The organism is Streptomyces catenulae (genome assembly GCF_000718015.1).
Lineage (GTDB): Bacteria > Actinomycetota > Actinomycetes > Streptomycetales > Streptomycetaceae > Streptomyces > Streptomyces catenulae.
On the sequence record NZ_JODY01000003.1, the window covers coordinates 345,470 to 403,140 of the forward strand.

Below are 57,671 nucleotides of genomic sequence, written 5' to 3' on the forward strand. Positions count from 1 at the left end.
CCGCGGCCCGCCGCAGCGGCGCCCGCCGCGTCGAGCCGACCGCCGAGGCGGAGGACGCCTGGGTCGCCACCATCCGCGAGAAGGCCGCCGACCTGTACACCTTCCAGGCCGAATGCACCCCCGGCTACTACAACAACGAGGGCCGCCCCCGCGAGCGCAGCGAGTCGTTCGGTGACGGACCGGTCGCCTTCCACGCCCTGCTCCGCGCCTGGCGCGAGGGCGACGGCATGCGCGAGGTGCTGGTCGGCGCGGAGTCGCGGAAGGAGAACCGGTGAGCCGCTACGGACCCGCCGCCCGGCCCACCTCCCCCACCGGCCGCCGGATGCGGCGGCTCAACCTGCCCAACCCGCTGTGGGGTTCGAACGGCGTCGCCTTCGGCCCCGACGGACGGCTCTACGTCGCCCAGTTCCTGGCCGGGCAGATCAGCGCCGTCGACCCGGCCACCGGGGACGTCGAGGTCGTCGTCCCCATGGACGGCCCGGTGCAGTCGCCCGACGACCTCGCCTTCGGCGCCGACGGCTCGATGTACATCGCCGACCTCGTCCCCGGGCGGGTCTGGCGCCGCACCCCGCGGGGCGAGTTCACCCTCGTCTCCGACGAGGTCGCCGTGGTCAACGGCATCACCTGCGTCGGCGACCGGCTCTTCGTCAACGAGATGCGGATGAACGGCCGCCTCCTCGAACTCTTCCCCGACGGCGGCGCGCCCCGGGTGCTCACCGAGGGCCTCGCCCTGGGCAACGCCATGCAGCTCGGCCCGGACGGGCACCTCTACTACCCGCACATGGTGACCGGCCAGGTCTGGCGGATCGCCCCGGACGGCGGGGTGCCGGAGAGGGTCGCCGAGGAGGTGCACGAGCCGGTCGCGGTCCGCTTCGACCGCGGCGGCGTACTCTCCGTCCTCTCCCGGGGAGTCGAAGGGATCGTCACCCGTATCGATCTGCACGGCACGGGCCGCAGGACGGTCGTCGCCAGCGGTCTCGCGGGTCTGGACAACGCCGCGTTCGACGCCGAGAACCGGATGTTCGTCTCCAGCTACGCCAGCGGCGGCGTCACCGAACTCCACCCCGACGGCCGCACTCGGGAGATCGTCCCCCGCGGACTCGACGGCCCCTACGGCGTGACCGTCGCCCCCACCGGCACGGTCTACGCCGCCGACCACTACCGGGTGGCCGGACCCGTGACCGGCGCCCCCGACGCCGTCCCCACCGAGGTCCTGCGGCCCTTCGCCCACGGCATCGCCGCCGACGGCGACCTCCTCCACCTCACCTCCCAGTACGGCGAGATCACCACCTACGACCCGGCCGACGGCACCACCCGGGTCCGGGCGCGCGGGCTGCGGCAGCCGACCGGGCTCTGCCCGCGGCCCGGCGGCGGGCTGCTCGTCGCCGAGACGGGCGCGGGCCGGGTGCTCGCCGTCGGCACGGACGACTCCGTCACCGCGCTGGCCGAGGGGCTGGAGCGGCCCGTGGACGTCGCGGTCGACGCGGACGGCCGCTGCTATGTGAGCGAGGAGGGGCGCGGCGCGGTGCTACGGCTCGACGACGGCGGGGCCACCGTCGTCGCGGACGGGCTGGACGCACCGCAGGGGCTGGCGGTCCGGGGCGACGAACTGTTCGTGGTGGAGAGCGGCGCGCGGCGGCTGACCGCGCTCTCCCTCACCACCGGCGAACGGCGCGTCGAGGCCGAGGGGTTGGCCGTCGGCCCGCCGCCGGACACCGCGCCCCGGGAGCGCCCCGCGCTCTTCACCCACGGCATGCCCGGGGTGGCCCCGCCCTTCGCCGGGCTCGCCGCGGCCCCCGACGGCTCGCTCCTCCTCGCCGCCAACGGCGAGGGCACGGTGCTGCGGCTGTCGGCCCGCGGCGCGCCGGAGCGGGACGCCACGTCCGACGAGACCACCCCCGAGCACGAGGAGACCCCATGAGCACCCCCACGACCCGGCCCGCCGGACGCTCCGTCGTCGTCACCGGCGCCGCCTCCGGCATCGGCCGCGCCACCGCCCTGAAGTTCGCCGCGGACGGGGACCGGGTGCTGGCCGCGGACCTCGACCGGGAGGGCGTCGACGCCACCGTCCGCGCGATCGAGGAGAGCGGCGGCACCGCCCTCGCGGTCGCCGGTGACCTCGGGGAACAGCAGGTCGTCGACGCCGTCGTCGAACGGGCCGTCACGGCCTTCGGCGGGCTGGACGTGCTGGTCAACAACGCCGGGATCATGGACCGGATGTCCGCCCTCGGCGAGACCGACGACGCGGAGTGGGAGCGGGTCCTGCGGATCAACCTCACCGCCCCCTTCCTGCTGACCCGCGCCGCGCTGCCGCACCTGCTGGCCGCGGGCGGCGGCGCGATCGTCTTCACCGCCTCCGAGGCGGGGCTGCGCGGCGGCGCCGCCGGAGCCGCCTACACCGCCGCCAAGCACGGCGTGACCGGGCTGGTGAAGAGCCTCGCGGTGACCTACCGCGACCAGGGCATCCGGGCCAACGCCGTCGCGCCCGGCCCCACCGCCACCGGCATCCGCGTCGACGCGGCACCCGACGCGCACGGCCCCGCGGTGATCGGCCGGTTGATCGGCGCGGTCACCGGCCGCATCAGCACCCCCGAGGAACAGGCCGCCGCCCTCACCTTCCTCGCCTCCGACGCCGCCTCGTTCATCAACGGCGCCGTACTGCCGGTGGACGGGGGCTGGTCGGCGGTCTGAGACGGGCCCCGCGGGGCGGGCCACGGCGTGCGCCGGTGCGGCCGGACCGGCGCCGCCCGCCGCCGGGCGCCGCGGTACCGCCCCGCCGCCCCCGTGTGGCAGGGTCTACGTGGCCCGCCCCGCGATCAGGAGTACCCCATGCCGCAGATCCTCGTCTCCTACGACGCGTCCCTGGACGACGTCCTCGACCGCCGGGCCTTCGCCCGGGAGCTGCACACGGTGGCGGCGGAGACCGACGAGGGCATCACCGTCGGCGGTTGCCGGACCCGCTTCCAGCGCGTCGAGGAGACCGTCGTCGGCGACGACCGGCCCGGACAGGCGCTGATCCACCTGGAGTTCGCGATACTGCCGGGCCGCACCGAGGGCGCCAAGCGGGCGCTGGGCGCCGCGGCGCTGGGCGTGCTGCGCCGCCACACCGCCACGGTGCCGCCCGGCACGGTGGTGCACGCCTCGGTGGACGTCACCGAACTGGGCACCGCCTACACCGCCTACCAGGGCCCCGGCGGCGCCTGACCCGCCCGGGCACCGACCGGACACGAGAGGGACACCATGGCCGAGCCGTACCCGCCGATCGAACCGTACGACCGGGGCATGCTGGACGTCGGCGACGGCAACCTCGTGTACTGGGAGGTCTGCGGCAACCCGCGGGGCAAGCCGGCGCTCGTCGTGCACGGCGGGCCGGGCTCGGGCTGCACGGAGCGCGCCCGCCGGAACTTCGACCCGGCGCGCTACCGCACCGTCCTCTTCGACCAGCGCGGCTGCGGCCGCTCCACCCCGCACGCCGCCGACCCGGCGACCGACATGAGCGTCAACACCACCGCGCATCTCGTCGCCGACATGGAACGCCTCCGCACCCACCTCGGCATCGACCGCTGGCTGCTCTTCGGCGGCTCCTGGGGCTCCACACTGATCCTCGCCTACGCCGAACAGCACCCCGCCCGCGTCTCGGAGATCGTCATCCCGGGTGTCACCACCACCCGCCGCCGCGAGACCGACTGGCTCTACCGCGGCGTCGGCCGCTTCTTCCCCGAGCAGTGGCAGCGGTTCCGCGACGGCGTCCCGGCAGCTGACCGCGACGGCGACCTGCTCACCGCGTACGCCGCCCTGATGGCCGACCCCGACCCGGCCGTACGGGAGCGGGCCGCGGCCCGCTGGTGCGCCTGGGAGGACACGGTCCTCTCCCTGGAACCGCACGGCGCCCCCGACGTGTACGGCGGCCGCCCCTTTGCGGCACGGCAGGCGCTGGTCCGGATCTGCGCGCACTACTTCTCGCGGGGCGCCTGGCTGGAGGAGGGCGCGCTGCTGCGCGACGCGGGCCGCCTCGCGGGCATCCCCGGCGTCCTCGTCCACGGGCGCCTCGACCTCAGTACGCCCCTGGACACCGCCTGGGAGCTGGCGCGCGCCTGGCCGGGCGCCGAGCTGACGATCATCGAGGACGCCGGGCACAAGGGCAGCACGGCGACCCGGGACGTGGTCATCGGCGCGCTGGACCGGTTCGCGGGGGCCGACGGGGCGTGACCGGGCTCGGCGCCTGCCGGACGGGGAACGGCATCCGCCCCGGCAGGCGCACGCCCATGTCGGATTTCCGCCAGCGCCGCGCCTCCCGGAGGACAATCCTGGAGACATGCACACCGACACCGAGAGCTGTCTGCGCGCCGTGCGGTCCAAGGACGCCCGCTTCGACGGCCGGTTCTGCACCGCCGTGCTCACCACCCGGATCTACTGCCGCCCCAGCTGCCCCGCGGTGCCGCCGAAACCGCAGAACATGCGGTTCTACCCGAGCGCCGCGGCGGCCCAGCAGGCCGGTTTCCGCGCCTGCAAACGGTGCCGCCCCGACGCCGCCCCCGGCTCCCCGCAGTGGGACGAACGCGCCGACCTCACCGCCCGCGCCATGCGGCTGATCGCCGACGGCGTCGTCGACCGCGACGGCGTCCCCGGACTCGCCGCCCGCCTCGGATACAGCACCCGCCAGATCGAACGCCAACTCCTCGCCGAACTCGGCGCCGGACCGCTCGCCCTGGCCCGCGCCCAGCGCGCCCAGACCGCCCGGCTGCTGATCGAGACGACCGCGCTGCCGATGACCGAGGTGGCGTTCGCCGCCGGGTTCGCCAGCATCCGCACCTTCAACGAGACGGTCCGCGAGGTCTTCGCCCTCGCCCCCGGCGACCTGCGACGACGCGCCGCGCCCGGCCCGCGCGCCACGGTGCCCGGCACCCTCACCCTGCGGCTGCCGTTCCGCCGCCCGCTCTGCCCCGACAACCTCTTCGGCCACCTCGCGGCCACCGCCGTCCCCGGCGTCGAGGAGTGGCGCCACGGCGCCTACCGCCGCACCCTCCGCCTCCCGTACGGCCACGGCATCGCCGCGCTCACCCCGCGCCCCGACCACATCGACTGCCGCCTCTCCCTCACCGACCTGCGGGACCTGACCGGCGCCATCGCCCGCTGCCGCCGGATGCTCGACCTGGACGCCGACCCGGAGGCGGTCGACGGACAGCTGCGCCGCGACCCGGTGCTGGCCCCGCTGGTCGACGCGGCACCGGGCCGCCGGGTGCCGCGCACCGCCGACGCCGACGAGTTCGCCGTCCGCGCCGTCCTCGGCCAGCAGGTCTCCACCGCCGCCGCCCGCACCCACGCGGGGCGGCTGGTCCTCGCCCACGGCGAGCCGGTCGACGACCCCGAGGGCGGTCTCACCCACCTCTTCCCCACCCCGCAAGCGCTCGCCGGACTCGACCCGGAGCAACTGGCGATGCCCCGCACCCGCCGCACCACCCTCACCGGACTGATCGCCGCCCTCGCCGACGGCGCGCTCCACCTCGGCATCGGCGGCGACCGCGCCGAGGCCCGCGCCCGCCTCGCCGCCCTCCCCGGCATCGGCCCCTGGACCGTCGAGTGCATCGCCATGCGCGCCCTCGGCGACCCGGACGCCTTCACCCCCACCGACCTGGGCCTACGCCGCGCCGCCACCGCCCTCGGCCTCCCCGGCACCCCCGCGGCCCTCATCCGCCACGCCACTGCCTGGAGCCCCTGGCGCGCCTACGCCGTCCAGTACCTCTGGGCCACGGAGGACCATCCGATCAACGTCCTCCCGGCCGACTGACGCCCGGGCCCGCGCCCGTCCGCCCCGTACCGGCCACCCCGACCGACCGCACCCCGCTCCGACCGACTGAGACGGCACACCATGACCACGCACCCGCCCTCGGGAACCATCCCCGAGCCGCCCGCCGACCGCGCCCACACCGTCCTCGACGCGACGCCCGTCGGCCCGCTCACCCTCGTCGCCACCGGGCCCGCGCTCTGCGGCGTCTACCTGACCGACCACCGCCACCGCCCGCCGCTGGAGACCTTCGGCCGCCGCGCCGACCCCGACGAGGCGCCCTTCGCCGCCACCGCCGCGCAGCTGCACGCCTACTTCCGCGGCGAGCTGACCGACTTCGACCTCCCGCTGGACCTCGGCGGCACCCCGTTCCAACGCCGCGTCTGGGCCGAGCTGGTCACCATCCCGTACGGGACGACCCTCACCTACGGGCAGCTCGCCGACCGCCTCGGCAGGCCCTCCGCGGCCCGCGCCGTCGGCCTCGCCAACGGCCGCAACCCGGTCAGCATCATCGTCCCCTGCCACCGCGTCATCGGCGCCGACGGCAGCCTCACCGGCTACGGCGGCGGCCTCGACAACAAGCGCCGCCTGCTGGCCTTCGAGAGCGCGCAACAGGACGGCGACGGGGCGCTCTTCCCGGTCGCCGAGGTCGGGTGACGGGGGCGCTCCCGCAGGGGCCGCACCCGCGGGACCAGTGAGGCACGGAACCCGTAAGGCACGGGACCCGTAAGGCACGGGACCCGTAAGGCACGGAACCCGTAAGGGGCCGGGCGTCACCCGGCCCCGGCGGGGCACCGGCCCCCGCACCCCGGGTACGCGGCCGGGCGCTACCCGCCCACCGCCTCCCGCACCCGCGCCACCAACCCCCGCGCCCGCTCCAGCGACCGGCGCAGCGGCTCCTCCTCGGTGCCGAGGCCGCCGAGCAGCGCGGCGGCCTCGTGGGCGAACCCCGGCGGGGTGCCGGGCAGCGCCGCGGCCGCCTCCAGGGCGCCCTTCTCGTTGAGGCACCAGACCCGGTGGTGCGCGTGGAGCGCCTGCACGAGGGCGCCGACCGCCCGCGACAGACAGAGCGACGCATGCAGCACGTCCCCGCGCCCGGGCGCCTTCGCGGCCATCGCCACCGAGAACTCCGCGTCCCCCACGGCCCGCCCGCACAGCGCCGTCCGCAGCGCCTCCGGATACCGCCGCGTCGCCCGCCGCAGCTCCGCCAACTCCCCGGAGGGATCGGCCAGTACCCGCCCCAGCGCGACCTCACCCGGATACGCGGGTGACCAGAACCCGAGCGGATGCCCGAGCTGTTCGCCGATCTCGTACCGCCCCGCCCGGCACTCCGCCCAGACCCGCCGCACCCGGTCCACATCGCGCAGCAGCCAGTCCACGGACGCCCCGCCCCCGGCCGGTGTCAGCCACGCCCCGCCGTTGACCCACGCCCCCCACGCCCCCGGCGGGAACACCTCGACCGGCTCACCGGCGACCTCCGCCGCCAGCGCCGCCAGGGCCGGTACGTCCACCTCGCCCCGGTAGTACACGCCCAGATCCCAGTCGGAGTCCGCCCGCTCCGTCCCCCGCGCCCGGCTCCCGCCGAGCATCACCCCGACCACCCCCGGCACCTCGGCCAGACGCGCGGCGATCCTCTCCATCACGGCTCCTCGTCACAGGGGGGAGCGGTCCGGGCGTCGGACCGCGGCGGGCAGGGCGCGCTCGGCGACGATCTGGTCGCCGCTCAGCTCCCCGGTGGGCCGGAACCCCAGCTTCCGATAGAACGGCTCGGGCCCCTGCTCCCCGACGCCCCAGGTCACCGTCATCGACTCCGCGCCGCGCTCCCGCAGCATCGCGCCGACGGCGTCCACCGCGAACGAGCCGTACCCCCTGCCCTGCTCGTCCGCGGCGATGTTCAGCCGCCACAGCCCGCTCCGGGGCCGGTCCCCGGGATCGTCCGGCCGGAAGCGGACGTCGAGGAAGGCCATCACGAACCCGACGGCCCGCCCCTCGTCCACGATCAGCCGCGGCCAGGCCCGCTCCGGACGGACATACGCCTCGGCCAGTGACACCGCGACCGGCCGGACGAACCCCTCCTGCCCGGGCCGGACCCGCAGCGCGCAGGCGGCGTCGACGTTCCCGTGGGTGAGCGGCTCCAGCCGGGGTGATCGCAGCATGGGGGCACCGTACGGTCGCCCGCGGGCCCCCTCAACGGGATTTTCCGGCCGGTGGGCCGGGCCCCGGCCGCCCCGGTCTCAGCCCCTCACCCGCCGGTGCGGCACCCTCCCGTCCTCCAGCTCCACCGTCCCCGTACCCCGCTCCAACGCATCGAGCGCGGCCCGCACCCGCAGCGCCAACTGGGGATCGAGCAGCCCGGCGGCCTCCTCCCACGGGGCCATCCGCCAGGACAGCAACTCGTCCTCCTGGAGACGGACCGAGGCGAGCGCCGCCGCGTCCAGGACCCCGCCGTCGAAGAGGTACGACACCACGGGCGGCCAGCCGGGACTGCGGACCCAGTCGACGGCGAGCAGGGCGCCGACCTCGACGTCCAGACCGATCTCCTCCGCCGTCTCCCGGTGCGCCGCCTGCCGCGGGGACTCCCCGGCATCCGACTCGACGGTCCCGCCGGGCAGCAGCCAGCAGTCCCGGTAGTCCGGCTCCACCAGCAGGATCCGGCCCGCCGCGTCCCGCAGGACGGTTCCGGCACCGGACAGCACCCGCGGCAGGCTCGCGATATAGGTCGCCTCATCCATCGTCGTCATGGCCGCGAGCATAGGAGAGACGCCCCCTCGTACGGGGCCGCGGACGCCGAAGGAAGCCCTGTTCGTGGTGGCTTTCGCCGGATAGGGTCGCACCGGCGCGACTGCCAGTTCGAAAGCAAGGGGAAACACGATGGCGGACGCAGCAAGGACAGCGGCACACGTGCTGATCGCCGCGGACAAGTTCAAGGGCTCCCTCACGGCCGTCGAGGTCGCCACCCATGTCACGGCGGGCCTGCGCCGCGCCGTCCCGGGCCTGAGCGTGACGGCCGTACCGGTCGCGGATGGCGGGGACGGCACGGTCGCCGCCGCGCTGGCGGCCGGTTTCACCCGGCACGAGGCGCGGGTCACCGGCCCCACCGGCACCCCGGTCACCGCGACCTTCGCCCTGCGCGCGGACGGCACCGCGGTCGTCGAGATGGCCGAGGCGTCCGGCCTCCAGCATCTGCCGCCCGGCGTCTTCGCCCCGCTGACGGCGACCACGTACGGCACCGGCGAACTGCTGCGGGCGGCGCTCGACGCCGGGGCCACCTCGATCGTCTTCGGCGTCGGCGGCAGCGCCACGACCGACGGCGGCGCGGGCATGCTGACGGCGCTCGGCGCCCGCCTCCTGGACGCGGACGGCGCCCCGGTCGGCCCCGGCGGCGGCGCCCTGCGCTCCCTGGCCACCGCCGACCTCTCCGGCCTCGACCCCCGGCTGGCCACCACGGAGACCGTCCTCGCCAGCGATGTCGACAACCCGCTCACCGGCCCCAAGGGCGCGCCCGCGGTCTACGGTCCGCAGAAGGGCGCGAGCGAGGCGGACGTCGCGGAGCTGGACGCGGCGCTCACGCACTACGCCGCCGTCCTGGAGCGGACGCTCGGCGCCCGGGCCGCGGAGTGCGCCCAGGCGCCCGGCGCGGGCGCGGCCGGGGGGATCGGCTACGGCGCGCTGGTCGGCCTCGGCGCCACGTTCCGGCCCGGGATCGACGTGATGCTGGAGGTGCTGGGCTTCGCGCCCGCGCTGGCCGGGGCGAGCTTCGTGATCACCGGCGAGGGCTCGCTCGACGCGCAGACGCTCCACGGCAAGGCGCCCGCCGGGGTCGCCGCGGCGGCCCGCGCGGCCGGTCTGGAGGTCGCCGCGGTCTGCGGGCGGCTGCGGCTGACCCCCGAGGCGCTGGCCGCCGCCGGGATCGGCCGGGCCTATCCGCTCACGGACCTGGAGAGCGACCCGGAGCGCTGCATGGCCCAGGCGGGCCCGCTCCTGGAGCGCGCCGCGGAACAGCTCGCCCGTGATCTGCTGAGCTGACGGCCGGGCACCGTACACACGAAGGAGCCCCGGGCGATCCGCCCGGGGCTCCTTCGTCTGTACGTCTACGCCTTACGGCAGCTGCGCGGCGCGGGCCTCGCGGCGGTTGTCGCGGAAGGTGTTCACCCGCCGGGCCGTCGCGAAGAGCGGGATCATCGCACCGAGGACGATCTGCAGGGCGCAGCCGGTCTGCAGCAGCCGCTGCCCGGCCGGGGCGTCCAGCGCCCAGGCGGCGAGCATGCCCATGCTGAGCACGATCCAGCTGAGCATCGCCACGGCGAGACGGCCGCGCGGCTTCGGGTACTCGACCCGGCTCACCATCAGCCAGGCCACGCCGATGATCGCCAGCAGCGTCGGCAGGAACGGCAGCTCCAGCAGGACGATGGCGACGACGGTCAGCGCGCCGAACGGTCCGGGCATGCCCTGGAACATCCCGTCGCGCATCGGCACACACGAGAAGCGCGCCAGCCGCAGCACCACGGCGAGCAGCACCACGACCGCGGCCACCACCGACACCTGCTGGTTCGCGTCCTGCGCGACCATGCCCCAGGTGACGACGAAGTAGGCGGGCGCCAGACCGAAGCTGATCAGGTCGGAGAGGTTGTCCAGCTCGGCGCCCATCGCGGAGGCCCGCAGCTTGCGCGCCACGAGTCCGTCGAAGAGGTCGAAGACCGACGCCAGCAGCATCAGGATCACGGCCATCGCCGCGCTGTGCCGCGCCATGCCGCCGTCGTCCATGCCCGTCAGATGCGGGATGAGGACGCCGGTGGTTGTGAAGTAGACGGCCATGAAGCCGCAGATGGCGTTGCCGAGGGTGAGGGTGTCCGCTATCGACAGCCGCGTGGACAGCGGAATGTCGACGTCACCCTCCTCCTCGTTCTCGGGAGCCCAGCCGGCCTGGGTTTCGGGATCAATCACGGTCAAGACGAGTCACCCCCGCGGTGGTGGCCTGGCCGACCTCGACCGCCGCCTCGACGCCTTCCGGAAGGTAGACGTCGACGCGGGAGCCGAAGCGGATCAGACCGATGCGTTCGCCCTGCTCCACCTTGGTGCCCTGCGGCACGTAAGGCACGATGCGGCGGGCCACCGCACCGGCGATCTGGACCATCTCGATGTCACCGATCTCGGTGTCGAAATGCCAGACGACGCGTTCGTTGTTCTCGCTCTCCTTGTTGAACGCCGGCACGAACCCACCGGGGATGTGCTCCACGGACGTCACCGTGCCGGCCAGCGGTGCGCGGTTGACGTGGACGTTCAGCGGGCTCATGAAGATCGCGACGCGGGTGCGCCCGTCCTTCCACGGCATGATGCTCTGCACCACACCGTCGGCCGGGGAAATCACGCGGCCCTGAGCGATCTCACGCTCGGGGTCGCGGAAGAACCACAGCATGCCCGCCGCGAGAGCGGTGGTGGGCACGGCGACGGCGGCCCAGCGTCCCGAGCGACGGGAGCGGGCCAGGCTGACCGCTGCCGTTGCCACGGTCGGGAGGAGCCACGGCGACGCTCCGCGCGCGAGGCGGACGCGACCGCGTGGTGCAGAGGATTGGCTGTGGGGCATGGATGACCTTCGTAGCGGAGGATGCCGCGTAGTGGTTACGGGGGACGGCGGCTTTCCGGGGATGCTATCGGTTACGAGCGGCAACTGGCCAAGAGCCAGAGCCAATCCGTGGCCGAACAAGGATGACGCGGTGTGATCTTCGTCTAGATGAAATGCGGGCAAAGCGGAATTTCACCCCTGGATTCGGTACTCCTCCAGTAGCCGCCGGCCGATGATCATTTTCTGGATCTCGGCGGTACCTTCACCGATCAGCAGCATCGGGGCCTCGCGGTAGAGGCGCTCGATCTCGTACTCCTTCGAGAAGCCGTAGCCACCGTGGATGCGGAATGCGTCCTCCACCACCTCCTTGCAGTACTCGGAGGCCAGGTACTTCGCCATGCCCGCCTCAAGGTCGTTTCGTTGTCCCGAGTCCTTTTTGCGTGCAGCATTCACCATCATCGCATGGGCTGCTTCGACCTTTGTCGCCATTTCTGCCAATTTGAACTGGATGGCCTGATGCTGCGCGATCGGCTTGCCGAAGGTGTGACGCTGCTGTGCGTAGTCGATGCCCAGCTCGAAGGCGCGCCGGGCGACGCCGCAGCCGCGCGCGGCGACATTGACCCGGCCCACCTCGACGCCGTCCATCATGTGAGAGAAGCCACGTCCGGTCCGCCCGCCGAGCACCCGGTCGGCCGGTATCCGCAGGCCGTCCATGATCAGCTCGGTGGTGTCGACCCCCTTGTACCCCATCTTCTCGATCTTGCCGGGGACGGTCAGACCGGGGCGGACCTCGCCGAACCCGGCCTCCTTCTCCACCAGGAAGGTCGTCATCGACCTGTGCGGGGCGGTGCCCTCGGGGTGGCCCTCGTCGGTCCGGCAGAGCACCGCCACCAGCGTCGACGAGCCGCCGTTCGTCAGCCACATCTTCTGGCCGCTGAGCAGATAGCCGTCACCGTCGCGGACGCCCTTGGAAGAGATCGCGGCGACGTCCGAGCCGAGTGCCGGTTCCGACATCGAGAAGGCGGCGCGGATCTCGCCCGTCGCCATCCTGGGCAGGAAGTACTCCTTCTGCTCCTGCGTGCCGTGCTGCTTGAGCAGGTACGCCACGATGAAGTGGGTGTTGATGATGCCCGACACGCTCATCCAGCCGCGGGCGATCTCCTCCACCGTCAGGGCGTAGGTGAGCAGGGACTCGCCGAGACCGCCGTACTCCTCGGGGATCATCAGCCCGAAGACGCCCAGCTCCTTGAGGCCCTCGACGATCTGCGTCGGGTACGCGTCGCGGTGCTCCAGCTCGGTGGCGACGGGGAGGATCTCCTTGTCCACGAAGTCGCGGACGGTGGCGAGGATCTCCCGCTGGATGTCGGTCAGGCCCTCGGTCTGCGCGAGACGGGACATGTCTACTTCTCCTTCCGGGCCGCCGGGGCCTTCAGCTCGGGGCGGCCGGGCTGTTCGCCGCCGCGCTGTGCGATGTACTGGGCGGTCGGCACCATGACCTTGCGCCGGAAGACGCAGACGAGGGTGCCGTCCTGGTTGTAGCCCTTCGTCTCGACCTGGACGATGCCGCGGTCCGACTTGGAGCGCGACGGCGTCTTGTCGAGCACCGTCGTCTCGCCGTAGAGCGTGTCGCCGTGGAACGTCGGCGCCACATGCCTGAGCGATTCGACCTCCAGGTTGGCCAGCGCCTTCCCGGAGACGTCCGGCACCGACATGCCCAGCAGCAGCGAGTAGACGTAGTTGCCGACGACGACGTTCCTGCCGAAGTCGGTGGTCTCCTCGGCGTAGTGGGCGTCCAGGTGCAGCGGGTGGTGGTTCATCGTCAGCAGGCAGAAGAGGTGGTCGTCGTACTCGGTGACCGTCTTGCCGGGCCAGTGCTTGTAGACGTCGCCGACGGTGAACTCTTCGTAGGTACGGCCGAACTGCATCGTGCTCACTCCTCCGGAGCCTGGGGCGGGGATGTACGGGCGGCGCGGGCCTGCGCCCAGGTCATACGGGGACCTCCAGCGGGGCGAGCCCGTTCGCCCCGCGGATCTCGTCGACGATACGGCCGATGATCTCGGTGATACCGAAGTCCTTCGGGGTGAACACCGCGGCCACCCCCGCCTCGCGGAGGGCTGCGGCGTCGGCGGACGGGATGATCCCGCCGACGATGACGGGCAGCTCCTCGGCTCCGGCGCGTTCCAGCCGCGCCAGGACGTCCGGGACCAGTTTGGCGTGGGAACCGGACAGGATCGACAGGCCCACACAGTGCACGTCCTCGGCGACCGCCGCCGCGACGATCTGCTCGGGCGTCAGCCGGATGCCCTGGTAGACCACCTCGAACCCGGCGTCACGGGCGCGCACCGCGATCTGCTCGGCGCCGTTGCTGTGGCCGTCCAGACCGGGCTTGCCGACCAGCAGCCGCAGTTTGCCGGTGCCCAGATCGGCGGCGGTCTTCGCCACCTTGTCGCGGACCAGGGCCAGCGGACTGCCGTCCTCCGCCGGGACGGCCAGCGGTGCGCCGGAGACGCCGGTGGGCGCCCGGAACTCCCCGAACACCTCGCGCAGCGCGCCCGCCCACTCGCCGGTGGTGACCCCGGCGCGGGCGCACTCCACGGTGGCCTCCATGAGGTTCTCCGTACCGGCCGCGGCCTCCTTGAGCAGGTCCAGGGCCTCCCGGACGCGCGGGAAGTGGAACGGCTCGCCGCGCCCCTGGCGGTCGGCCAGCTCCTCGCGGGTGGTGCGCCAGTCGGCGAGCGCCCGCACCACGCGCGCCTCCACCGCCGGGTCGACCGTCTGGACCGCGGTGTCGAGGTCGGCGGTGAGCGGGTTCGGCTCGGTGGACTCGAAGCAGTTGACGCCGATGATCTTCTCCTCGCCGGACTCGATCCGCGCCCGCCGCTCGGCGTGCGAGGAGACCAGCTGCGCCTTGAGGTAGCCGGACTCCACGGCGGCCATCGCACCGCCCATCTCCTGGATCCGGTCCATCTCCGCCCGGCACTGTGCGACGAGGGCGTCCACCTTGGCCTCGACGACGTGCGACCCGGCGAACAGGTCCTCGTACTCCAGCAGATCGCTCTCGTGGGCGAGGACCTGCTGGATGCGGAGCGACCACTGCTGGTCCCAGGGGCGGGGCAGGCCCAGCGCCTCGTTCCACGCCGGGAGTTGGACGGCCCGGGCGCGGGCGTCCTTCGACAGCGTGACCGCCAGCATCTCCAGGACGATCCGCTGGACGTTGTTCTCCGGCTGCGCCTCGGTCAGGCCCAGCGAGTTGACCTGTACGCCGTAGCGGAAGCGGCGGTGCTTGGGGTTCTCGATGCCGTACCGCTCGCGGGTGATCGTGTCCCACAGGCGGCCGAACGCCCGCATCTTGCACATCTCCTCGACGAAGCGGACGCCCGCGTTGACGAAGAAGGAGATCCGGGCGACGACATCGCCCTTGCGGTCCTCGGGGACCTGCCCGGAGGCGAACACCGCGTCCAGCACCGCGACGGCGGTGGACAGCGCGTACGCGATCTCCTGGACCGGGGTGGCGCCCGCCTCCTGGAGGTGGTAGCTGCAGATGTTGATCGGGTTCCACTTCGGGATGTGGTGGACCGTGTACGCGATCATGTCGGTGGTCAGCCGGAGGGAGGGCCCGGGCGGGAAGACGTGGGTGCCCCGGGAGAGGTACTCCTTGACGATGTCGTTCTGCGTCGTCCCCTGGAGCTTGGCGATGTCCGCGCCCTGCTCCTCCGCGACCACCTGGTAGAGCGCCAGCAGCCACATCGCGGTGGCGTTGATGGTCATCGAGGTGTTCATCTGCTCCAGCGGTATGTCGTGGAACAGCCGCCGCATGTCGCCGAGGTGGGAGACCGGGACGCCGACCCGGCCGACCTCACCCCTGGCGAGGATGTGGTCGGGGTCGTATCCGGTCTGCGTCGGGAGGTCGAACGCGACCGACAGCCCGGTCTGCCCCTTGGCGAGGTTGCGCCGGTACAGCTCGTTGGACGCCTCGGCCGTGGAGTGCCCGGCGTAGGTCCGCATCAGCCACGGACGATCCTTCTGACGCTCAGTCATGGTGGTGCAACCGCCTATCGGTTCGGACAGTGCGACGGTGCGCTCCGGGCCCGCCGGAGCGCGCGCTCATGCGTCGCGGAAGAGGTTGATCGCGTCGAGGTGCCTGGCGCGCAGCTCCGTGTCGCGGACGCCCAGACCCTCCTCGGGGGCGAGCGCGAGGACGCCGACCTTGCCCTGGTGGAGGTTGCGGTGGACGTCGTACGCGGCCTGGCCGGTGTCGTCGAGGGAGTACACCTTGGAGAGCGTCGGGTGGATCTTGCCCTTGGCGATGAGGCGGTTGGCCTCCCACGCCTCGCGGTAGTTGGCGAAGTGCGAGCCGACGATCTGCTTCAGCGACATCCACAGATAGCGGTTGTCGTACTCGTGCCGGTAGCCCGAGGTCGAGGCGCAGGTGACGATGGTGCCGCCCTTGCGGGTGACGTAGACGGAGGCGCCGAACGTCTCACGGCCCGGGTGCTCGAAGACGATGTCGACGTCCTCGCCGCCGGTCAGCTCGCGGATCCGCTTGCCGAACCGCTTCCACTCGCGCGGGTCCTGCTCGTGCTCGTTCTTCCAGAAGCGGTAGTCCTCGGCCTTGCGGTCGATGATCGCCTCGGCGCCCATCCGCCGGCAGATCTCCGCCTTGTCCGCGCTGCTGACCACACAGATCGGGTTGGCGCCGCCGGCCAGCGCGAACTGCGTGGCGTACGAGCCGAGGCCGCCGCTGGCGCCCCAGATGAGGACGTTGTCGCCCTGCTTCATCCCGGCGCCGTTGCGGGAGACCAGCTGGCGGTAGGCGGTGGAGTTGACCAGCCCGGGGGCGGCTGCCTCCTCCCAGCTGAGGTGGTCCGGCTTCGGCATCAGCTGGTTGGACTTGACGAGCGCGATCTCGGCGAGCCCGCCGAAGTTGGTCTCGAAGCCCCAGATCCGCTGCTCGGGGTCGAGCATCGTGTCGTTGTGCCCGTCGGAGGACTCCAGCTCCACGGAGAGGCAGTGCGCGACGACCTCGTCGCCGGGGTGCCAGGAGTTGACGCCGGGGCCGGTGCGCAGCACCACGCCCGCCAGGTCGGAGCCGATGACGTGGTACGGCAGGTCGTGGCGCCTGGCGAGCGGGGAGAGCTTGCCGTAGCGCTCCAGGAAGCCGAAGGTCGGCAGCGGCTCGAAGATCGAGGTCCAGACGCTGTTGTAGTTCACGGAGGACGCCATGACGGCGACCAGCGCCTCGCCGGGGCCCAGTTCGGGCAGCGGGACGTCCTCGACGTGCAGGGACTTGCGCGGGTCCTTCTCGTGGGTGGCGAGCCCGGCGAACATCTCGGCCTCGTCCTTGTGGACGGTGACCGCGCGGTAGGACTCGGGGAGCGGCAGGGCGGCGAAGTCGTCGCGGGTGGTGTCGGGCGCGAGGATCGCGTCCAGGATTTCGTTCACGGTGTGCCTCCGGCGAAGCGCGTTCAGGAACGGCTTGAGGGAACGTCGGGGGTGGTGCGGGCTGCGGATGAGGGGTCCGCGGAAGTCGGCGCCGGTGAGCGCGGTGTGCCTGTGACGCAGGCGTCCGAACGGGCGGCCCTGACAAGGCCGTTGGGACATCCGGCACACGGGGTGGGGTGTGTGCCGGTCGCTCGGACTCCCTCAACGTATGACACCGGGTGCCAGCGAACAAGACACCGAGTGCCATGACTTTCTCTCAGATGAAAGAAAGTCCTCACATCTGAGCGATGATCGTTCAAAGGGGACCCGAGGGCGCTGCATGATCGATCAAAGAGCCCTCGGATACGCGATGATCGCGCAGGTCGGCCCGGGTTCCCCGGGCATGCCGCGGCCCCCGGGACCGGACGCGCGGCGTCGGGTCCCGGGGGCCGGGGGTGGTACGGGATCGGTGTGCGGGCGGGGGGAGGCGGCGGGCGGCGCCCCCGGGGTCAGCGCTTCTTCAGCGCCCGTTCGATGGTCCGCATGACCTCGTCCAGCGGGGCGTCCGTCCGCGCCACCGTGACCAGCACCTCACCCGTGCGGGAGACCGCCGCGGGCGCGCTCTCGCCCGCGTCGCTGCGCCCGCCGATGCCGGTGCCGAACGTCTCCCGGACGATCTCGAAGGCGTGGTCCAGCTGGGTCTCCACATCGCCCTGGGCACCGGCCCGCAGCCACCGCCGCAGTACGTGGTTGTGCGCGGTGACCACCGCCGACGCGGCGACCTCGGCGAGCAGCGGATCGTCGTCGCCCTCGCGGTGCGCGTCCTCGTCGAAATGGCCCAGCAGATAGCGGGTGAACAGCCGCTCGTAGCGGGCCACCGACGCGATCTCGGCCTCCCGGAGGGTGGGCACCTCACGGGTCAGGTGGTAGCGGGCCACGGAGACCGCGGGGGACGCCGCGTACATCCGCATGACTTCCTTGATGCCGCGGCAGACCGTGTCGAGCGGGTTCTCGTGCGCCGGTGCCGCGTCGAGGACCGCCGCGGCGCGCACCAGGGTGTCGTCGTGGTCGGGGAAGATCGCCTCTTCCTTGGAGCGGAAGTGGCGGAAGAACGTCCGCCGGGCGACACCGGCGGCCGCCGCGATCTCGTCGACCGTGGTCGCCTCGTAGCCCTTGGTCGCGAACAACTCCATGGCCGCGGCCGAGAGTTCGCGGCGCATCTTGAGTCGCTGGGCCGCCGCGCGGCGGGCGCCCGGAGTACTGGTCTCCGGAGTGTCGGGGGACGGGGAACGAGCGGGCTGGGACATGTGGGGACGGTACTTCATATTCCCGCGCCCCGTGGCATTCGGTGCCATCCGCGCCCCGCTGACCAGGGGCGGGCCGCCCGCAGGCGCCAGCAGCCCGCCCCACCGGTCCCGGTCAGCGCCGGGCGTACTCACGGAAGCCGCGGCCCGTCTTGCGCCCCAGGCAGCCCGCGGCGACCAGGTGCTCCAGGAGCGGCGCCGGGGCCAGCCCCGGATCGCGGAACTCCGCGTGCAGCACCTTCTCGATCGCCAGCGAGACATCGAGCCCGACGACGTCCAGCAGCTCGAACGGGCCCATCGGGTAGCCGCCGCCCAGCTTCATCGCCGCGTCGATGTCGTCCGGCGTCGCATAGTGCTCCTGCACCATCTTCACCGCGTTGTTGAGGTACGGGAACAGCAGCGCGTTCACGATGAACCCGGCGCGGTCCCCGCAGTCCACCGCGTGCTTGCGCGCCGCCGTGCACACCTGCCGGACGGTGGCGTGCACCTCGTCGGCGGTCAGCACCGTCCGCACCACCTCGACCAGCTTCATCGCCGGAGCCGGGTTGAAGAAGTGCATCCCGACGACGTCCTGCGGCCGGGAGGTGGCGCGGGCGCAGGCGATGACCGGCAGCGACGAGGTGGTGGTCGCCAGGATCGCGCCCGGTCGGCAGACCGCGTCCAGGCGGGCGAACAGCTCCTGCTTGACCGCCAGGTCCTCGGCCACCGCCTCGACGGCGAGATCGACCCCGGCCAGCGCGTCCAGCGAGCCCGCCGGGGTGATCGCGGCCAGCGCGGCGTCCCGCTCCCCGGCGGTCAGCCGCCCCTTCTCCACCGAGCGCTCCAGCGACCTCGCGATCCGCGCCACCGCCCGCTCCGCCTTCTCCCGGCCACGGGCCGCCAGTACGACGTCGAAGCCCGCCTTCGCGAAGACCTCGGCGATCCCGGACGCCATCGTCCCGGACCCGGCGACACCGACGGCACGCACCGGCCGCCCGCCGCCGCGCCCGCCGCCGTCCGCCGGGGTCTGCGCGTCCGGCACCACGGTGGCCGAGCCCGGCGCCTGGTACGTGTAGAAGCCGCGGCCCGCCTTGCGGCCGGTCAGCCCCGCCTCGGCGAGCTGGCCGAGGATCGGCGCGGGGGCGTGCAGCCGGTCGCCGGAGGCGGTGTACATCGCCTCCAGAACGGTGCGGGCGGTGTCCACGCCGATCAGGTCGAGCAGCGCCAGCGGACCCATCGGCAGACCGCAGCCCAGCCGCATCGCCGCGTCGATGTCCTCCCGCCCGGCGTACCGCGACTCGTACATCGCCGCAGCCTGGTTGAGGTAGCCGAAGAGCAGCCCGTCGGCGACGAAGCCGGGCCGGTCGCCCACCGCGATCGGGTCCTTGCCCAGGTCGCGGGCGAGTTGGGTGACGGCGGTGACGGCGGTCGGCGCGGTCAGCACCGAGGAGACCACCTCGACCAGCTTCATCGCCGGTGCCGGGTTGAAGAAGTGCAGCCCGAGGACCCGCTCGGGGTGCCGGGAGTCGGCGGCGAGCCGGGTCACCGAGAGCGCGTTGGTGCCGGTCGCGATGATCGTGTCCGGGCGCACCACCGCGTCCAGCGCGGCCAGCACCTCCCGCTTGAGTGCCTGGTCCTCGGGCACCACCTCGATCACCAGGTCGGCGTCGGCGGCGGCCCGCACGTCGGGGAAGGTACGGAACCGCGCCAGCACCGACTGCCGCTCCCGTTCGGTGATCCGGCCGCGCTCGACGGAGCGGGCGGTGGCGGCGGCGAGGGCGTCCGCGGCGGTACGGGCGGCGGCGTCGTCGGTGTCGACGCCGATGACCTCCCGCCCGGCGCGGGCGAGGATCTCGGCGAGCTGGCTGCCCATCGTGCCGAGGCCGACGACGGCCACGGTCGTCAGGGGCGGCGTGGCGCCGGACAGGTCGGAGGAGGGATCTGGGGTGGACTGACGGTCCATCGAGGGACTCCAGAGGGTGTTCCCCCGCGCGCGGGGGAGAGTGACGACTGAGGAGTTGCGCCCGGCGGCACGGCCCGGCGTACGGCGTCCACCACGGCAGGGGTACGCGCCGGGGCGGGCCGGACACCGCGGACGGTGCGGGGCGGAGGGGTGCGGATACGCGAAGAGGCGGAGGCGGGCCCTGTCCCGGGGCCGTGCCGTGCTCTCCGTAACGGTGTCGCGGGAAAACCGGGCCGGGCGTGCGGACCGGACCGGGTGGTGCTCACCGAACCGACGTACTACAGGCGGCTGCGTCACCAGGCCGCCGGAGCAGGGGTGCTGCTCGTTCCCCGAGGTTAACCGGTGGGTAACCGCTGGTCCAGGGGTAGGGCGGGGCTTGTAGCGTGGCGCGGGCCACAGCGGGCGGGCCCGGCGGGACATCGGCCGGTCGGCGGGAGAGAAGGCGGCAAATGGAAGAAGAATTCCACGAGTTGACGGACCGGGTGCGTGCCGAACTGCGCACCGCGGACGATCTGGCGGCCTACGAGCGGCTGCTCGGCCTCGCCCGCCGCGGCGGCGCCGCCGCCCGCGACGAACTGGCCGCCGTACTGACCGCGGTGGAGCGCCCGCTGTGGGCCCGGGAGATCGCCGCCTACGTGCTCGGCTGCGCGGGCGACACCCGCGCCTTCGAGACGCTGGTGCTGCTGCTCAACTACCGCGACCCGGTGCGGTGCGCCACGGCCGCCCACGCCCTGGCCCGGCTCGGCGACCCGCGCACCGCCCGCGCGGCCGCCGCCCTCGCCACCAATCCGCTGCGCACCGCCTACGCGCTGCACCCCGTCCGGCTGCTCGCCGAACTGCGGGCCCCGCAGTCCGTACCGGCGCTGATCGCCACCCTGGAACGGCTGACCGCCCCGCACACGCCGTACTGGCGCGTCGCGCTCGCCTGCGTCGAGGGCCTGGGCGCCCTCGGCGACCGCCGCGCGGTCCCCGCCCTGACCACCGCCACGGCCCACCCCCGCCTGGCAGCCGCGGCGGCGGCCGCGTTGGCGAGGTTGGGGGAGGTGGGGGAGGCGTGAGGAAGGGGGAGACGGGGCGGACGGTTGCCGCCGTCCGGGTCTGAGCGCCGGTGCGCCGATTGCGGGCGGGAGCCGCCTCCCGGGGTGCGGGGTGCGGCCTGCCGCCGACCTCGTCCGACCGACTGCCCGTCGAAGCCGCCACTCGGGGCGTGGCCCGCAGCTTCCCTCACCCCACCGGCCGCCGGTAGCGCAGTTCGGGGACGGGCTCGCCGCCGACCTCGTCCGTCTGCTCCGTGCCGTCCGGGGTGAAACCGGCGCGGGCGTAGAACCGCCGGGCCCGGGCGTTGCCGCGTACCACCCAGAGGCGCAGTTCGGCGAAACCGGCTTCCCGGGCGTGCTCCAGCGAGGCGGTCATGAGGGTGCGGCCGATGCCCATGCCGATCAGTTCCGGTGCGACGTACAGCGCGAACAGTTCGCCTACGGGGTCGGGTGCCGTGCCCGGCACCTCCGGTGCGGGCCGGTCCGTGGCGTCCGGCGCGGGCGCGGGCCCGACGCACGCCCAGCCGACGACCGCGCCCGCCCGCTCCGCCACCAGATCGCGGACCGCGGGCGACCGCCGCCGCAGCCGGACGCGCTGCGCCGCGGCCTGTTCCGGCACGCTCAGTCCGTCCAGATACGCCCGCGGCATCAGCCCCTCGTACGCCACCTGCCACCCCCGCACCCGCACCGCGGCCACCGCTCCGGCATCGCCCTCGGTCATCTCCCGGACGCGCACCGGCGCCCCGTCAGCTGTCGTCATGCGGGGACGGTAGGGCGCCCGGCCGGACGGCAGCACGCCCTTTTCCGGGGAGCGGCCTCACAGGAGCGTCAACTGCGTCGGCTGCCTGGGCGGTTCGGGGTGCCCACTGCCGCCTGTGGGCTCGCTCCGTACGGGCCGGATGCGGCGGGCCTCGCCCGGGCGGCCCGGACCTATGCCGAATTCCGTGGCGAACTCGTGGACCTGGCGGGTGATGCGGCGTTGGTACCAGGTGGGGGCGTAGGCGCCGTTTGCGTACAGCCGGTCGTAGCGGGGGAGCAGTCGGGGGTGGTGGCGGGCGAGCCAGGAGAGGTACCACTCGCGGGCGCCCGGGCGTAGGTGGAGGGCGAGCGGGGTGACGGACTCGGCGCCCGCCTCGGCCAGGGCGCGGACCGTGGCGCGGAGCTGCTCGGGGGTGTCGCCGAGGAACGGGAGCACCGGGGCCATCAGCACCCCGCAGCCGATGCCGTGGGCGCGCAGCGTGCGGATCACGTCCAGCCGCCGCTCCGGGGCGGGTGTGCCGGGCTCGACCGTGCGCCACAGCTCCCGGTCGAGGAAGCCGACGGAGACCGAGACGCCGACGTCGGTGACCTCGGCCGCCTGCCGCAGTAGCTCCAGATCGCGCAGGATCAGCGTGCCCTTGGTGAGCACCGAGAACGGGTTGGCCCGGTCGCGCAGTGCCGCCAGGATGCCGGGCATCAGCGCGTACCGTCCCTCCGCCCGCTGGTAGCAGTCGACGTTGGTGCCCATCGCGATGTGCTCGCCGCGCCAGGCGGGGCGCGCCAGCTCGCGGCGGAGCAGCTCGGGGGCGTTGACCTTGACCACGATCTGGGAGTCGAAGCCGGTGCCGGTGTCGAGGTCCAGATAGCTGTGGGTCCGGCGGGCGAAGCAGTAGACGCAGGCGTGACTGCAGCCGCGGTACGGGTTGACCGTCCAGGCGAAGGGCGCCCGGGAGCCGCCCGGGACGCGGTTGACGAGTGAGCGGGCGCGGACCTCGTGGAAGGTCATGCCGCGGAATTCCGGGGTGTCGAACCTCCGGCTGACGGTCTCCGTGCCGAACAGTGCCGACGGGCCCTCGCCCAGATGTTCCCAGCGCATCCTGCCTCCTCGCCGTCCTGTCGATCCCCTCACTACAATAGAACACCTGTTCGTTCGGATGGGTTGCACCCGATTTTGGGCGGGTGGCCCCGGGATGGTTGGCTGAGCGCGCACCGCGGGACCGCGCTGGGCAGGACCGCGCCGAAAAGTGGAGGACAGCACACATGGGTCAGGTCGAGGCCGTCACCGAGCGGGAGATCGCTGCGGACCCGGAGGACGTGTTCGACGCGCTCGCGGACTACACCGGTACCCGCGGCAAGCTGCTGCCCGAGCAGTTCAGCGAGTACGAGGTCCGCGAGGGCGGCGACGGCAAGGGCACGCTGGTGCACTGGAAGCTCCAGGCGACCAGCAAGCGGGTCCGCGACTGTCTGCTGGAGGTCGACGAGCCGACCGACGGGCAGCTCGTCGAGAAGGACCGCAACTCGTCCATGGTCACCACCTGGGTGGTCACCCCGGCGGGCGAGAAGCGCGCCAAGGTCGTCGTCACCACCACCTGGCAGGGCGCCGGTGGTATCGGCGGCTTCTTCGAGCGGACCTTCGCACCCAAGGGCCTCGGCCGGATCTACGACGCGATTCTCGCCAATCTCGCCACCGAGACGGAGAAGTGAGCGACACCGCACCCGGCGGCGTACGCTGCCGCTGATCCGGCGGGCCCGCGCCCGGGCCCGCCGGGTGAACAGAACTCCGGCGGTGGGTTCCCGCGCCTCGTGCAGGGTGCGGGAACCCACCGCCGGTTCGCGTGCGGCGCCCGGCCGACCGGACGCCGCCGCGGGTCAGCCGCGCGACCGGGGCGCCGCCCCGGACACCTGGAGGGCGAAGTCGAACGTCGCCTCCTTGCCGTCGCCCGCGTCCCGCACGTTCATCAGCAGCGCCGGATCGAAGATCGGGTCGGTGTTGTTGCGCGGCTCGCCCGGGAAGTAGAGCTGCGTGGTGAGGATCGGGCCGCCCGGTGCCTGGACCTTCACATGGAGGTGGCGGGTGCGCCCCGGGTAGAGCCCCGGCACGATCGTCGTCAGCGTGAACGCGCCGCGTGCGTCGGTGAACTGATGCCCCCGGAAACGGAATCCGGTGTTGTCGTAGGCGCCGTCGTCGTCCGCCTGCCACCAGTCCAGCAGGACGTCGGCGAGCGGGGTGCAGGACAGTCCGAAGACGAAGCCGCTCACCGTCAGCGGCGTTCCCTGGGTGCCCGGCTCGACGAGCGAGTCGCGCAGCGGCGAGTTGGGCTTGAAGTACGGGCCCTCGATCTGCGGCGGCGTCGGGTCGTCCCCGTCGTCGCAGTAGGGCGTCGGGGTGAGCGGGCCGTCGACGGGCTTGCGGTCGCGGGCCAGCGCGACCCCGCCGAGCAGCATCGTCGCCGGTACGGCCGCGACGGCGGCCTTGAGCACGTTCTTCCGGCTGATCGGACGCGAGGGCCGGTCGGCGGCACCGTCCGGTGCGGCGCCCGGCCGGGGGTCCTGACTGCGGTCGTCTTCCATCGCGCGCTCCTGGGGGAGAGGGGAAGGGGGAGAGAGGGAGGGGGAGAGGGGAGTTCGGTGGGGGGGACGGCGAGGGCGTACGGAACGGACCGCCACGGGCGACGGGCGTCCCCGTCGTCCTGCCACATGGTCCGGACCATGTGGTGCGGGCCGATGACGACAGACGGTAGGGCAGTCGGCGCGGGGCGTTCGAGGGACTGGACGCGGGGGTCATGGTGAATTCCACGGCTCGGGCGGGACACCTCACGGGCTGTCGCCCGCCCCGCCTCCGGGAGCCCCGCTACGCCCCCGCCTCCTCCAGCGGCGCCCCGCGGTCGGCCCGTTGCCGCGCCGTACCGCTCGTCGCCCGGCGGAAGTCCCCGGGGCTCACCCCCGTCTCGCGGCGGAAGAAGCGGCAGAAGTAGGCCGGGTCGGCGAAGCCCAGCCGGGCGGCCACCTGGGCCACGCTCAGCCCGCTGCCGGAGAGCAGACGCTTCGCCTCGACCGTCTGCGCGTGCCGGATCAGCCCGCCCGGCGTTCGGCCGGTGCCCCGCTTGACCACCTCGGTCAGATGCCCCACCGAGACGCCCAGCTCCTCGGCGTACGAGCGGACCGTGCGGCCCGCGGCGCCGGGGCGGGCCAGCAGGGCGGCGAACTCCCGGGCCAGCGGCGGCATCCGGCCCGACGCCGGGGACGGGCCGGACACGCCGGGCAGCCGCAGCGCCTGGGCGATCAGGATGTGCAGCTGCGCCTGGAGCACCGAGGTGAAACCGTCGGCCCGCTCGCCGTGCTCCCGGACCATCTCCGCCACCAGCGACCCGATCCGCGGCGCCACCCCGGCCGTCACCCGCAGCCCCGGACAGCCGCCGAGCGTCGCCAGCGCGTCCCGGTCGCCCGGGTGCGCCAGCAGGAAGTCCTCGGTGAAGAGGATGACCCAGCCGTGCAACTGCGTCACCTGCTCCCAGTGGTGGACCTGCCCCGGCACGATCACGCTCAGCTCCGGCGGGCACAGCGGCCGCCGGACCAGATCCACCACATGGGCGCCGCGCCCGCCGGTGACGTAGGCGATCTCGTGGAACGAGTGGCGGTGCGGGAAGTTCGCCCGGGCCAGCGGGCCGATCGTGTCGAACGAGCCGATCGCGAAGGGGAGGAGGTGCGGCGTGGGCACGTCGAGGCGGTGCAGGGGCACCGGATCGTCGTGGCGGGGGCCGTCGTTGACACCGCCGCGCGGGACGAAGACGTCGGGTGCGGGGCCCGCCGCGCGGCCACCGCGCGCCGACCCGGCCTGTTCGCTGCGTCTGGGCACGCCCTCACCCTACGAACCTCCGCAAGGCCCGGAGCCCGGCCAACGAACCACCCCTGATCGGCCAAGAACACGTAAAAACAAGGCAGTTGGTCCGCCGTCACACGCCGCCGGGCGCGGAGGGGATCCTCCGCGCCCGGTGTGGGTCAGGTGTCGCCGTCCGGTGGCCGGATCAGGTCGGCACGCTCCACTTCTGCGCCGGGTTGCCCGAGCAGTTGGCGATCTGGACGCGCGTGCCGTTCGAGGCGTTGGCGGCGCGGATGTCCAGGCACTTGTTGGCCGGGAGGTTCACCAGGTCGTGCGGGGCACCGGAGAAGATCCACTGCTGCGAGGGACGGCCGTTGCAGTCCCACAGATGGATCAGCGAACCGTCCGACGTGGCGTTCTCCGCGACATCCATGCACTTGCCGTACGCGCGCACCGTGCCGTCCGACGCCATCGTCCAGCGCTGGGCGGGCATGCCGTTGCAGTCGTGGACCTGGATGGGCGTGCCGTTGGCGCGGTTGCCGTTGGCGACGTCCAGGCAGATGCCGTTCATGCCGTTGATGGTCCCGGTCGGGCCGGTGACCTTCGGCGCCCGCGCCGGGTGCTGCTTGGCGCCGCCCGTGGACGGACGGTCCGCGGTCACCCCGCCGTTCCGGCCCGGTGCCGGAGGCTTCGGGGTGTCCTGGGTGCGCGGCGGGGGCGCGTCGTGCGTGGGCCGTTCGGCCGGCGGCGCGTCGTCGTGCTTGGCGCCGGGCTTCTCGGTGGCCTCGGTCTTCTCCGTCGGGCTCGGCGACGGCTCGGCCTTCTTCGACGCCTCCGGCGACGGGGTGGTCACCGCGGCGGCGGCCACCCGGGTGTCGTCGGCGCTCATCTGCAGCCCGCGCTGGGCCAGCGGCCCGAGCACCACGGCTCCGGCGACCAGCGCGACGGTCGAGCCGAGCGCGATCCACACCCGGCGCTCGGGCAGCAGCCCGATCCGGGCCCGGCCCGGGTCGCGGGCGAACGTCTTCGAGAAACCGCCGGGTGGTTCCTTCGGCGGGGAACTGGGGGAGCGGGAATTGTCCGGTGGCACGGGACCTCCGAGTCGGAACGGTTGGCAGGGACGGGAGGGAGAGTGGTCAGCGGGTGAGGGCGCTCTCCGGCAGGTCGAGCGGGGAGAGCTGCATCAGGACGTCGGCGTCGGGCGCCGCCAGTTCGGAGACGCGCATCGCCTGCCGTTCGGTCATCTCCTGGAAGACCTGACGCGCGGTACGGCCGTTGCCGAAGCGGACGGTCCGCGGGATCGCCGCGAAGTGACCGGACAGCGCCGCACGCGCCTCGTCGGTCAGCTTGTACGCGTGCCGCTCCGCATGGTGCTCCACGATGTGCACCAACTCGTCGGAGCTGTAGTCCTCGAAGAGCAGGGTGCGCGAGAAACGCGAGGAGAGACCGGGGTTGGAGCCGATGAAGCGGTCCATGTCGTCGGGGTAGCCCGCCGCGATGACGACGACCTCGTCGCGCTGGTCCTCCATCAGCTTCACCAGCGTGGCGATGGCCTCCGTACCGAAGTCGTTCCCGGCGACCGCCGGGGCCAGCGAGTACGCCTCGTCGATGAAGAGCACCCCGCCGCGCGCCCGGTTGAACGCCTCGGTGGTCTTCGGACCGGTGTGGCCGACGTACTCGCCGACCAGCGCGGAGCGGTCCACCTCCACCAGGTGCCCGACGGCCAGCAGCCCCAGCGCCTTCAGCAGCCTGCCGTAGAGCCGCGCCACCGTTGTCTTGCCGGTGCCCGGGTTGCCCGCGAAGACCAGATGGCGGCTGAGGGGCGGCGCCGGGAGCCCGGCCTCGCGGCGCCGCCGGACCGTCTGCATCAGCTTCACCATGCCGCCGACATCGCTCTTGACCCGCTCCAGACCGACCAGTTCGCCCAGCTCGGTCAGCAGGTCCTCCAGCGACTCCGGCTCCGCCTCGGGCGCGCCCTCGTCGGCCAGCTCCTCGTCCTCCTCCGGCCGCGCGGCGTCGGACGCCGGGCCGGACGGCCGGTCCGACGCGCCGGGCCGGGCGGGCGCCGCCGGGCCGGGGCCCGACGCCGTCGCGGTCGGCAGCACCGACTGCTCCACACCGTGCGCCGTACAGTCCTCGAACACCGGCGCCGCGTCCTTCGCGGTGCCCAGATCCTGTCCGCAGTCGAAGATCCGGCAGCGGACGAAACGCGGCTCGGCCCGCTCCCCGATGTGCAGCGCGGGGAAGGCGGTGGCGCGGATGTCGCAGTACTCGAAGGTGCCGGAGGCGTCGTCGCCGATCAGGACGCCGTTCTTCCCGGCGGTGTCGATACGGACGCCGGTCACCGCGCAGTCGGTGTCCTTCCACAGCACCAGCGCGGTGCCGCCGGCCCGGAACACCCCGCCGCCGTCCATCCGCAGCCGGGCGCCGCCCGCGACCGTCACCCCCGCGCTGCCCACGTCCGCGATCCGGGTGCCGGTCAGCCGCGCCCGGGCGCCCGGGCCCAGCTCCACACCGGCCTTGCGCTGCCCGGCGACCGTGCTCTCCGTCAGCTCCGACTCCTCGGCCGACAGCAGCCGCACGCCGCTCTCGCCGCCCGTCACCCGGCAGCCGGTCAGCGCCACCGCACCGGCCACCGCCACCTGCACCCCGCACATCGCGGCGTCGCTCAGCGTGGTGTCCGCGGCGCGCGCCCGGGCCTCGTCCGTGACGACCAGCGCGTGTTCCTCGCTGTCCGTGATCCGGCAGCCGGTCAGCCCACCGCGGGCCCGCTCGCCCAGGTGCAGGGCGCTGAAACCGCTGCCGGAGACCGCGCAGTCCACCAGCTCCAGCGCACTGTCGCCCAGCGCCAGCGCGCCGTTGGCCGTCGGGGTCACCACCCGGCAGTCCCGTGCGGTCAGCCGGGCGCCGCCGCCGGTCACCAGACCGCTGCCGCCCGGCGCCGCGATGCGGCAGCCGGTCAGATCGATCCGCGCCTCGTGCTCGGCCTGCGCGCCGGAGCCCGCGGCACCCGCCACCAGGCAGTCGTCCAGCAGCACCTGCGCGGTGTCCTGCGCCAGCACGCCGTGACGGCCCGGGCCGGTCAGCCGGGCGGCGCGGACCGCCAGCCGGGTCGCGCCCCGGGCGCGCAGCGCCGAGCCGGAACTCCCGGTGATCCGCAGCCCGTCGGCGACCACCCGCGCGGTGCCCGACAGCACCACCCCGATGCCGTCGACCGAGGTGATCACGGTGTCCTCCAACCGCGCCCGGCCGTCGCCGCTGACGTGCAGCGCGGCATGGCGGGCGCCGTGCAGCCGGGTACGGCGCAACAGCAGCACCCCGCCGGTTGTCGGGTCCTGGAGGTCCGCCACCAGGTCCGCGGTGAGCGCGCCGTGCAGCACCGCCAGCCGGGCGGCCTCCTCGGGCGGTTCGGCCTCCGGGGCGTCCGGCGCGTCGGGCCGCCCCAGCACCTCGATCCGGCCGTGGCTGAGCGCGCACTCCTCCAGCACCAGACCGGCCGCGTCCTCGACCCGCACCAGCGCCTCCGCCGGGTCGGTGCCCTGGAGCGTCAGCTGCCGCACCGCGCAGTCCGGCGCGGCGACGCTCAGCGCCGGGCCGTGCGCCGGACGGATCTCGACGGTGCCGGGGCCCTGTTCGGGGACGAGCACCACCCGGCGCTCCAGCCGGACGTGCTCCGGGTAGGTGCCCGGCGCGACGGCGATCACCGCGCCCGCGGGGACGGCCGCCACCGCGTCGGAGATCGTCCGGTGGGCACCGCGCCCCCGGGCGGCGACGCGGTACACGGGGTTCGTCATGACGTGCTCTCCTGCGGGTCGTGCGGGTCGTCCTCGGACGGCTCCGGTGCGGGCTGCTGCTGCCACCACGGCGGATCGGCCTTGCGCAGCTCGGGGGTGAGGACCAGCCCGCCGAACATCTTGTCGGCGAACTTGCTGATGCCACCCACCAGGAACAGGTCCACCAGACCCTGCCGATGGTAGAACCTGCCCGCCGCGGACTGCTGCAGCAGTGTCTTGCCGGCTCCGAAGGTGAGGCCGCCGGCGAGGCCCGAGGCCATACCGAGGGCGCCCTCGCGCAGGGCGTCGGTGCCCGAGAGATGGACGAGGTTGCCGTTGGAGTCGTACACCCCGAAGATCGCCGAGTTGGCGGCGCCGACGATGAGGCCGGACGCCAGACCGGAGGTGATACCGACGCTGAAGTCGTAGGTACCGGCCCGCCAGCGGGTGACCTTCTCGTTGCCCGCCCACTCCGACGCCCAGGTGTCGTCGGAGGCCGGGGGCCGGGCGAACGGCTTGCCGGAATCGACGTTGCTCATCCCGGTCTTGAGGGTGCCGCCGCGCCCGGCCATGTTGTGCAGCCCGCTCACCCCGATCTTCACGGTGGAGCCGACCGACGCGCCGAACGCCGCCTTGGCCACGTCCGTCCAGCTGAACTCCCGGCCGGAGATCTCCGCCGCGACGGCGTTGACGATCAGGCCGACGGTGAAGTCGAGCGTGAACTCCTGGAGGAACTCCACCAGCGCCTGCGTCGCCGCCTTCTGCACGAACGGCGTGTACAGCGATTCGCCGTTCACGGTCTTCGACCACTCGAAGCGGTTCGGCTCACGGAGCATCCGGCTGCCGCCGCGGAACTCGGCCGCCCAGCCGCGGAAGTCGTTCTCCCGGCCGACCAGCCCCATCCGGCCGAAACTGTCCCGCTCCCAGACGTACCCGGCCATCGTCCGCTCCGACAGCAGCGTGGTGCCGTCCGCGCCGCCGTAGCGCCGCCACTGCTTGTTCCAGGCGTCGGACTCCAGGAACGTCCCGTCGTCCAGCGCGGTACGCGTCCGCACCGCCACCCCGTTGTCGAACTCCCGCCACGTACCGGCCGTGTACTCCGCGTCGGGCGTCGCCCGGTGTTCGCGGACCCGGACCGACGGGTCGCCGAAGTGGTCCTGGAACGCCGAGCCGGAGCGCGGCACCGGCGGGATCTCCTGGACCAGCACGCCGTCGGCGCGGTCGGCCCACAGCGCGCCCTTGCGCCAGTCGTCCAGTGCGGTACCCCGGGCGTCGGTCCAGGTGCGGATCCGGCCGTCGGCGCCGTCGCCGAACTGCAGGAGGTGGCCGTCCTTGTCGGTCTTGTTCCAGTGCCACACCGACGGCTCGCCGTCGCGTCCCGGCACCCGCCAGGCGTCGACGGACGTCCCGTCGTCGAGCACCCGGTGCTCGCGGACCAGCCGACCCGTGGAGTCGAAGTCCTGGTACGAGGCGTTGTCCCAGTACCGGCCGGTGCCGCCGCCCGCCGACTGCACCCGGACACCGGACTCGCCGCCCGCCTGCCAGGTGATCTCGGCGGCGCCGGGACGCCCGCCCGCGGTGACCTCGACGCCGCCCGGCCAGGTGTCGCGGCGCGCCACGATCTCGCCGTGCTGGTCGGTACGGATCCAGTCGTCGCCGGGCCCGGCGTGCACCGTGCCGTCGGCGTCCGCGGCACGCGGCGGGGTGCGGTACTCCACGACGGTGCCGTCGGCGAAGCCCTCCCGCGCCACGCGCCACTCCCCGGCGCCCGGTGTGAACCAGTCGCCCTCGGCGGCGCCGGGCCGGTAGCGGTCCTGCCACACGAGTCCGCCGTGCCCGCGGTCGCCGCCGCCGGTGCCGGTGAAGTCACCGGCGTGGAAGGTGCGGTGGCCCTTGAGTCCGTCGTCCCCCGCCGACCAGGGCAGATAGCCGTCCCGCGGGGTGGCGCCGGTCGGCAGCTCCACCTCGCCGACGGTCAGCTTGGAGCCGTCGGAGAGGGTGGAGGTGGCGCGGACGACGGTGCCGTCGGAGGCCACGTCGAGCGTCGAGCCGTCCCGGCCCACCAGCCGTACGCCGGTGGTCGTGGGCGCGTCGGCACCGGCCGGGGTGTACTTCCAGGTGTGCACCTGGAAGCCGTTGTCGGCGGCGAGCCAGCTCTTCCCGGCGAACGTGCGGTGCTCGACGGAGGAGAGCAACTGCCGCACCCACGACGGCGGACGCTGCTCCATGAGGCGGTGGGTCTCCAGGAACCCGCCGTCCTTCAGGGTGGTGCCCGCGGCGTTCTCCTTGCCGTGCGCGGAGTGCGAGATCCAGTCCCGCTTCAGGGTGCCGTCGGCCGCCATCTCCCGCTGGAAGTACCGGCGGTTGTTGTCGGCGTGCAGCCGCCCGAACCGCTCGTGGACGGTCTCGGTCAGCCCGGTCCGCGGGTCGGTCAGGGTGTCGGTCCAGCCGCGCCCCGGGCTCCACGTCCGCTCGCCCTGGGCGAGGTGCCGGTACTCGGCGTCGTAGCGGTGCCAGGTGGTGGGGCGGCCGGTCAGCCCCTGGGTGAGCGGGGTGCGGTCCAGTTCGGCGAGGACATGGCCGCCGTCGGGGTTCTCCCGCCAGTGCCGGACGCGGGTGGCGCCGTCCATGTCGTACCAACTGCGGCCGCTGGTGCCGAAGTGGCGGTGGCCGTGGCGACCGGCGGTGCCGTCGGCCAGGATCTCCTGCCAGTCGCTGCGCTGGTGGCCGAAGCGGGCGAAGCCGGTGGCGCCGGTGGGCCGCTGGGCGTCGAGGAAGCCGCCGCCGGGCAGCGGGCGCCGCTCGAAGACCTCGGCGCCGCTGTGGCTGAGCAGCTGCACCCGGCCCTCGCCGAGCCCCTTCTCGCCGACGGTGCCGGAGTCGAACCACTTCGCGGTGGCATCCGGCCGCTCCGTGGTGCCGGGCGTGATCCGCTTCCAGGTGGCCGCCGCGGCGTCCGCGCCGTCGGCGGGCGGCGCCGGGAAGTCCACCTCGAAGTGGTGGCCGGGGAGCGGCGCACCGTGGCGGACGACGTTGATCCGCATCCTCTCCGGGCTGCCGTCCGCCCGGTAGAGCGTGTACTCGCCCCGGCGCAGCGGCCCGGAGCCGTCGACGCGGAAGCCGCCGTCGGGCTGCCGGACGACGTGGACGCCGGTGGCGTCGAGGTGGGCGTCGAGCAGTTCGTCGGAGCCCGCGCGCAGGAACCGGCCGTCGGGCATGTCGCCGAGCCGCACCGCGTCGTACAGGTGGTTCCCGGCGCCGTCCGCGACATGGAAGGTGGTGCCCTCCGGGGTGACGACATGGGTCACCGTGCCGTCCGCGGCGACCAGCCGGAAGCCGCCGTCGCCGTCCTCGACACGGAAGCCGCCGCCGGGCCGGGTGCGGGCGGTGAAGCCCTCGGCCCGCTGGAGGTCGGCGCCGAGGACGTCCACCGCGCCGTGTTCGTACACCCGCAGCGACTGCCCGGCGGCGCCGGGGGCGTCCGGGAGGCGCAGCGCCCGGAACTCGTGGGCGCCGGAGGCGTCGAAGACATGCACCGTGGTGGCGTCGGTGACCCGGAAGCCGTCGCCGTGCGCGGCGACCTCGGTACCGGGCAGCGGGGCGCCGTCGGCGGTGTGCAGCGGTCCGGACGGGGCGGGCGCCGCGCCGCCGGGCCGGGTGAGCGGCCGGTGGGCGAAGTGCGTCGCGCCGTCCGCGTCGGTCAGCGCCACCAGATCGTGCAGCTGACCGCCCTGTCGGTCGAAGACCTGATGGCCCTGGGCGGTGGAGACGCGGAGGTGGTCGCCGTACGCCTCGACGCGGGCGCCCGGCACCGGTGCGCCGTCGCCGAACCGCAGGACCGGGCCGTCGGGCGTCTCCACCACCGTGCGGTAGAGCGTCAGCCCCTCCGGGGTGTGCAGCGACACCTGGCGCGGGGCGCCGGTGCCCGCGGGCGGCGGGGTGCCGTGCACTGCCGCGGCGGGCGGCGGCGCCGTGTGCCCGCCGGGCGGGGGCGTCGGGTGCGTGGTCGGCGCCGGGGTGTGCGGCGGGACGGGGACGGCCGGGACTCCAGCCTGGTCCAGGGCCTGCATCTCGTGCCACTCGCCCGGCCGGGTCGACCGTCCGGCGCCGCCCACCAGCCGGGGGCGTTCCTTCAAGGACGCGTCCAGGAGGTCGTCCAACCGGGCGCGGACGGCGTCCGGGTCCATGCCGTGCGCCCGGAACGCGTCCCGGGCCTCGTCGAACCGGGTCTGCGCGGAGTGCAGTTCGGTACGGGCCCGCTCGCCGACGCTGGGCCCGTGCGAGGAGCCGTCGGTGCGCCCGCCCCGGGTGTCCAGGTGGAACTGCGCCTGATCGAGGTCGATCTGTGCCCGCTGCACGTCGTTCCAGGCGTCGACGCGGGCCCGGACGGTGTCCTCGGAGTCGCCGGGGCGGCGGAAGACGTCGAGCCGGGCGTCGGATTCGCGGATCCAGGCGGCGTCCAGCTCGGCGCCGGTGGGGCGGGAGGCGTGGACGGAGGGGAGCGTGCCCTCGGGGAGCTTGCCGAGGGCCTTGGGGCTGAGGCCGCCGGTGGGGGCGCCGTCCAGGTGGAGGCCGCCGACGGAGGTGGTGAGGTCGTCCGCCGGGGTGTGCGGCGGCGTCTTCTCCCAACTGTCGGGCACGGGCAGCCGGTTGAAGTCCTCGCCGTTGTGGAGGACGTTGCCGCGCAGATCGGCGGCGATATGGGTGAAGCCGGTGCCGCTCCAGCTCTTGTCGAGCAGCTTCTCGCCGCCGGGACCGGTGAAGGTGACGCCGACGCTCTTCACCAGCCCGTTCTCGCTGAGCGAGGGGTGCACGGTGACGTTTTCGAAACCGCTCCAGCGGACGAGCGACGGCTCGTCGAAGGCGCGCCCGAAGTCGTCGAACGCGGTGCCCGACGGCAGACCCGGCCACTCCTCCCGCATGACGGCGGCGAAGTCGTCCGGCGAGATCGCCTCGGCGCGTACCGGCACGACCGTCAGCCCGCCCTCGACGCGCGCCGGACCGGTCCGGACGAGCGTCGTCGGCGGAAGGGTGATCTCCCACTGGTCGGGGCTGCGCGGCACGGGGGCGCCCGCGGCCACATGGTCGTAGTGCGGCGGGTACGCCATGACGAGCTTGGCGTGATCGGCCGGGACGTGGATCTCGAAGACCACCCGGTTGCTCAGCACCAGGCCCTCGGCCCACTCGGACTGGAAGTCGAAGGTGTTGGAGGTGGAGATCGGCAGTCGCTCGACGAAGGTGTCGGCCGCCTGACTCGCCGGGTCCATGGAGACGCCGCGGTAGACCGTCAGCTCCTTGTTGGGGCCCTCGAACAGCAGGTCCTGCGTCACCCGGTGGAAGTCCCGCACCTTGCCGAGGAGATGGTCGCTCGCCGCCCCCGGGTTGAGGAAGCCGCCGTAGCCGCGCTTGGAGGTGAACGAGCCGCCGATGACGTCCCGCATCAGCGCGGCGACCGTACCGTCGGCCTCGGCGCGTCCGAGGTGGACATGGGCGACATCGATGAGGGAGTTCCAGTTGTCGGCCGCCTCGCCGGTCAGCCCGGCGGCGGCGGGCGGCGCGCCGGTGTGCGGTGCGGGGACCGGCGGGGCGTCGTGGAAGGCGCCGTTGGACCACAGATAGCGCTGCGGACCGGACGGCGAGGCGACGACGAGGTGCCCGTCCTCGTACTTCACCGGCCAGGAGTGGCCGCTCGCCGCGTCCACCACCGGCGCCGGGCGGGGCTCGTTGAGGTGCGGGGTGGTGGTGAGGCGGGTGCCGTCGAGCGGCCCGCCGTGCAGGACGAGGTCCTCGCCCGCCGGGGTGAGCCGGTTGCCCAGGCCGACCCGGTAGTGCCAGGTGCGGACGGGGCTGCCGCCGGGCGTGTCCAGCAGGTCCACCCGGAACTGCTTGTTCCGCGGGCTGAAGTCCTCGGCGTGCATCACCAGCAGACCACCGGCGTCGTCCCCGTCACGGAACTGCGGCAGCCCACCGCGCGGCGCCTCGACGACCGCGCCGTGGCCGAACGGCAGCTCCTTCTGGTGCGGTCCCAGCTCGCCGCCGCTGCCGCCGGGCAGCCGCGGGCGTTCCTTGAGCGAGGCGGCGAACAGCTCGTCCAGCCGGGCGCCGACCGCGTCCGGGTCCATGCCGTGCGCCCGGAACGCGTCCCGGGCGAGGTCGAGCCGGTGGCCCGCCGCCTCGTGGCCGAGCCGCGCATGGTCGCCGACGGTGAACGGACTCTCCGAACTTCCGGCGCCGTTGCCGCCCTCGGTGTCGAGGCGGAACTGCGCCCCGTCCAGCTCCCGCCGGGCCCGCTGGACCTCCACCCAGGCGTCGACGCGGGCCCGGACGGTGTCCTCGGAGTCGCCGGGGCGGCGGAAGACGTCGAGCCGGGCGTCGGACTCGCGGATCCAGGCGGCGTCCAGCTCCGCGCCGGTGGGGCGGGAGGCGTGGACGGAGGGGACGGTGCCCTCGGGGAGCTTGCCCAGGGCCTTGGCGCTGAGGCCGCCGGTGGGGGCGCCGTCCAGGTGGAGACCGCCGAGGGAGGAGGAGAGGCCGTCCGCCGGGGTGTGCGGACGGTCCCAACTGCCCGGCTTCGGCAGGCTGCTGAACTCCTCCGCGTTGTGCAGCACCCCGCCGCGCAGATCGGCGGCGATATGGGTGAAGCCGGTGCCGCTCCAGCTCTTGTCGAGCAGCTTCTCGCCGCCGGGACCGGTGAAGGTGACGCCGACGCTCCCGGCTTGGTGACGGTGAAGGTCTTCACCAGCCCGTTCTCGCTGAGTGAGGGGTGCACGGTGACGTCCTCGAAGCCGCTCCAGCGGACGAGCGAGGGCTGCTCGAAGGCGCGCCCGAAGTCGTCGAAGGCGGAGCCCGACGGGAGTCCGGGCCACTCCGCCTTGATGACGGTGGCGAAGTCGTCCGGGGAGATCGCCTCGGCGCGGACCGGCACGATCGTCAGGCCGCTGCCGGGGTCGATCCGGCTCGGCCCGGTGCGCACCAGCGTGGTGGGGGAGAGGGTGATCTCCCACTGCTCGGGGCTGCGCGGCGCCGGGTTCGCGCCGTGGTCGAAGTGCGGCGGGTACGCCATCGCCAGCTTGCCGTGGTCCGCCGGGACCTGGATCTCGAAGACCACGCGGTTGCTGATCACCCCGTTCTTCGCCCACTCCGGCTGGAAGTCGAAGGTGTTGGAGGTGGAGATCGGCAGCCGCTCGGTGAAGGTGTCCGCCGCCTGGGAGGCGGGGTCCATGGAGACGCCGCGGTAGACCGTCAGCTCCTTGTTGGGGCCCTCGAACAGCAGGTCCCGCGTCACCCGGTGGAAGTCCTCCACCTTCGCCAGCAGCGCGCCGTCCTCCAGCTTCGACGGGATGACGAAACCGCCGTAGCCGCGCTTGGAGGTGAACGAGCCGCCGATGACGTCCCGCATCAGCGCCGCGACCTTGCCGTCGGTGTCGGCCCGTCCGAGATGCACCCGGGCCACATCGATGAGGGAGTTCCAGTTCTCCGCGTACCGGCCGGTCAGCCCGGCGGCGGCGGGCGGCGTGCCGGTGTGCGGCGCCGGGACCGGCGGGGCGTCGTGGAACGCGCCGTTGGACCACAGATAGCGCTGCGGACCGGACGGCGAGGCGACGGTGACATGGCCGTCCTCGATCCGCACCGGCCAGGCGTGGCCGCTCGCCGCGTCCACCACCGGCGCCGCCGTGGACTTCCCCAGCTTCGATGTCGTCGCGACCGTGATCCCGTCGAGCGGACCGCCGCGCAGCGCGATGTCCTCCCCGCTGAGGGCGAGACCCAGACCGCGCTGGTAGTGCCAGGTGCGGACGGGGTTGCCGCCCGGCGCGTCCAGCAGCTGGACGCTGAACCGGCTGTCGGCGGCGCCGCCGTGGACGACCAGCCGGTCGCCGAACTCCTCGGCGCCCGCGAGCGTCGGCACCTCACGGCGCGGCGCCTGGACCACCACCCCGGCAAGACCTGGCAGATCCTTCTCGAACCGGCCGCTCGCCTGCGCCCCGCCCAGCAGCCGCGGGCGTTCGGCGAGCGAGAGGTCGTCCAGGGCACGCAGCTCGTGCGCGACGGTGTCCGGGTCCATGCCGAGCTGCCGGAAGCTGTCCCGGGCGTGGCCGAGCCGGTTGGCCGCCGCGTCGAGGTCAACCCGCGCCTGCTCGCCGACGGTCGGGCCGCCCGAACCGCCGTCCCCGCGGCCACCGTTGATGTCGAAGTCCAGCTGCGCCTGGTCGAACTCCCGCTGCGCGCGCTGCACCTCGCCCCAGGCGCCGACCCGCGCGTCGACCACCTCGTCGGAGGCGCCGGGGCTGCGGAAGACGTCCAGCCGGGCGTCGGACTCCCGCGCCCAGAGCGCGTCCAGCTCCGCGCCGGACGGCCGGGACGCGACGACGGCGGGATCCGGGAGCCGCCCCGGCGTGCCCGTCGCCTCGACGGCGCCGGGGGAGTGCGGCGCCGCCGGTGCCGGGGAGCCGTGCCAGCCCTCGGGCAGCGGCAGCGGCTTCATCACCTCGTTGTTGTGGAGCACACCGCCCCGCAGATCCTGCCCGAGACCGCGGAACTTCTGCTGGTCGAAGGTCCGGTCGGAGAGGAGCTTGCCGTCCCCGTCGGTGAACGTCAGACGGACGGACTGCTGCTCCGGCAGGTGGGTGATCCCGATGGTCAGCTCGCCGGAGTGGCCCGGCTTGGTGACGGTGACCGTCCGCACCAGGCCGTCCCCGTTCAGCTCGGAGCGGGCGAAGGCGCCCTCCAGCCCCTCCCAGCGGCCGACGGCGCCCGGCTCGAAGGCGCGCCCGAAGTCGTCGAAGGCGGTGCCCGACGGGAAGCCGGACCACTCCGCCTTGATGACGGTGGCGAAGTCGTCCGGAGAGATCGCCTCGGCGCGGACCGGCACGATCGTCAGGCCGCTGTCCGGATCGATGCGGTTGGGCCCGGTACGGACCAGCGTCGTCGGCGGGAGGGTGACCTCCCACTGGTCGCTCTTGGGCGGCGCGGCGCCCGCACCGGCGTGGTCGTAGTGCGGCGGGTACGACATGGCGAGCTTGCCGTGGTCGGCGGGGACGTCGATCTCGAAGACGACGCGGTTGCTGAGCACCCCGTTCTTCGCCCACACCGGCTGGAACTCGAAGGTGTTGGACGTCGAGATCGGCAGCCGCTCGATGAAGGTGTCCACCGTCTGGGCCGCCGGTTCCATCGACACGCCGCGGTAGACGGTGATGCGCTCGTTGGCGCCCTTGAACAGCAGATCCTGGGTGAGGCCGTGGAACTGCTTGGTCTGCCCGACCAGATCGCCGCGGACCAGCGCCTCGGGGTCGACGAAACCGCCGTAGCCGCGCTTGCCGGTGAACCCGCCGCCGATGACCTTGTTCATCATGGCCTCGACCGTCTTGTTCACGGCCGACTCGCCCAGGTGGACCCGGGCCAGATCGACGAGCTTGCCCCAGTTCGCGGCGGCGTCGCCGGTCAGACCCGCGGCGGCCGGGGGCGGGTCGGTGTGCGGCGCCGGGAGCAACGGGCCGTCCTGGAAGGCGCCCGACCAGGTGTAGCGCTGCGGTCCGCCCGGCGAGGCGATGGTGACCTCGTCCCCGTCGATCCGCACCGGCCAGGAGTGCCCGGCCGCGTCGACGGGCGCCGCCGTCGACACCCCCAGCTTCGAGGTGGTGGCGACCGTCGCGCCGTCGAACGCGCCGCCGCGCAGCACGAAGTCCTCGCCGCCGAAGGCCAGCCCCATCCCGCGCTGGTAGTGCCAGGTGCGGACGGGGCTGCCGCCCGGCGCGTCCAGCAGCTCGACGCGGAACTGCCGGTCGCCCGCGCCGCCGTGGACGACGAGGCGGTCCCCGAGGGCACCGGCGTCGACGACGTCCGGGGCCGCGCCCCGCGGCGCCCGCACCACCGCGCCCTCGACACCGGGCAGTTCCCGCTCGAACCGGCCGCTCGGCACCGCGCCGCCCAGGAGCCGCGGACGCTCCTTCAGCGACGCGGCGTCCAGCGCGTCCAGCTTCCGCGTCACGTCGTGCGGGTCCATACCGTGCACCCGGAACGCGTCCTCGGCGTCGTCCAGCGCCTTCCCGGTGGCCCGGAAGTCCGCCAGCGCCTGCTCACCGACGGACGGACCGGACGAGGGACCGTCGATCCGGCCGCCGACCGCGTCCAGCCGTCCCTCCGCCGCCGTATGGTCGATCCGCGCCCGCTGCACCCGGTCCCAGGCGCCCAACCGCGCCTCCAGGTCGCCCGGGAGATCGCCGGGCTTGCGGAACACGTCCACCTTGGCGAGCGACTCGTTCTTCCACTGCGCGAACGGGTCGGGCGCCCTGCCCTTGCCCTTCCCGCCGGTCCCGACGCCGTCCGGACCGCCGAGGTCGACGCCGTCGGCCCGCCCGTGCGGGGCGCCCGGGGCGGGGAGGTGCCCGGTGCCCGGGCGGACGGCCTCGGCGCCCGGGACGTCGATCCCGCCCGCACCGTGCGCAACCACCGGCGTGGTCGCACCGTCCAGCGCGGTGACGCCGTGGCCCGGCGTTCCGGCGCCGGGCACCTCCGGCAGCTTCGGCTCCGGCACGGCGGTGACCGCCGAGCCGGTCGCCGGGGTCTCCACCGGGTGGCCCGGCACGGCGCCCGGTCCGTCGGGCATGCCGTGGCCGGGCGCCGGGACGGACCGCTCGCCCAGCCCGGCAAGATCCCCGCCGAACCCGCCCTGCGAGGTGCGCACCGCACCGCCCACCGCGGGCACCTCGGGGTGCGCCGCGGCGGCGGGCGGCGGGGTGATGCCGTGCGCGGTGGCGCCCGGCTGCACGGTCGGCGGGGCCAGGTGCTCCCCGGCGGTCGGCGGCGTCAGACCACGCGCTGCCGGGGGCGGGACGACGCCGGTGGCTCCGGCCGCGGGCACGTCCACACCGTGGGTGACGGTGCCCGGCGGGGTGATCCCGTGCGTGGCGGTGGCCGGGGGCGTGATCCCGTGGACGCCCGTCACCGGCGGGGTGATGCCGTGGGTGGCGAGGGTCGGCGGGGTGATGCCGGAGACGTCCACCCCGGCGCCGAGACCGCGTCCCGCGCCGACGTCCGCGATCCGCCCGGCGCCCGCGTTGACGGCGGCGCCCGGCACCTCGGTGTGGGCCAGCCCGTGCACCGGACCCGGCGTCACCGAGCCGGTGGCCGGGAGATGGATCTCGCCCGGCGCGGTCACCACGGGGGCGGTGGTGCCCGTCGCGGGCAGGTCGAGACGGCCGACGGACGGCGTCGCCACCGGGGTGTGCGCCCCGGTGGCCGGGATGTCGAGATGCCCGACGGTGGGCATCGCGCCCGGCGTCAGGGAGCCGGTGTGCAGATCGAAGGTGCCGGCCGCCGGTACGCCCGGCGCCTCGACATGACCGAGGTCGACCAGGCCCGCGGACGAACCGTGCGGCATCGCGGTCGACGGCGACGGCAGGTCGAAGGAGCGCAGCGCCGGGACGTCCGCGATCCGCGCGCCCGAGCCGATGTTGCCCAGATCGCCCAGCCCGTGCGAGACGTTGAGGTGCCCGGAGGAGACCGACCCGAGACCGTGCCCGCCCAGACCGGTCGCCCCGCCCGGCGCCGCCACCCCGGACAGCCCGCCCTGCGGCGAGAGATGCGAGACGGGGCCGACGGTCGGCAGGTTGCCGAGCACCCCGGAGTGGCCGAGGTTCGACAGTCCGCCGAGCGACGAGTCGAGCCCGCCGAGCCCCTGCACCGACGGCAGGTTCAGCCCGCCGTGCAGCCCGCCCAGGCCCTGCACCGACGGCATCGAGATCCCGCCGTGCAGCCCGGCGCCCATGCCCTCCAGCTTCGGCATGGACAGATGAGGGGTGCTCAGCCCGGCCATCGAACCGTCGAGGTGCATCGCCGGCGGGGTGCCGACGCCGTGCATCGACAGCGACGGCGAGAACGACCCGGGACCGGCGAAGTTCCCGGTCCGCATCACCGCGAGGTCGCCGATCGGGTCGATGTGCACCGACGGGATGGAGCCGCCGCCCGCGCCCGCGAGATGGTTGATCGGCCCGGCGCCGCCCAGCAGCCGCCCGCCCGCACCGACCGCGCCGAAGCGGTACTTGCCGAACATGCCGCGGTCGATGAAGCCGATCCGCAGCGCCTTGCCGACGCCCAGCGCCTGGATCTCGGCGGCGTCCACCGGCAGGATCAGCCGCAGCGCCTTGAAGCCGGACAACCCGTCGACCACGGACCTGCCGCCCGCGACCAGCCCGGAGCCGATCCACTTCGCCGCGTTGCCGATGCCCTTCATCCCGCCGTACGCGAGCGCCCCCGCGAAGTGCAGCCCGCTGATGCCCGCGGGCAGCATCATCGGCAGCGCCTTGAACGGCGTGACGATGTGGAAGGCGCCGTTCATCCCGGTGAAGATCCGGCCGCCGAAGCCGGGGATCTTCGTGAACGGGGTGTGCGTCCACAGCCCGTTCAGGCCCCGGCTCCAACTCGCCGCGCCCCGCGCGAAGTCCTTCGTGCCGAAGAACAGATGCAGCGACATGTTGAGGATGTTGCGCCCGGTGAAGACGTTCTTGAACGAGGTGAACGCCGTCTTGACGCCGCTGATGCCCTTGGCGGCCAGCCCCCGCAGGCTCTGGAACACCTTGGTGATCTGCAGACCCTTGGTGCTGGGCGCGATCATGCCGAGCCCGGCCAGCAACAGGTCCAGCGCGCTGGCGTCACCGTTGGCGAAGTCCACCGCGGTCTTGATGAAGATGGCGACGTTCAGCGCGACGGCGAACAGCGCCACCGGACCGCCCACGATGATCGCCGGGATGATCAGGATGATCGCCAGCCAGCTGAGCGCCTTCATGATCTCGTCGCAGGCGTCGATCGGCGAGGCGATCTTGTCACCGGCCGCCCGCACCGCCCGCGCCGCCGTCTTGGACGCCTCCTTCTGGACGTCCCCGGCGTCCTTCGCTGTCGACTTCAGCGAGTCCCGGCCGTCCTCGTCGTCCTCGTCGAGCCCCTTGGCCTGCTGGAGCGCCGTGTCCGCGCGGCCCTGCTGCTCCTCCATGACCGCCTGGTACGTCCGCAGCGCGCTCTGCACGTCCTCCTGCGCCTCGCGGAACGTCGAGACGAACTTGCGCAGTTTGCCGTCGATGACCTCGCGCAACGCGTCACCGGTCTTGCCGACGAAGGCGCCGTCCGTGGTGTTCTTCACCTCGGTGAGCCCGTCGTCGATCTTGTCCGCGAGATCGACCAGCTCCTGCTGGGACGCGATGACCTCCCGGATCCTGGCCGCGTCACCCGGGGTCGGGTCCGAGTCCAGGCCCAGGGCGCTCCAGTCCGTTTCGCGGGGCAACGACGTACCGGCCTTCCTTGAACGGCTGCCGCGGGCGGCGCGGCAGGGTGGTGGGGGTGGGTGCGGTGCGGGCAGTACGGGCAGTTCGGGCCCGGTGCCGCCGGAAGGGAGGCCCGGCGGGGAGAAGGGCCCGTACGCATTACACGCACCACGGCCCCGGGAGGTTCACCGTCCCGCGCGGTAATTCCGCTTCGGGGTGAACCATCCGGCCCGCCCGTGCGTGAGAGGAGTGCAAGGTAATGCTTCCGCCGCCCGGCCGCAGGCCCCAGAGGTGCCCATGCCCGACTTCTCCATCGACTACGAGCTGCTCAACCAGGTGCAGACCCGGATGCGTCAGCTGGCCGACACGGCCGACTCCGGCGGTGCCAAGGGTGCGCTCAAGACCCTGACGGAGTCGACCGACGACGCCAAGAGCGTCATGGGCTTCAGCGACCTCGGCGCGGCGATGTACGCCTTCTCACACCGCTCGGCGAGCCGGGCGAAGGACGCGAAGGACGGCCTCAACAAGCTCGCCGACATCTTCGAGTCGGTGTCCGACAACTACTTCCAGGTCGACGCGGGCATGGCGGACAGCGCCGGGGTGATGGGCGCGAGCCTCGGTCTCGACGACTGGAAGCACAAGAAGGCCGCCTGGGACCAGTGGGACGAGGACACCAAGGCGTGGAACGACTACCTGAAGGAGATCGGCGCGTCCGACTACTTCAAGGAGCACCCCGGGGCCGACATCAACGACGTGTGTTCCGCCGTCGACGGCGCCCCCTCCTGGTGCGAGCGGTACAACAACGACAAGGACGTCCCCTCGCAGCCCGGCGACCACCCCGAGGGCGAGCGCCCCGACGACACCCCGCCCACCGAGAAGACCATCACCACCGACTCGGGCAGCACCCACGTCAAGGTGACCCTCGACGACGACAACAACGTCATGACCGAGGAGTCCACCGTCACGATCGGCTCCGGCGCCGACGAGCAGAAGTACATCAACAAGACGACGTACGACTCGTCGCCGCAGCCCATCACGCTCGACAACGGCAAGACGTTCGACGCGCGTGACTACACCACGGTGACGACCGGCCCGGACGGCTCCGAGACCACCACCCGCTACGTCATCAACGACGACGGCAGCGGCACCATGACCGTCACCTCGGACGACGAGACCACGACCTACACCCGCTCCTCCCCCTTCGGCGACGGCGCCGAATGGAAGGAGGAGGACGACTGAGCCGCGCCCCGCGCACCGGCCGTCCGCCCCGGGGCCCCGCCCCGCACCCCTGAGCCCCCGTACGACATCCCGTAACCAAGGAGAGATCTTGGCCGCCAACATCAGCCTCGACTTCGCGGAGATCGAGCGCGTCTCGAACCTGCTCAAGAACAGTGCCGACAACACCCTTGTGCCCCGGATGACGGAGGCCAAGAACGAGGTCGACACGATGCTCAACTCCACGCTGAAGTTCAACAACTCCAGCCCCGCCCTCCAGCAGTCCTACGAGAAGCTCACGCAGTCGCTGACCGAGGCGACGCAGAGCATCAAGGACTTCGCGGAGCAGTTCGAGAAGATCGTTCAGTCGATGCGGGACATGGACGACGAGATGGCGAACAAGATCCGCTCCAGCGGCAGCTGACGCCCGCGCCGCCCGGCGGCGCCCCGTACGACCCGACCGCACTCCCCGGAGGAACACATGGCGCAGGACGTCTTTCTCGACTACGACGACATCAAGCGTGTCGCCAACACCATGGAGAACAAGTTCACCGACATCGCCAACGAACTGGGCGATCTGGAGAACACGGTGAGCACGCTGCTCAAGGACGGTCTCGTCTTCGAGCAGTCCAGCCCGGCGCTCGAAGAGGCGTACCAGGCGTTCAGCAAGCAGATGAAGGAGTCCTCGGCGAACATCAAGGTGTTCGCACAGTCCTTCACCGACATCGTCAAGTCCATGACGGACTCCGACAGCCAGATCGCCGCGGGCGTCCGCAGCAGCTCCAACGGCTGACGACGGAACGCGAACGGGCCCGGCACCCACCGTGGGTGCCGGGCCCGTCCGCGCAGCGGGAGCGGCGGGTCAGCTCTCCAGGACCGTCAGCGGCACCTGCACCGGCACCACACTGCCGGACGGGCCCGCCGTCCAGGCGCGGCCCGGGTTCATCCGGGTGCGGATGTGCTCGGCACTGATCCGCGCGCCGATGATGTCGCCGTCACCGATCGCCCGCGCCCCGAGCAGCAGCCCCCGGCGCGAGCGGCGGACCATACCGATCCAGCCCATCGAACTCATGCCCTCCGACGGGCCGCCGATCAGGATGCCCTGGTTGCGGTCGCGGCCGGACGAGGCGATCTTCCGCAGCACCTTGTCCGCACCGCAGCTGGCGATCAGGTCGCTGTCGTCGGCGACCACGACCACCGGCTTGTCGCCGACCGCGCGCAGCGCCTCCTCCACGGTGTTCGCCGACGGGTCGGTGTCCGTGATGACGTGCGCCAGACCGTGGTCGGCGAGCTTGCGCAGCGGCGACTCGCGCGGGGCGAGCACCACCAGCGACGTACCGCCGGTGATCAGCGAGACGGACATCGCCGCCAGGGCGGTGGAGCGGCCCGACCCGGGCGGACCGACGACCGCGAAGCTGCCGCCGCCGGAGAGGAAGTCGAAGCCCAGCGGCCGCACCTCGTCCCCGCCGATGCCCAGCAGCGCCCACATCGGACGGCGCGACGTCTCCGGAACCTGCTCCATCGCCTCCTGGAAGCCGATGAGCTTCGGCATCTCCGCCACCCGGAACGGCCGCCGCTCCGCGGGCAGCGCGGCATCCCGCTCGGTGGCGAGACGGCCGATCTCCCGCAGCGCATCGGCCTGATCGGCGCTGCCCTGGCCCGGCACCCCGTCACCGGCGGTCGGCAGCAGCGCGATCTGCGTCTCGACCGCCGCCGGGGTGTGCCAGCCACGACCCGGCGGGATGTGGCCCGGCACCCGGTTCGGCGACATCCCCGCGAGGTAGTAGTCGCCCTTGTCCGACTGGCGCAGCAGCAGCCGGAAATCGTTGTGCGCGGAGAGCCGCCCGCCGAGCAGCCCCCGCTCGGACGACGCCACCAGGTGGATACCGGCCGCGGCACCCTCCCGCAGCAACCGCGTGACCTCGTCGAACAGCCGCCCGCCGTCGTACTCGTCGAGCATCTGGGAGATCCCGTCCCAGCCGTCGATCAGCAGCATCAGATGGGCCGGACGCTCGGCGACCGGCAGCGCGGCGCGCAGCTCGGTCAGGCTGGCGCAGTCGTGCGCCGACATCTTCTCCTGGCGCGTGGTCAGCTCCCGCACGAGGCGGCCCAGGAGCCGCGCCAGCCGCTCGGTGTCGAACCGGGAGACCACCGCACCGCAGTGCGGCAGCGCCTCCAGCGCCGACAGCCCGCCGCCCGCCGCGTCGATCGCGTACAGATGCAGATCGGCGGCGGACAGGGTGCGCGCCGCCGAACCGGCGAGGGTGCGTAGCACCTGCGTACGGCCCGAGCGCGGCGCGCCCACGACGTAGAGATGGCCGAACGAGGAGAAGTCCAGGCAGCAGACCCGGCGCTCCTGCTGGCTCGGCAGGTCGAGCAGCGCGTACGGCACGGCCGCGGGGCGGCCCGGCGGGGTCGGCGGTGCCTGGGGCAGGTCGTCGAGGGTGACGACGTCCGGCAGCGCGGGCAGCCACGGGCTGGCCTGCTCGCTGTGGTCCGCCAGTGCCGCGGTCGCCTTGCGGATCGTCTCGACGAGGGCCAGCAGATCGGTCGCGGTCTCCGGAGCCGCGGCGTCCGCCCCGGTCTCCTCGTCCTCGTCGAACAGCTCGACCGGACGGCCCAGCCGGTTCCAGGACAGCTCCACCCCGCGGACGTTGCGGGCGGCGGCGGTGACCGCGCCCGGCTGCGCGGGCGCCTCGTCCTCGCCGGGCTCCTGACCGGCGCGGGCGGCACCCACCCAGGCGGTCTGGAACGGCGTCGGCGCATGGTCGCCGCGGCGCACCAGGGCGCGGCCCGGCGTCGCGGAGGAGATGCTCACCGCGTCGCCGGAGTCGATGATGTCCTGGCTCTCGCTCTTGTCGGTGACCCGCAGCGCGATCCGGAGGTTGGTGTTGGCCTTGATGTCGGTCGAGACCGAACCGCCGGGCCGCTGGGTGGCGAGGATCAGGTGCAGACCGAGCGAACGGCCGCGCTGCGCCAGGCTGATGAGGCCCGGTACGAAGTCCGGCACCTCGCGCACCAGCGTCGCGAACTCGTCGATGACGATCAGCAGCCGCGGCAGCGCGGGCAGCTCGCGGTTGCGGGCCCGCTTGGCGCGGTAGTCCGGGTGGTCCTTGGCCTCGACGTCGGCGAGCAGCTGCTCACGGCGGCGGAGTTCCGCGTCGAGCGAGGCCAGCGCCCGCTGTACGAGGTGGCCGTCGAGGTCGGTGACCATACCGAGGGTGTGCGGCAGTTCGGCGCACTCGCGGAAGGCGCTGCCGCCCTTGTAGTCGATGAGGACGAACGCCAACTCGTCGGGGCGGTTGGCGGCGGCGAGCGAGGCGATCATCGTCTGCAGCAGCTCGGACTTGCCGGAACCGGTGGTACCGGCGACCAGCCCGTGCGGCCCGTCGCGCACCAGGTCCAGCCGGAGCGGCCCGTCGTACCCGGCGCCCAGCACGAACGTCGTGGAGGCGGGGCGCCGCTCCCAGGACCGCAGCAGCGCCTCGACGTCCGGCGGCTCCTGACCGATCAGCCCGAGCAGCTTGACGCCGTCCGGCAGCCCCGAGTCACCGTCGAGGGTGACGTCCCGGACCGGGGCGAGCGCCCGGGCGACCTCCTCGCACCAGGCGGTGTCCACCAGATCCGCGCGGACGCCGCTGACCTTGGGCGAGCCGGTGGTGCGGACGGCGAGGTGGTTGCCGGTCGCGGTGACGACGGAGGTGCACTCCTCCGGCAGCAGCCGCTCCTGCTCGTCCACGCAGAGGCTGTAGATGTGCACCGGCGGCCCGGCCTTGAGGACCTGCACCATGCCGGGCACGTCCCGCAGCCGCCGCGCGCCGTCCGCGATGACCAGCACATCCGGCTCGTCCAGCAGGGTGCGGCCGAGCGCGGAGGCGGCGGCAGCGGTACGCGCCTGGATGTCGGCGACGAGTTCGTTGATGCGGTGCGCGGTGCTCTCGGGGTCGTTGCCGAGCGCGACGACGCTGGTGCCGCGGCCGGTGTCCAGATGCGGCAGCCACCGCACCCACGACCACGCCTCGGCGTTCTCGTCGCTGGTGAGGACCACGATGCGCAGATCGCGGGGGCTGTGCAGCACCGCGCTCTGGGCGACCGTCCAGGCGGCGATGGCGCGGGTGGTGGCGCCCGGCCCGGCCAGACCGACGACACCGAGGTCGGCCATCTCCAGGCCGTACGGCACATCGGCGAGCCGCCAGTGCACGGAGCGGTGGTTGGCGTCCCGGGCCTGGTCCTCGATCCGCCGCAGCGACGGGCGGGTCAGGGTGCCCAGCCGCACGGTGAGCCGGTCCGGGTCGCGGCGGCGCCGCTCCCAGAGGGAGCCGGACGGGCCGGTGGCGGTCAGCAGCACCGTCGCCGGGTCGGGGAAGGTGGCGTTGCGCAGCCGGCGTTCCTCGACGGCGGCCTCGCGCAGCTCCAGTTCGAGGGCGGCGCGGCGCAGCCGGTAGATGCGCAGCGACTCCTCGTACTGCTTGCGGCCGGTGCGGCGGCCGATGATCCAGTTGCTGATCGCCATCATCGGGCTGAAGAAGATGAAGATCATGAAGTAGAAGGACCGGAAGAGGCCCATCATGATCAGGCCCATCATCAGCGGCGCCAGCACGAACAGCAGCGGGAAGGCGCGCGGTCCGGGGCGCGACGGCGGGCCCTGCATCCGCATCGTCTCGGCGTCCAGGTGCGGGGCGATCCGCGGCGGACGGTTGTACTCCACCGCCATGCCGTCCGCCGACGGGTTCACCGCCGCGTCCGGCTGGAACGGCGCCGACAGCCGCAGCAGATGCTCGCCCAGGGAGAGATCGGCGAAGGCGGGCCACTCCGCGGCGCCGTCGTCCGGCGGCGGACGGTGGCCCGGGGGCCGCTCCGGTTCGGTCGGCGGCAGCCCGTCGGGACCGGGCGCCACCGAGTGGCCGCCGGTGCCGCCGTCGCGGGTCCCGGCCGGTTCCTCCGCCGTCAGCGGGGTGCCGGTCTCGGGGTCCACCGGCGGCGGGGGCGTCAGGCTGCGCAGCCCGCAGCTGTCCTCGTCGGCGCCGTCCGGCAGCAGGTACGTCACCTCGCCGTCCGGGCCGACGGTCAGCCAGACACCGTGCTCGGGGGCGTCGCCGCCGGAGAGCCGCAGCGCGCAGCCGCGGGCGGTGCCGATCTCGTGGCTGCCCGCGCCGAGCCGCCAGACCCGGCCCGCGCCGGGCCCGCCGACGTGCCGGACCTCGATGAGAACGGGGTCGCCCGGCGCGGGCTGCCACGCCTGCGCGGGGTGGTCGACGGCGCAGGGCGCGCCCAGCCCGAGAAGGGCGCCGTCGCGGATGCCGGAGCCGCGCAGCGGCAGCGCACCGTCCAGCGCGCGGTCACCGAGGTAGACCTGCGGGGGCGGGGCGGGCGACGGGAGGGGGTCGCCGGTGTCCGGTGGCGCCGGGGCCAGGGAGGCGGCGAGGTCGGCGACGGTCGCCTGCTCGGGCACATCGAGCAGATGGTCCGTCAGGCGTCCGGCGTCGGAGGTGGTGAGCGTCAGTTTCACGGAGGTCCCACTGATCGGTGCCGTCAAAGGGGCGGTACGGGGCGAGCGGCCGCCGGGCGGCGGCCGCTCGCGGTGCGGCGGGTCGGGTCAGGAACGCGCGGCGGGCCGGGCGGCGCCGCCGGTCGCCTCCTGCCCCCGGTCGGCGGGGGCGGCCTGACCGGGGAACCCGTCGGCGGCGTCCGGCGCGGTGTCGGCCGCGGCGGCGCGCGCGGAGACGCCGGGCGCACCGGCCGCGCCGCTGCGGGCGGAGGCACCCGGGGCCGCCGGTTCCGCGGCGGCGCTCTTCACGGTGGTGACGGTCGGCGCCGGACGCCGCTCGGCGGGCGCCGGGACCCGGCTGCCGACCGCCGCGGTCGCCTCGGCGGTGTCCTCGTCGAACAGCGCGTCCGGATGGCCGTCGGCGGTGCCCGCGGCGGGCGGCGGCGGCAGCACCGGCGGCAGGTCCGACAGCACCCGCGACAGCGCCGCGCCCAGCGCGTTGGCCGAGGTCAGCAGCGAGGTGCCGGTGAGCAGCAGCTGACCGTGGCGGTCCGTCAGCAGCCGCCGGGCGTGACCGCGCGGGCGGCCGGGCACCACGATCCGCAGCCGGGGCGGGCCGCCGGGGCTGTGCCCGAAGTCGTCGGGCAGCGGATCGGGCAGCTCGGCGGCGGCGAGCACCGGCGCGATGCCGTGCCGCGGCTCCGTCTCCCGGGCGGCGCGGTACGCCTCGCGGACCGGTGCGCCCGGATGCCGCGGGTGGACCCCCTCGGCGACGGTCACCAACCCCTCCGGCAGCCGCGCGTCGAGCTGCGCGGTGAGCGCCCGGACCAGGGCGGGGGCGGTACGGGCGTCGCCCTCCACCGCGGTGAGGGCGGGGCCCGACGCCAGGTCGAGGAAGGCGCAGCGGCGGCCCTCCGCGACGCCGACGGCGACCAGCAAAGGGGGGCCGTCGCCGGGGGAGGGCGCGACGGCGGGCAGGTCCTCGCGCCGCACCGTCCAGCGGCGCGGGTCCGCCGGGTCCTCGGACCACGGGGCGCCGGGGGCGTCCGCGGCGGTCCCGGCGCACAGCACGGTGACGGTGTCGCCGTCGACCAGCGCCGCGTACGGCCGCGGTGCGCGGTCCGCGGCGGCGCCGGGGGCGGCCGCCTGCCGGGCGGCGGTCACGGCGCGTTCGGCGTCCCGCCAGGTGTGCGGGGAGCGCAGCCGGCGCACGAGCAGCCGCAGCGCCTTGCGGTGGGCGCGCAGCGCACGCAGCGGTGCGCCGAAGGCGTGGCGGGTCGCCGCGGCCTCCCGGCGTATCGCGTGCGCGGACGCCTTCCAGCCGCCGGCCCGCTGGACGGGGATCCGGATCAGGAAGAACAGCAGCAGGACCATCCCGAGCACGCCGAGGACGGTGAAGATGAGGTTCTGGTGGGCGTTGATGAAGGCGATCGGATCGCCGGAACGGCTCATGCGGCGGCGCTTTCGGCGGGGGAGGGAGGGGGCGTCGCGGTCGTACGGTCGGCGGGGTGCGGGGGCGGCGCGTTCGTGGCGGTCCTCGGGGTCGTGTTCCGCAGCCGGGGGCGCGGGACGGTGGGCCTGGGCGACGCGGCGAGTTCGCGCCGCATCGCGAGCAGAGCGTAGTGCGTACGGGACTTGACGGTGCCGCGCGGTATGCCCATGGCCTGCGCGGCCTCGGCGCCGGAGCGGTCCAGCAGATGGACGTGGACGAGGGCGTCGCGGTGCTCGGGGCTCAACCGGCACAGCGCCTGGGTGATCACCTGGCGGTCCACGACGGCGTCGGCCATGTCCGGGCCCGCGGGCCGGGTCAGCGCCTCGGCCGGTGTCGGGCCCACCGGCACGGCCCGCTCCCGGCGGTGCGCGTCGACGGCGAGGTTGTGCGCCACGGTGAACAGCCAGGAGCCGAGCCGGGGTTGCCCCCGACCCTCGGCCCGGGCCCGGCCGCGCCCGGCGTCCGGGCCCTCGCCGTGGCCGCACCGGCGGTCGCCCTCGTGGCCCGCACGCGGGGCGGGCACCCGGGCCTCCGGCGACGGTACGCACCCGCCCTCGCCCGCCCGGAAGGCGCCGGGTCCGTGGGGCTCTTCGGCGGTGCGGAGGTCGTGGAGGTCCTCGTCGGTGAGGTCGAGGCGGTCGGCGGCGAGCCAGGCGCGCAGGAAGGTCTCCTGCACGATGTCCTCGGCGCGGTAGGGGTCGCCCGAGGTCAGGCGGGCGGCGTAGCGCAGCAGGGCGGGGCGGTGGCGCTCCATCGCGCCGCGCAGCAGTGCGTCCGCGTCGGCGGGCGGGCGCGCCCCGCCGGAGCGGCCGCCGTCTGCGCGAGGTGTGGACGGGTGGGCCGTTCGCAAAACGGGCACTCCTCCTCGGACAGGGCACGAACCGGGCAAAGATCTCTCGTACCACCGGTGCGTGGCGTTTTCTCGGCGCGGGGCGCAGGAAGGTGACGGGGCACGGGGTCCCCGGTCCCGGTCGGCAGTGAGCTGCTCCCGCCCCGGGTGGTCATCCCGGGAGGCGCGCCGGACACCTCGTGAGCTTGACGCAAAGTCCGGCCCGGCAACCTCAAGGGACCCTCTGAACTTCTCACAGAATACGTGAAGTGTGCAGCCATGATCCGTGCCGATCCGGCCGTCCCGAGGCACTTTCCGGGCGCCGGTACGGCTCCGGCCTGCGGCGCCGCCGGATGAACTGTGCCGTGTTCATATGAAGTTCACCGCCCGGCCCGCACCCCGGGTGACCCGTGGGCCGGTTTCTCCCCGTGGCCGACAATCGCCCCCGGCGGCCGGGTGCCCGGCCGCCGTCCGCCCGCCGTACCGGTGCGCCGGGCCGTCAGGAGCCGCTGAAGAGCCGGCTGCGGTGCGAGGCGCGGCGCGCGGTGGCGAGCAGCGAGCGCAGCTGCGCGCCGAACTGGTCCGCGTCGTGCAGCCGCCTGCGGAACGGGAGGCGGACGTCGTGGTGGCCGAGCGGGTACTCCAGGCGCAGGGTGACGCCGTACCGGTCGAGGGCCAGCGGGACCGCCCGCCGCACCCGTTGCAGCAGACACGGCTCGACCAGGCGCAGCAGCAGCGGGACGAGGTTGCCGTGCCCGTCGGCGAGATGGGTGAGCAGACCCGCCTCGCAGGTGGCGAGCGGGTCCGGGGTGGCGGTCAGCAGCTCGTCCAGGGAGACAGAGGCGGCTCCGGTGGGCGTGGTGAGGACGGCGCCGCCGAACTCCAGGCAGCCGCCGCTCCCCTCCTCGCGCCCGTTCGGGGGCAGCAGCCGTCCGGTCAGGGTGAGGCGGGCGCGGACCCGGCTGCGGGTCGGGAGCGGGGCGATGTCGGTGAATTCGAGGGTGGTGACGGTGCGTGCGTCCGGCGCGTCGGACGTGGCGGGCGCCGGGTGGAGGTGGAGGCGCGGCGGGGTCCCGTCGGTGCTGTGGCGGGAGACCTCCGTGCGTGCCCCGTCGGTCAGCACCGTCATCGACTGTGCCGACGCCAGGATCGTCCGGACCCGTTCCGCGTCCGTCGGGCGGCCGCCGGGGGAGCTGAAGATGCGCACACACGCCTCCTGTTGATTAGGTAAGGCTAACCTTACTTAATCGAGGGGGTGGGGGAAGCCCCGGGGTGCCGACGGACGCGCCCTCCCCGCCGTGGCCCGGTGCGCGCACCGCGGGCGGGCCCGGCGGCCCGGCGCGCCTGGCGGCCGCCGATCGGGGAGGGGAGGCGCAGGCCGGGCGGTGGGGATGCTTGGATGGGTCGGTCGAACACGGGACCTGGCGGTACCTCTTGGGGGAGATCGACCGCCGGGACCCACGACGGGCACGGACAGCTTCCGACCGGCGAGAGGGCGCAACCACATGAAGATCCTCATCAGCGCGGACATGGAGGGCGCCACCGGCGTCACCTGGCCCGCCGATGTGCTGCCGGGCACGCCCCAATGGGAGCGCTGCCGCCATCTGTTCACCTCCGACGTCAACGCCGCGGCCACCGGCTTCCTCGCCGGGGGCGCCGACGAGGTGCTGATCAACGAGGCGCACTGGTCGATGCGGAACCTCCTGCTGGAACAGCTCGACGACCGCGTCCAGATGCTCACCGGCCGCCACAAGTCCCTGAGCATGGTCGAGGGCGTCCAGCACGGCGACGTCGACGGCATCGCCTTCATCGGCTACCACACCGGCGCCGGCACCGAGGGCGTCCTCGCCCACACCTACCTCGCCAACTCCCTCACCGGCGTCTGGGTCAACGGCACCCGCGCCAGCGAGGGTTACCTCAACGCCCTCGTCGTCGCCGAGTACGGCGTCCCCGTCGTCCTCGTCACCGGCGACGACCGCACCTGCGTGGACGCCCGCGGCTACGCCCCCGACGCCCGTACCGTCGCGGTCAAGGACTACGTCTCCCGCTACGCCGCCGTCTGCCGCCCCCCGGCCCGTACCGCCGCCGACATCCGGGAGGCCGCCCGCGAGGCCACCGCGCTCGCGGTCCGCCACGAGCCCGCGCGGGGCGGCCCGTTCCGGGTGGAGATGGAGTTCGACGCCGAGCACCTGGTCGGCGCCGCCTCCTGCGTCCCGGGCGTGGAGCGGTGCGGGGAGCGCCGCGTCGCCTACACCAGCGACGACATGTACGAGGCGATCCGCTGCTTCAAGGCGGTCACCACCCTCGCCTCGTCCGCAGTGGAGGAGCAGTATGGCTGAGCAGTACCAGGGGCCCGTCGACGACAAGGCCCTCGACGAGGTCGTCCGCTTCACCTCGGACCTGATCCGTATCGACACCACCAACCACGGCGACGGCACCTGCCGGGAGCGCCCGGCAGCCGAGTACGTCGCCGAGGCGCTGGCCGAGACCGGGCTCGAACCGACGCTGCTGGAGCGGACCCCGGGCCGCACCAACGTCGTCGCCCGGATCGAGGGCACCGACCCGTCGGCCGACGCCCTCCTCGTCCACGGCCACCTCGACGTCGTCCCCGCCGAGCCCGCCGACTGGACCGTGCACCCCTTCTCCGGTGAGGTCCGCGACGACGTGGTCTGGGGGCGGGGCGCCATCGACATGAAGAACATGGACGCGATGGTCCTCGCCACCGTCCGCCGCTGGGCCCGCGAGGGCGCCCGCCCCCGCCGCGACATCGTCCTCGCCTTCACCGCCGACGAGGAGGCCAGCGCCGAGGACGGCTCCGGCTTCCTCGCCGACGAGCACGGCGCGCTCTTCGAGGGCTGCACCGAGGGCATCAGCGAATCCGGCGCGTTCTCCTTCCACACCGACACCGGGCTGCACCTCTACCCCGTCGCCGCCGGGGAGCGCGGCACCGCCTGGCTCAAACTGACCGCCCACGGCCGCGCCGGACACGGCTCCAAGGTCAACCGCGCCAACGCCGTCACCCGCCTCGCCGCCGCGATCACCCGCATCGGCGAACACCGCTGGCCGGTCCGGCTGACCCCCACCGTCCGCGCCGCGCTCCGTGAACTCGCCGCCCTGCACGGCATCACCGACGCCGCCCCGGACGCACCGGACTTCGACGTCGACGCGCTCCTGGCCCGCCTCGGCACCGCCGCCGCCCTCGTCGAGCCCACCGTCCGCAACAGCGCCAACCCGACGATGCTGGACGCCGGTTACAAGGTCAACGTCATCCCCGGCAGCGCCGCCGCCCAGGTCGACGGCCGGGTCGTGCCCGGCGGCGAGGACGAGTTCCACGCCACCCTGGACCGCCTCACCGGACCCGACGTCGACTGGGCGATCGACCACGGCGAGGTCGCCCTCCAGGCACCCGTCGACTCGCCCGCGTTCGCGGGGATGCGCGCCGCGCTGGAGCGGTTCGACCCGGACGCCCACGTCGTGCCGTACTGCATGTCCGGTGGCACCGACGCCAAGCAGTTCTCCCGGCTCGGCATCACCGGCTACGGCTTCTCCCCGCTCAGGCTGCCGCCGGACTTCGACTACCAGGCGCTCTTCCACGGCGTGGACGAACGCGTCCCGGTCGACGCCCTGCACTTCGGCGTCCGCGTCCTGGACCACTTCCTGCTCCGCGCCTGACCGCCGCCGCGCGGCCGGTGCCCTGCCCGGGCACCGGCCGCGCGGCCCCGCCACGTCCTCTCGTCCGCGCACCCACGACCCGGCCCCGCCGGTGCACAAGGAGGAAGACCCCGCATGGTGACCACGGCCCCCTACGGAGCCTGGACGTCCCCCGTGGACGCCCGGACCGTCGCCGCCCACGACGGACGCCCCGCCTTCGTCGGCGTGATCGGCGACGAGGTCTGGTGGACCGCGCCGCGCCCCGCTGAGGGCGGCCGCCGGGCGCTCGTCCGCCGCCGCGCCGACGGCACGGAGGAATCCGTACTGCCCGCGCCCTGGAACGTCCGCAGCCGCGTCCACGAGTACGGCGGCCAGCCCTGGACCGGCACCGTCACCGACCACGGACCGCTCGTCGTCTTCAGCCACTTCACCGACCAGCGCCTCTACGCCTACGCCCCCGACCGGGACGCGGCGCCCCGCCCCCTGACCCCGCTCTCACCCGTCGGCGACGGACTGCGCTGGGCCGACCCGGTGCTCGTCGGCGACGAGGTGTGGTGCGTCCTGGAGGAGTTCACCGGCGACGGGCCCACCGACGTCCGCCGCCTCGTCGCCGCCGTCCCGCTCGACGGCTCCGCCGCCGAGGACCGTACGGCCGTCCGGGAGCTGAGCGACGACCGCCACCGCTTCGTCACCGGCCCGCGCCGCTCGCCCGACGGCCGCCACACCGCCTGGCTCGCCTGGGACCATCCGCGGATGCCCTGGGACGGCACCCTCGTGATGCTCGCGGACACCGCCGACGGGGAGTTCACCGACGTCCGCCCGATACTGGGCGACCTCGGACCGGACGCCCCCGCGCCCGGGAGGCGCGGCGAGTCCGTCGCGCAGATCGAGTGGGCCCCGGACGGCGCGCTGCTCTTCGCCTCCGACCGCGAGGGCTGGTGGGAGCTGTACCGCACGGAGATCGCCGACGGCCGCGTCAAGGAGCCCCGGCGGCTGTGCGCCGCCCGCCGGGAGGAGTTCGGCGGCCCGCTGTGGAACGTCGGCTCCCGCTGGTTCCTGCCCCTGGAGAGCGGCACCCTCGCCACCCTCCACGGCCACGGCACCACCACCCTCGGCATCCTCGACCCGGTCAGCGGCGACCTCGTCGACACCGCCGGACCCTGGACGGAGTGGGCCGCCCACCTCGCCGTCCACGGCAGCCGCGTCATCGGCGTCGCCGCCGGTGCCCGCACCGGCTACGAGATCGTCGAACTGGACACCTGCACCGGCCGCGCCCGCGTCCTCGCCCACCACCACACCGACGCCGTCGACCCGGCCTACTACCCGCGGCCCGAGGCCCGTACCTTCACCGGACCGGGCGGACGCGACGTCCACGCCCACCTCTATCCGCCGCACAACCCCGACCACACCGCGCCCGACGGGGAACTCCCGCCGTACGTCGTCTGGGCCCACGGCGGTCCCACCGGCCACTCGCCGCTCGTCCTCGACCTGGAGATCGCCTACTTCACCTCCCGCGGCATCGGCGTCGCCGAGGTCAACTACGGCGGCTCCACCGGCTACGGCAGGGAGTACCGCGAGCGGCTGCGCGGCGAGTGGGGCGTGGTCGACGTCGAGGACTGCGCCGCCGTCGCCCGGGCACTGGCCGACGAGGGCACCGCCGACCGCGCCCGGCTCGCCGTCCGCGGCGGCAGCGCCGGAGGCTGGACCACCGCCGCCTCGCTCACCACCACGGACCTGTACGCCTGCGGCACCATCAGCTACCCGATCCTGGACCTCGCGGGCTGGGCGACCGGCGAGACCCACGACTTCGAATCGCGGTACCTGGAGTCCCTCATCGGCCCGCTCACGGAGGTCCCCGACCGCTACCGCGACCGCTCGCCGCTGCACCGCGCCGACCACATCAAGGCCCCGTTCCTGCTGCTCCAGGGCCTGGACGACGTCATCTGCCCGCCCACGCAGTGCGACCGCTTCCTCGCCGAGGTCGCCGGGCGCGGCATCCCGCACGCCTACCTCGCCTTCGAGGGCGAGGGCCACGGCTTCCGCCGCGCCGACACCATCATCCGCGCCCTGGAGTCCGAACTCGCCCTGTACGCCTACGCGTTCGGGGTGGCCCGCCCGGATCTGACCGCGCTCGACCTGCGGCACTGACCGCCGACCGCCGGGCCGCCCCGTACGAGAGGGCGGCCCGGCGGACCGCGGACACGGGGGCGTGCGCGGGCACCGCTCCGGACGCCCGGGAATTCCCCCTGTTCCCGCCGTTGACACGCCACTTGGGCATCCCCGAGCATGAGCGCGCCGTTACCGACTGGTGGGTACGGCACGTCTCGTGGAGGTCCTCG

General features: G+C 73.9%; 38 protein-coding genes (1 of these 38 cut by a window edge). 16 read left to right on the forward strand and 22 right to left on the reverse strand.

Features of this window, described 5'->3' with window-relative positions:
* The 7 genes from IF23_RS0105525 to IF23_RS0105555 all read left to right on the forward strand — a co-directional run.
* A protein-coding gene (locus IF23_RS0105525) for a flavin-containing monooxygenase (RefSeq protein WP_030280403.1) crosses the window boundary here: on the forward strand, positions 1 to 275 show its end. The gene continues 1,570 nt to the left of window position 1, outside the view; 275 of the gene's 1,845 nt are visible here — the last part of the coding sequence; its start codon lies beyond the left edge, outside the window; its stop codon occupies positions 273 to 275.
* A gap of 47 nt (positions 276 to 322) precedes the next feature.
* Positions 323 to 1,921: an SMP-30/gluconolactonase/LRE family protein gene (locus IF23_RS0105530; RefSeq protein ID WP_078653813.1), complete on the forward strand. Its 1,599-nt coding sequence runs from the start codon at positions 323 to 325 to the stop codon at positions 1,919 to 1,921.
* Positions 1,918 to 2,691, forward strand: a complete 774-nt coding sequence (locus tag IF23_RS0105535) for an SDR family NAD(P)-dependent oxidoreductase (protein ID WP_030280406.1) — start codon at positions 1,918 to 1,920, stop codon at positions 2,689 to 2,691. Before IF23_RS0105530 ends, IF23_RS0105535 begins: the two co-directional genes overlap by 4 nt.
* Before the next feature lie 138 nt (positions 2,692 to 2,829).
* Complete coding sequence (locus IF23_RS0105540; protein ID WP_030280408.1) at positions 2,830 to 3,204, forward strand: 5-carboxymethyl-2-hydroxymuconate Delta-isomerase; 375 nt, start codon at positions 2,830 to 2,832, stop codon at positions 3,202 to 3,204.
* Between the two features lie 36 nt (positions 3,205 to 3,240).
* Positions 3,241 to 4,209, forward strand: coding sequence for a prolyl aminopeptidase (gene pip, locus IF23_RS0105545; RefSeq protein WP_030280410.1), 969 nt, complete (start codon positions 3,241 to 3,243; stop codon positions 4,207 to 4,209).
* Positions 4,210 to 4,315: 106 nt separating this feature from the next.
* Entirely contained in the window at positions 4,316 to 5,788 is a 1,473-nt protein-coding gene (locus tag IF23_RS0105550) for an AlkA N-terminal domain-containing protein (protein WP_030280412.1), read from the forward strand.
* 81 nt (positions 5,789 to 5,869) lie between these two features.
* A complete protein-coding gene (locus tag IF23_RS0105555; RefSeq protein WP_051739250.1) occupies positions 5,870 to 6,442 on the forward strand; it encodes a methylated-DNA--[protein]-cysteine S-methyltransferase in 573 nt (190 codons plus the stop codon).
* 170 nt (positions 6,443 to 6,612) lie between these two features.
* Here IF23_RS0105555 and IF23_RS0105560 read toward each other — a convergent pair whose 3' ends face one another.
* The 3 genes from IF23_RS0105560 to IF23_RS0105570 all read right to left on the reverse strand — a co-directional run bounded on the left by IF23_RS0105560 (position 6,613) and on the right by IF23_RS0105570 (position 8,526).
* Complete coding sequence (locus IF23_RS0105560) at positions 6,613 to 7,425, reverse strand: DUF4037 domain-containing protein (protein ID WP_030280416.1); 813 nt, start codon at positions 7,423 to 7,425, stop codon at positions 6,613 to 6,615.
* Positions 7,426 to 7,437: 12 nt separating this feature from the next.
* On the reverse strand, positions 7,438 to 7,941 hold the full coding sequence (locus IF23_RS0105565; RefSeq protein WP_030280418.1) for a GNAT family N-acetyltransferase: 504 nt from the start codon (positions 7,939 to 7,941) through the stop codon (positions 7,438 to 7,440).
* 78 nt (positions 7,942 to 8,019) lie between these two features.
* The gene (locus IF23_RS0105570; protein WP_030280419.1) at positions 8,020 to 8,526 is read right to left on the reverse strand and encodes an NUDIX domain-containing protein; all 507 of its coding nucleotides are present in this window, start codon (positions 8,524 to 8,526) and stop codon (positions 8,020 to 8,022) included.
* A 130-nt stretch (positions 8,527 to 8,656) separates the two neighbouring features.
* Here IF23_RS0105570 and IF23_RS0105575 point away from each other — a divergent pair, with 130 nt between their 5' ends.
* Positions 8,657 to 9,811 (forward strand): glycerate kinase, encoded by a 1,155-nt coding sequence (locus tag IF23_RS0105575; RefSeq protein ID WP_030280421.1) that lies wholly within the window; start codon positions 8,657 to 8,659, stop codon positions 9,809 to 9,811.
* A 72-nt stretch (positions 9,812 to 9,883) separates the two neighbouring features.
* Here the strand turns inward: IF23_RS0105575 and pssA are convergent, their stop codons facing one another.
* From pssA to IF23_RS0105615, 8 genes are all read right to left on the reverse strand, one after another.
* Positions 9,884 to 10,735, reverse strand: a complete 852-nt coding sequence (gene pssA, locus IF23_RS0105580; protein ID WP_030280423.1) for a CDP-diacylglycerol--serine O-phosphatidyltransferase — start codon at positions 10,733 to 10,735, stop codon at positions 9,884 to 9,886.
* Positions 10,722 to 11,369, reverse strand: a complete 648-nt coding sequence (locus IF23_RS0105585; RefSeq protein WP_030280425.1) for a phosphatidylserine decarboxylase — start codon at positions 11,367 to 11,369, stop codon at positions 10,722 to 10,724. The genes pssA and IF23_RS0105585 overlap by 14 nt, the downstream gene beginning before the upstream one ends.
* Positions 11,370 to 11,540: 171 nt before the next feature.
* Positions 11,541 to 12,746, reverse strand: a complete 1,206-nt coding sequence (locus tag IF23_RS0105590; RefSeq protein ID WP_030280427.1) for an acyl-CoA dehydrogenase family protein — start codon at positions 12,744 to 12,746, stop codon at positions 11,541 to 11,543.
* Between the two features lie 2 nt (positions 12,747 to 12,748).
* Positions 12,749 to 13,273 (reverse strand): MaoC family dehydratase, encoded by a 525-nt coding sequence (locus tag IF23_RS0105595; protein WP_030280429.1) that lies wholly within the window; start codon positions 13,271 to 13,273, stop codon positions 12,749 to 12,751.
* 61 nt (positions 13,274 to 13,334) lie between these two features.
* Entirely contained in the window at positions 13,335 to 15,386 is a 2,052-nt protein-coding gene (locus tag IF23_RS0105600) for a protein meaA (RefSeq protein ID WP_037677373.1), read from the reverse strand.
* A 66-nt stretch (positions 15,387 to 15,452) separates the two neighbouring features.
* Positions 15,453 to 16,790, reverse strand: a complete 1,338-nt coding sequence (gene ccrA / locus IF23_RS0105605; protein WP_030280432.1) for a crotonyl-CoA carboxylase/reductase — start codon at positions 16,788 to 16,790, stop codon at positions 15,453 to 15,455.
* Positions 16,791 to 17,278: 488 nt separating this feature from the next.
* On the reverse strand, positions 17,279 to 18,076 hold the full coding sequence (locus IF23_RS0105610; protein WP_211266117.1) for a TetR family transcriptional regulator: 798 nt from the start codon (positions 18,074 to 18,076) through the stop codon (positions 17,279 to 17,281).
* Between the two features lie 112 nt (positions 18,077 to 18,188).
* The gene (locus IF23_RS0105615; RefSeq protein ID WP_030280436.1) at positions 18,189 to 20,015 is read right to left on the reverse strand and encodes a 3-hydroxyacyl-CoA dehydrogenase family protein; all 1,827 of its coding nucleotides are present in this window, start codon (positions 20,013 to 20,015) and stop codon (positions 18,189 to 18,191) included.
* Between the two features lie 449 nt (positions 20,016 to 20,464).
* Here IF23_RS0105615 and IF23_RS0105620 point away from each other — a divergent pair, with 449 nt between their 5' ends.
* Positions 20,465 to 21,073 carry a HEAT repeat domain-containing protein gene (locus IF23_RS0105620; RefSeq protein WP_030280438.1) on the forward strand — a complete coding sequence of 203 codons (609 nt, stop codon included), beginning with the start codon at positions 20,465 to 20,467 and terminating at the stop codon, positions 21,071 to 21,073.
* Positions 21,074 to 21,239: 166 nt separating this feature from the next.
* On the opposite strand, the gene IF23_RS0105625 is transcribed toward IF23_RS0105620, so the two are convergent.
* Positions 21,240 to 21,812: a GNAT family N-acetyltransferase gene (locus tag IF23_RS0105625; RefSeq protein ID WP_037677465.1), complete on the reverse strand. Its 573-nt coding sequence runs from the start codon at positions 21,810 to 21,812 to the stop codon at positions 21,240 to 21,242.
* 57 nt (positions 21,813 to 21,869) lie between these two features.
* A complete protein-coding gene (locus tag IF23_RS0105630; protein WP_030280442.1) occupies positions 21,870 to 22,907 on the reverse strand; it encodes an Rv2578c family radical SAM protein in 1,038 nt (345 codons plus the stop codon).
* 164 nt (positions 22,908 to 23,071) lie between these two features.
* Between IF23_RS0105630 and IF23_RS0105635 the strand changes: the two genes are divergently transcribed.
* On the forward strand, positions 23,072 to 23,515 hold the full coding sequence (locus IF23_RS0105635) for an SRPBCC family protein (protein WP_030280444.1): 444 nt from the start codon (positions 23,072 to 23,074) through the stop codon (positions 23,513 to 23,515).
* 165 nt (positions 23,516 to 23,680) lie between these two features.
* On the opposite strand, the gene IF23_RS0105640 is transcribed toward IF23_RS0105635, so the two are convergent.
* From IF23_RS0105640 to IF23_RS0105665, 5 genes are all read right to left on the reverse strand, one after another.
* Positions 23,681 to 24,382 (reverse strand): dioxygenase family protein, encoded by a 702-nt coding sequence (locus IF23_RS0105640; RefSeq protein WP_078653798.1) that lies wholly within the window; start codon positions 24,380 to 24,382, stop codon positions 23,681 to 23,683.
* Between the two features lie 280 nt (positions 24,383 to 24,662).
* Positions 24,663 to 25,667 (reverse strand): helix-turn-helix domain-containing protein, encoded by a 1,005-nt coding sequence (locus IF23_RS0105645; RefSeq protein WP_078653799.1) that lies wholly within the window; start codon positions 25,665 to 25,667, stop codon positions 24,663 to 24,665.
* Positions 25,668 to 25,836: 169 nt separating this feature from the next.
* Positions 25,837 to 26,721, reverse strand: a complete 885-nt coding sequence (locus tag IF23_RS31900) for a ricin-type beta-trefoil lectin domain protein (protein WP_030280448.1) — start codon at positions 26,719 to 26,721, stop codon at positions 25,837 to 25,839.
* Positions 26,722 to 26,767: 46 nt separating this feature from the next.
* Positions 26,768 to 29,425: a right-handed parallel beta-helix repeat-containing protein gene (locus tag IF23_RS0105655; protein ID WP_030280450.1), complete on the reverse strand. Its 2,658-nt coding sequence runs from the start codon at positions 29,423 to 29,425 to the stop codon at positions 26,768 to 26,770.
* 5,896 nt (positions 29,426 to 35,321) lie between these two features.
* Positions 35,322 to 42,677, reverse strand: coding sequence for a hypothetical protein (locus IF23_RS0105665; RefSeq protein WP_030280454.1), 7,356 nt, complete (start codon positions 42,675 to 42,677; stop codon positions 35,322 to 35,324).
* A 277-nt stretch (positions 42,678 to 42,954) separates the two neighbouring features.
* Here IF23_RS0105665 and IF23_RS0105670 point away from each other — a divergent pair, with 277 nt between their 5' ends.
* From IF23_RS0105670 to IF23_RS0105680, 3 genes are all read left to right on the forward strand, one after another.
* Complete coding sequence (locus IF23_RS0105670; RefSeq protein ID WP_030280456.1) at positions 42,955 to 43,896, forward strand: hypothetical protein; 942 nt, start codon at positions 42,955 to 42,957, stop codon at positions 43,894 to 43,896.
* Positions 43,897 to 43,984: 88 nt separating this feature from the next.
* Positions 43,985 to 44,296, forward strand: a complete 312-nt coding sequence (locus tag IF23_RS0105675) for a hypothetical protein (protein ID WP_030280457.1) — start codon at positions 43,985 to 43,987, stop codon at positions 44,294 to 44,296.
* A gap of 57 nt (positions 44,297 to 44,353) precedes the next feature.
* Positions 44,354 to 44,665 (forward strand): hypothetical protein, encoded by a 312-nt coding sequence (locus tag IF23_RS0105680; protein ID WP_030280459.1) that lies wholly within the window; start codon positions 44,354 to 44,356, stop codon positions 44,663 to 44,665.
* Positions 44,666 to 44,734: 69 nt separating this feature from the next.
* Here the strand turns inward: IF23_RS0105680 and IF23_RS0105685 are convergent, their stop codons facing one another.
* The 4 genes from IF23_RS0105685 to IF23_RS0105700 all read right to left on the reverse strand — a co-directional run bounded on the left by IF23_RS0105685 (position 44,735) and on the right by IF23_RS0105700 (position 52,888).
* Complete coding sequence (locus IF23_RS0105685) at positions 44,735 to 49,381, reverse strand: FtsK/SpoIIIE domain-containing protein (protein ID WP_030280460.1); 4,647 nt, start codon at positions 49,379 to 49,381, stop codon at positions 44,735 to 44,737.
* 87 nt (positions 49,382 to 49,468) lie between these two features.
* Positions 49,469 to 50,812, reverse strand: a complete 1,344-nt coding sequence (locus IF23_RS0105690; RefSeq protein ID WP_051739251.1) for a hypothetical protein — start codon at positions 50,810 to 50,812, stop codon at positions 49,469 to 49,471.
* Entirely contained in the window at positions 50,809 to 51,702 is an 894-nt protein-coding gene (locus tag IF23_RS30955) for a sigma-70 family RNA polymerase sigma factor (RefSeq protein WP_281179955.1), read from the reverse strand. The genes IF23_RS0105690 and IF23_RS30955 overlap by 4 nt, the downstream gene beginning before the upstream one ends.
* Before the next feature lie 478 nt (positions 51,703 to 52,180).
* Complete coding sequence (locus IF23_RS0105700) at positions 52,181 to 52,888, reverse strand: DUF2470 domain-containing protein (RefSeq protein WP_030280465.1); 708 nt, start codon at positions 52,886 to 52,888, stop codon at positions 52,181 to 52,183.
* 298 nt (positions 52,889 to 53,186) lie between these two features.
* Here IF23_RS0105700 and IF23_RS0105705 point away from each other — a divergent pair, with 298 nt between their 5' ends.
* From IF23_RS0105705 to IF23_RS0105715, 3 genes are all read left to right on the forward strand, one after another.
* Positions 53,187 to 54,020 (forward strand): M55 family metallopeptidase, encoded by an 834-nt coding sequence (locus tag IF23_RS0105705; RefSeq protein WP_030280467.1) that lies wholly within the window; start codon positions 53,187 to 53,189, stop codon positions 54,018 to 54,020.
* Positions 54,013 to 55,353 carry a M20/M25/M40 family metallo-hydrolase gene (locus tag IF23_RS0105710; protein WP_030280469.1) on the forward strand — a complete coding sequence of 447 codons (1,341 nt, stop codon included), beginning with the start codon at positions 54,013 to 54,015 and terminating at the stop codon, positions 55,351 to 55,353. The genes IF23_RS0105705 and IF23_RS0105710 overlap by 8 nt, the downstream gene beginning before the upstream one ends.
* A 114-nt stretch (positions 55,354 to 55,467) precedes the next feature.
* Positions 55,468 to 57,480: a prolyl oligopeptidase family serine peptidase gene (locus IF23_RS0105715; protein WP_030280470.1), complete on the forward strand. Its 2,013-nt coding sequence runs from the start codon at positions 55,468 to 55,470 to the stop codon at positions 57,478 to 57,480.
* The last annotated feature ends 191 nt before the right edge of the window (positions 57,481 to 57,671 follow it).

What these genes read in the sequence shown, in the direction of transcription:
- IF23_RS0105555 (WP_051739250.1), top strand. Translation starts at nt 5,870, where the DNA reads ATGACCACGCACCCGCCCTCGGGAACCATCCCCGAGCCGCCCGCCGAC.
- IF23_RS0105640 (WP_078653798.1), bottom strand. Translation starts at nt 24,382, where the DNA reads ATGGAAGACGACCGCAGTCAGGACCCCCGGCCGGGCGCCGCACCGGAC.
- IF23_RS0105705 (WP_030280467.1), top strand. Translation starts at nt 53,187, where the DNA reads ATGAAGATCCTCATCAGCGCGGACATGGAGGGCGCCACCGGCGTCACC.
- IF23_RS0105570 (WP_030280419.1), bottom strand. Translation starts at nt 8,526, where the DNA reads ATGACGACGATGGATGAGGCGACCTATATCGCGAGCCTGCCGCGGGTG.
- IF23_RS0105635 (WP_030280444.1), top strand. Translation starts at nt 23,072, where the DNA reads ATGGGTCAGGTCGAGGCCGTCACCGAGCGGGAGATCGCTGCGGACCCG.
- IF23_RS0105530 (WP_078653813.1), top strand. Translation starts at nt 323, where the DNA reads ATGCGGCGGCTCAACCTGCCCAACCCGCTGTGGGGTTCGAACGGCGTC.
- pip (WP_030280410.1), top strand. Translation starts at nt 3,241, where the DNA reads ATGGCCGAGCCGTACCCGCCGATCGAACCGTACGACCGGGGCATGCTG.
- IF23_RS0105585 (WP_030280425.1), bottom strand. Translation starts at nt 11,369, where the DNA reads ATGCCCCACAGCCAATCCTCTGCACCACGCGGTCGCGTCCGCCTCGCG.
- IF23_RS0105715 (WP_030280470.1), top strand. Translation starts at nt 55,468, where the DNA reads ATGGTGACCACGGCCCCCTACGGAGCCTGGACGTCCCCCGTGGACGCC.
- IF23_RS0105590 (WP_030280427.1), bottom strand. Translation starts at nt 12,746, where the DNA reads ATGTCCCGTCTCGCGCAGACCGAGGGCCTGACCGACATCCAGCGGGAG.
- IF23_RS0105575 (WP_030280421.1), top strand. Translation starts at nt 8,657, where the DNA reads ATGGCGGACGCAGCAAGGACAGCGGCACACGTGCTGATCGCCGCGGAC.
- IF23_RS0105615 (WP_030280436.1), bottom strand. Translation starts at nt 20,015, where the DNA reads ATGGACCGTCAGTCCACCCCAGATCCCTCCTCCGACCTGTCCGGCGCC.
- IF23_RS0105565 (WP_030280418.1), bottom strand. Translation starts at nt 7,941, where the DNA reads ATGCTGCGATCACCCCGGCTGGAGCCGCTCACCCACGGGAACGTCGAC.
- IF23_RS0105550 (WP_030280412.1), top strand. Translation starts at nt 4,316, where the DNA reads ATGCACACCGACACCGAGAGCTGTCTGCGCGCCGTGCGGTCCAAGGAC.
- IF23_RS0105630 (WP_030280442.1), bottom strand. Translation starts at nt 22,907, where the DNA reads ATGCGCTGGGAACATCTGGGCGAGGGCCCGTCGGCACTGTTCGGCACG.
- IF23_RS0105655 (WP_030280450.1), bottom strand. Translation starts at nt 29,425, where the DNA reads ATGACGAACCCCGTGTACCGCGTCGCCGCCCGGGGGCGCGGTGCCCAC.
- IF23_RS0105535 (WP_030280406.1), top strand. Translation starts at nt 1,918, where the DNA reads ATGAGCACCCCCACGACCCGGCCCGCCGGACGCTCCGTCGTCGTCACC.
- IF23_RS0105600 (WP_037677373.1), bottom strand. Translation starts at nt 15,386, where the DNA reads ATGACTGAGCGTCAGAAGGATCGTCCGTGGCTGATGCGGACCTACGCC.
- IF23_RS0105710 (WP_030280469.1), top strand. Translation starts at nt 54,013, where the DNA reads ATGGCTGAGCAGTACCAGGGGCCCGTCGACGACAAGGCCCTCGACGAG.
- IF23_RS0105540 (WP_030280408.1), top strand. Translation starts at nt 2,830, where the DNA reads ATGCCGCAGATCCTCGTCTCCTACGACGCGTCCCTGGACGACGTCCTC.
- IF23_RS0105680 (WP_030280459.1), top strand. Translation starts at nt 44,354, where the DNA reads ATGGCGCAGGACGTCTTTCTCGACTACGACGACATCAAGCGTGTCGCC.
- IF23_RS0105690 (WP_051739251.1), bottom strand. Translation starts at nt 50,812, where the DNA reads ATGAGCCGTTCCGGCGATCCGATCGCCTTCATCAACGCCCACCAGAAC.
- IF23_RS0105670 (WP_030280456.1), top strand. Translation starts at nt 42,955, where the DNA reads ATGCCCGACTTCTCCATCGACTACGAGCTGCTCAACCAGGTGCAGACC.
- IF23_RS0105595 (WP_030280429.1), bottom strand. Translation starts at nt 13,273, where the DNA reads ATGCAGTTCGGCCGTACCTACGAAGAGTTCACCGTCGGCGACGTCTAC.
- IF23_RS0105560 (WP_030280416.1), bottom strand. Translation starts at nt 7,425, where the DNA reads ATGGAGAGGATCGCCGCGCGTCTGGCCGAGGTGCCGGGGGTGGTCGGG.
- IF23_RS0105610 (WP_211266117.1), bottom strand. Translation starts at nt 18,076, where the DNA reads ATGTCCCAGCCCGCTCGTTCCCCGTCCCCCGACACTCCGGAGACCAGT.
- IF23_RS0105620 (WP_030280438.1), top strand. Translation starts at nt 20,465, where the DNA reads ATGGAAGAAGAATTCCACGAGTTGACGGACCGGGTGCGTGCCGAACTG.
- IF23_RS0105625 (WP_037677465.1), bottom strand. Translation starts at nt 21,812, where the DNA reads ATGACGACAGCTGACGGGGCGCCGGTGCGCGTCCGGGAGATGACCGAG.